Genomic DNA, 57,671 nt, shown 5'->3' with positions numbered 1-57,671 from the left:
GGCAAGTCGGGAAATACGTAGCCCAACTTGGTAGACAGTCCAACCTTACGGGTGGCTATTTCACTTCCCCAATACGTTGTAGTACCTCGGTGTAGTTCTTTATCGAACTCCACCTGCCCAAGCTGCTTCCGATCATTTACGAAATGTACATTGGCAAAGGCCACCCAGCCTTTCTCTTGATCGATGTACTGCCAACGGTTTAACACATTAAATTGTCTCGCCAATGGATTGTCTAAAAATCCATCATCATTTCTATCAAAACGGTTACCGCGATAATCTCCGTGAAGATATACGCCGGTATGCCATTTTTTGGCCACTTGCTGGTTCCAATGGGTATTGAGCTCATAACGTCCTCCAACAGCGCCATAAGCATTCACAAAAAAAGGAGCATCGGTAAAGGGCTTAACGAGCTCCGTATTGATTTGTCCCGAAACACTCTCAAAACCATTGACTACACTACCTGCTCCTTTGGTAATTTGGATACTCTCTACCCAAGTACCCGGAGTAAACTCCAATCCATGCGCCTGAGCGGCCCCGCGAATGGAAGGAATATTCTCTTCGGTAATCAACAAGTAAGGACTTTCTAAGCCCAGCATTTGAATTTGTTTCGCCCCCGTCAAAGCATCTGAGAAATTCACATCAATTGAGGGGTTTGTTTCAAAGCTTTCCGCCAAATTACAGCAGGCAGCTTTTAACAATTCCCCACTATTTAGGGTCATCACATTTTGTGCCTCCAAAAAAGCTCGCTGGCTCGCTTTCTTCTCACTCCTAACAGCAACCTCTTCAAGTAAGGTATCAGGAGTCAGGCGATGTTTTAAAAACAAGGTATTATCTACGGTAATCGTATCGGTTTTAAACCCAACAAAGCTAATTACCAATTGCTTTGATTTAGGTGTTAGGGGGATTTCAAAAACTCCATCTTCGTCGGTACTCGTTCCCAACGCTGTATGTAGCCATTGTACAGATGCTCCGAAAACACCTGGATTGTCTTTTAGTGTCGCGTCAACAACTCGTCCTTTCAACGTTTTTTGCTGAGCGTATAACACCGATCCCCCTAGTAGTATTAACATACTAAAAACTAGGTTCTTCATATTTTATTTCCTTTAATTATCACTGTGGTACTTCTCGCAGTAAAACAGGCATCAAAGGATATAAACTTGATATAAAATGCGTTTGGATTTTTTGGATATAGGCGGACTGTCGGCAACGGTATCTACCTCGTTGTCAACATCTGCTACTGACGGTAATTGAAAAAAATAAGAAGATGTTAAAAGCCATATAACTGGCGAAAAAAGTTGTTGTTCCGATCCCAATTTACTGAGATCGTCAATTCCTTGCACATGAGCTATTTCGTCTTTACAACAATCAGGTTCACTGTTTGTTGTTTCGCTCCCGCAAGCTTCTTCTCGTTCTCCTCCACAGGCATCGGCATCGCCGAGATAAGAGATATCCACGAGGTAATCTCCACAAAAGTGTTTTTCCACAGCAAAAGACATGGAAGAAAACACCAAGACAAAGGTGATACAAATCGCGGTTATTTTTCTTAATACCTGAAACATAGTGAATGTAAAATTACAAAAAACATAAATATAGTTTCCAAAAAAGATTCCTGAGAAGTACTTTTGCCGTAAGATAAAAACACTTGTGCAGACTATAACACCATGAATTCAATACTAGACTTAAAGAAAGAGGTTCTTAGCATTGTAGAGCGCGATGCAAGCACCGAAAGTAAATTACAAGAAATATGTGATGTTCTCGCTGAAAATGTAGCCTATTACGACTGGGTAGGATTTTACTTCAAAAACGGAGACAAAGAGGAACTCAAACTGGCCCAATTTAACGGGGAGCCAACCGAACATACTATTATTCCATTCGGAAAAGGTATTTGCGGTCAAGTTGCTGTAAGCAATGAAAACTTTGTTGTCCAAGACGTTTCTGAGCAAGACAATTACATTTCTTGTGGTTGGAAGGTAAAATCGGAAATTGTCATTCCAATTTTCGTCGACGGAGAGAATATTGGACAAATAGACATTGATTCTCACTCAGTTAACCCATTTACCAAAGATGATGAAGTACTTTTAGAGTACGTTTGCGAAAAAGTTAGTCACATTTTGTGATTTTTTTCGTAAATGCTTGATTATTAAAGTTTTTTTTGTTTTCTTTGAGGAAATTTTATTAACAACTTTATTAACAATAATTAACCCCTTGAATTATGAGTAGTAAAGATTTCCCCTCTTACGCTGCCTTGAGTGATACGAGTGCTCAAGCAAATTCAAAACAAACTTTTATAGAGAGATTCACTGACTGGTTTCGCAACTTTTTAGAAAATGCGGAATAGGCCCTGTGCAACTCCTATATTTGTTGTTTGAAACGCTATCTAAATTAAGAATTTATGATAGCGTTTTTTGTTTAAAAAAGTTCATTTCACGTTTTGTAAAACCCTCAGGGTTTTAGTAATTTTGCTCGCTTAACAACACAACAAAAATGAACGCAACAAAAAAAATCACATCTGCCTTAATTTCGGTTTTTCACAAGGACGGTTTAGAGCCTATTGTCCGCCAACTCGACGCTTTAGGAGTCACTCTTTACTCGACTGGAGGAACTGAAAAATTTATCAGAGATTTGGGAATTTCAGTAGTACCTGTAGAGGATGTTACTTCGTACCCATCAATCTTAGGAGGACGTGTAAAAACGCTACACCCGAAAGTGTTTGGAGGAATTTTAAACCGCCAAGACCACGAAGGCGATGTAGCAGAAATGGAAAGCTTTGAAATTCCACAATTAGATTTAGTCATTGTCGATTTGTATCCATTTGAAAAGACCGTGGCTTCTGGTGCCCCAGAACAGGATATTATTGAAAAAATCGATATCGGAGGAATATCGCTTATTCGTGCAGCAGCGAAAAACTTTAAAGACACGGTTATCGTATCGTCTATGGAGCAGTACGATGCTTTTTTAAGTATGATTACCGAAGGTAACGGTAGTACTAGCTTAGCACAACGTAAAAAACTCGCTGCCAAAGCATTTAATATCTCATCGCACTACGATACGGCTATTTTCAATTATTTTAACGAGGACGAAACTGTTTACAAAGCGAGCGAACAGCAAGCAAAAACACTTCGTTACGGAGAAAACCCACACCAAAAAGGATATTTCTTCGGAGATTTAGACGCCATGTTCGATAAGCTTCACGGAAAAGAGCTTTCGTACAACAACTTATTGGACGTAGACGCCGCAGTAAACCTCATGTCTGAATTTACTGGGGAGGCTCCTACCTTTGCTATATTAAAACACAACAACGCTTGTGGATTAGCCCAGCGTGCTACCTTACACGAAGCTTATGTTTCGGCCCTAGCAGGTGATCCTGTTTCGGCTTTTGGAGGCATTTTAATTTCAAACACCACCATCGATGCGGCTACAGCCACTGAAATTCACAAATTGTTCTGTGAAGTAGTAATTGCTCCCGCTTACGACGCCGATGCTTTAGAAATTTTAAAAGGAAAAAAGAACCGTGTATTACTCGTACAAAAGGACGTTGCTTTACCAACTCAAACTGTGCGTACAGCACTTAATGGACTTTTAGTACAAGACAAAGACAATAAAACCGATCGTATTGACGATATAAGCTATGTAACAACCAACCAACCTTCAGCTGAAGCCATGGACGACCTGTTATTTGCTTCGAAAATATGCAAACACACCAAGTCAAATACCATCGTATTGGCTAAAAACAAACAACTTTGCGCGAGTGGAACTGGCCAGACAAGTCGTGTTGACGCCTTGCGCCAAGCCATAGAAAAAGCGAAGAGTTTTAATTTTGACCTCAATGGAGCTGTTATGGCCAGTGATGCTTTTTTCCCATTTCCTGATTGTGTGGAAATTGCTGACAAAGCAGGAATTACCAGTGTAATTCAACCTGGAGGTTCTATCAAAGATCAATTGAGCGTTGACTACTGTAATGAAAATCAGCTAGCGATGGTCTTTACAGGAACGAGACATTTTAAACATTAATCATACTTTGATGTACAACCAATCTAGATTTTTTATAGATTTGTGAGAATTCATCAATTATACATATAAAAACACCAAAGCTATATGGGTTTTTTTGACTTTATGACCGAGGATATTGCGGTAGATTTAGGTACTGCGAACACACTTATAATCCACAACGGAAAAGTTGTGATTGACAGCCCTTCTATCGTTGCCCGGAACAGGCTGACGGGGAAGATTATTGCCACAGGTCATGAAGCCAACAGAATGCAAGGAAAAACTCATGAAAATATCAAAACCATTCGTCCGTTAAAAGATGGGGTAATTGCTGACTTCCAAGCGTCAGAGGAAATGATCAAAGAATTCGTTAAAAAAATTCCTGCGATCAAGAAAAAACTATTCCCACCTTCCTTACGTATGGTCATTTGTATTCCTTCGGGAATTACCGAGGTTGAAAAACGAGCGGTAATCGATTCTGGACGTCATATGAATGCCAAAGAAATCTATTTGATTTACGAACCTATGGCTGCTGCTATAGGGGTAGGTATTGACATCATGGAACCGAAAGGAAATATGATTATTGATATCGGTGGTGGTACCACTGAAATCGCTGTTATTGCCTTGGCTGGAATCGTTTGTGACCAGTCGGTAAAAGTGGCAGGTGATTTGTTTACCAGTGATATTATGTATTACATGCGTACGCAGCACAATTTATATGTTGGAGAAACCACAGCAGAGAAAATCAAAATTCAAATCGGATCGGCAACGGAAGATTTAGATACTCCACCAGAAGACATGATGGTACAAGGGCGTGATTTGTTAAGTGGGAAACCCAAACAGGTACAAGTGTCTTATCGAGAAATAGCCAAAGCTCTTGACAAGTCTATCTTGCGTATCGAAGATGCCGTTATGGAAACTCTCTCAAAAACCCCACCTGAATTGGCTGCTGATATCTACAACACGGGGATTTATTTAGCCGGTGGAGGATCTATGTTAAGAGGTTTAGACAAACGACTCTCGAGAAAAACAGATTTACCTGTTTACGTAGCTGAAGATCCATTGCGTGCCGTTGTGCGCGGAACGGGTATCGCTTTAAAAAATCTAGAAAAGTACAAATCAGTATTAATCAAATAAAACATTGATGATCATTTATGCAACAGCTTATTTATTTCTTTCAGAAGTATAAATATTTCTTGTATTTCCTATGCTTAGAATTCATAGCTGTTGCATTGATTATCAACAATCACTCCTTTCATAAAAGCAAATTTGTAGGATCGGCAAATGCCGTTACTGGAGGCCTACTTACCAAGGTGAACTCCGTAAAAGAGTACGCCAACCTCAAAACTGAAAACCAACAGCTACTGGATGAAAATACACGTCTGAAAAATAAATTAGCAGCCTTGCAATTTACGCGTGATAGCCTTTCAGGACAGCAGCTAAAAGATTCGATACTTTACGGGCAAAAATTCCAATATATCTCTGGAAAAATCATCGATAACAGCTTTGCCCGTCCCTACAATTTTCTAACCATTAATCGCGGTAAAAATCACCAAATAAGTGCTGAGATGGCCGTAGTTAACGCACGAGGGATTATCGGTGTTACTGAACAAACCTCTGATTCTTATGCTCGTGTACGCTCTATTTTAAATAAGAATAGTAAAATCAATGCGCGATTCAAAAACAGCACCCATTACGGTACCCTCGAATGGAATGGTGAAGATTACCAAACAGTACAACTCACGGATATTCCAAGACAAGCCGTTTTCCAAATTGGTGATACGATAATTACCGATGGAAAATCTGAAATTTTCCCAGAAGGAATTCTCATTGGAACCGTACAATCCGTGCCCGAAAAAATTTCAGCCTTAAACACTATCAATGTGCGTTTATTTAATGACATGAGTAGTTTAGGACAGGTAAATATTATTCGCAATTTTGACAAACAAGAAATTCAAACCTTAGAAAACCAGAATGAATAGAAGTTTATATCTCATACTTTCTTTTTTGTTTTTTGTACTACTCCAGGTTGTCATACTCAACAACGTTAAGTTGTTTGGACATTTAAACCCGTATTTGTACATCACTTACATCTTTACCTTCCCCATCCGTCAAAAGAGGATACCCTTTTTAACGGTGAGTTTCTTACTCGGTTTGAGTATTGATTTTTTCGAAAACTCGGGAGGAATTCACGCGTTTGCCACACTTTTTATTGCCTATATACGCCTGTTTTTAGTGCGTACCATCTTTAAAAAATCGACTTCAGAATTTCTGTTGTTTGACTTGCGATTGGAAACTTTTGATAAAGTTTTTAATTATATCGCAATTTTAACAATTATACATCACTTTTTAATCTACAGCTTTATTAATTTTAGCTTTTATAACTTCTCCAACGTCCTTATCAATACATTACTGTCCACAGTTTTTACGTTGATACTGTATTTCTTAGGAAGTTTTATATTTAAGAAGAAGCTATCATGAAACGAAGTTTTTTACTCTTATTTTTAATTACTCTTGTCGGAATCGTCTATATCGGACGTCTCTTTCAGCTGCAAGTACTCCGTCCGAAAAAGTCGAGCCCAATTTTCAGCTCGACAGTAAAGGTTGAATACGATTATCCGGAACGCGGTTATGTATATGACAGAAACGGGAAACTCCTAGTGGCCAATCAACTTTCGTACGACGTTATGGTAGTTCCCAAAGAAGTTACCCCGTTAGACACCCTACAATTTTGCAAACTTCTTAAAATTGACAAAGAAGATTTTATAAAACGCCTTGACAAAGCTGAGCGTTATGCTCGGTGGCTTCCTTCAGTATTTTTAAAGCAATTGGCCAAGGAAGACTTTGCGTATCTCCAAGAGAAACTCGATAATTTCAAAGGTTTCTACATACAGAAACGTATTATTCGAAACTACCCGATTAAGTCGGCAGCCAACGTTCTCGGATTTATCAGTGAGGTAAACGAAAAAATTGCCAAAAACAGTAACTACTACGAACAAGGAGAGCTGATAGGAAAGTTAGGTATCGAAAAACAGTACGAAGAGGTATTGCGCGGCGTTAAAGGAAAAAAATACTTTAAAAGAAATAACCTAAACGAAATTACCGGCCCTTATAAAAATGGAAGTTATGATACCTTAGCTGTTCCGGGTAAAGATTTGGTACTCACCATCGACTCAGATTTACAGCGTTACGGAGAGGCTTTGATGAAAGGGAAACGCGGAGGAATTGTCGCTATTCAGCCACAGACCGGTGAATTACTCGCACTCATTTCGGCGCCGTCATACGATCCAAATCTATTAGTAGGTAGAAAACGTTCTACAAACTCTACACTCTTGTTCAAAGATACAATTAACATGCCCACCTTTGATAGAGGGTTGCAAGCTATGTACGCCCCTGGATCTCCGTTTAAAATTATCAACGGTTTAATTGGTTTACAAGAAGGAGTCATAGATCCTAACTTTAGAGTACGTTGCTACCACGGATACCGATACGGAAAGCGCAAAAATGAATTTATGGGTTGTCACTGTAAAACTGGTGGACGTCCTATAGGACTCAAGACAGCCATTGCAAAATCGTGTAATAGTTATTTTGCTACGGTGTACCGAAAAATTATAGATCATGCAGAAAACTCAAAAGTAGGTATTAATAACTGGAGTAACCACGCCAAGAGTTTTGGTTTAGGGAATTACCTAGGCTATGATTTACCTACAGGAATGAAAGGGCGTATTCCGGACTCTACTTTTTACAATAAGTGGTATAAATTCCGCTACGGTCCTACCCATACCATATCCAATGCCATTGGACAAGGAGAAGTAGAAACTACCCCAATCCAGTTGGCCAATATGACTGCAGCGATAGCGAATAAAGGTTTTTACTACCGCCCACATATTGTAAAAAAAATAGACGGAAGCCCTATAAAAGCTGCTACCTATACCGAAAAGGTACTGACGTCTATCGCTCCTGAAAATTTTGATATTGCCATAGAGGCCATGCACGAAGTTTTTACCAAGGGAACGGCTAGGACTAGTAGAGTAAAAGGAATCGATATTTGTGGGAAAACCGGTACCGTGGAAAACTTTATCAGAAGAAACGGTAAAAAAGAACAGCTTACCGATCATTCGATACTCGTGGCTTTTGCTCCTAAAGATAATCCGCAAATTGCCCTTGCGGTATATATTGAAAACGGAGGTTATGGATCAACCATTGCCGCCCCTATTACCAGTTTACTCATTGAAAAATACTTGAATGGGAACATCAGTAGAAAACAGGTAGAAACTCGAATGCTCAACCTGAGCTTACAAGCAGAATACGATAAATTACTTCCTAAAAAAGACAGCATTGAGAGCGGAACGAAATAATATCTTTGAAAATATCGATTGGATACTCGTATTGCTATACGGTATATTGGTAGCCTTTGGATGGGTAAATATCTACGCAGCCTCATCAAACGAGGAAACGCGCGAACTCTTCAGCTTTGGAACTCGTTATGGGAAACAACTCATTTGGATAGCATTGAGTTTCCCGATTATGATTTTTGTCCTGTTTTTTAATAGTAAGTTTTATGAAAAATTTGCCAGTTTACTCTATCTCGTATCTCTTATTGTCTTGGCAGGAGTACTGGTTTTCGGAAAAAAAATTAACGGTGCTACCTCGTGGTACAACTTCGGTGGTGTGGGATTACAGCCCTCAGAGTTTGCAAAAGCCTTTACAGCATTGGCACTAGCCAAACTCATGAGTGACCGACAGTATAATTTAAAACTCATTAAAAACCAACTAAAGGCCTTTATAATCATCTTTGCTCCGGCCTTGCTCATTGCATTGCAGCCAGATATGGGATCGGTGCTGATTTACTTTTCTTTTTTCTTTGTATTGAATAGAGAAGGCTTAACGCTTGCTTATTTTATACTAGGCGCCTTGAGTATCGTCTTATTCCTATTAACGATTTACTTTGGAATTCCTTGGATATTATTAACATCTCTGATAATCATTACGTTGTATATTGTCTATGCTCAATACAAAAATCCGAGGTTTATACGTTTTAACTTAGTTGGCATTATCATTATCTACCTGACTACCAGTATTTTTATAGCTGGAAGTGGTTATACCTATAAACACATCCTTCAATCGCATCAGAAAGATCGTTTTGACATTTTACTCGGAAAAATTCAGGATAATCGAGGTATCGGATACAACATTTATCAATCAGAACTCACCATTGGTTCTGGTGGCTTTTTCGGAAAGGGATTCTTGCAAGGAGATCGCACGCAAGGAAATTTTGTTCCAGAACAAGATACAGATTACATCTTTAGTACGGTTGGAGAAGAATGGGGTTTTTTTGGGAGCTCTCTGGTCATTATTTTGTTTATGCTACTGCTCTACCGCATCATTTATTTGGCGGAAACACACACCAATAAATTTGGCCGAATTTACGGCTATGGACTGGCTTCTATCTTATTTTTTCATGTCATTGTGAATATTGGAATGGTGATCGGTATTGTTCCGACCATCGGGATCCCACTTCCATTCTTTAGCTATGGAGGGTCTTCACTCTGGGGATTTACCCTTCTTTTATTCATTTTTATTCGATTGGATGCTCATAAAAAGTACGATTGGTAAGCTTATTTTTACCCTGCTAGGTATAGCATCCTAAGGAGTTCTCATTAAAGCTCTAGCCGGATGCCTCATCAGTCTTTCTAATCGTAATCTGGGTCATTTAACTGTGAACCACACAGTGTTTACAAGAAACTGGAGATTTTGTACAAAGGCGGTTTTACCTGTTTACTAACAATTGTCAGGTAGCAAAACTTGGTGTAGTACTCAAAACGCTACTATGCCCGACTTATGAACAGGAATCTACGATCAAAACCACCTAGAAGAACTCGAAAGGCTGTTGATAACTGTGCATTAGCAGTTAATTTTACCAAAACAACTACTATTCCCCTACTTGTCAACAATAATTAACTATCAAATCACTCTAAAAAGACTCAAATACCTGTTGATAACTGTATACAATCCAGAAAATTTAAGAAAATGCAGGCTTTTCAGCTGCTTATTAACAATGGTAAGCGGTCCGATGCCCTCAAAAAGCCAATGCTCCTGTTCATAAGCTCGAAAATCACAGGAATTTCACACTAAATCCCCCATTTATCAGCTTATCAACAAAAATCAGTGATCAAATCACCTCGAAAAACTCGAAAGGCTGTTGATAACTGTCCATTAGCAGTGAATTTTACCAAAACAACTACTATTCCCCTACTTTTCAACAATAATCAACCATCAAATCACTTTGAAAAGACTCGAATGACTGTTAATAACGGTATACCATCCAGAAAAATTTAAGAAAATTTAAGCTTTTCAGCTGCTTATTAACAATGGTAAGCGGTCCGATGCCCTTAAAAAGCCAATACTCCTGTTCATAAGCATGCAGATTATGGAAATTTCAAGGGGAACTCCCCATTTATCAGCTTATCAACAAAGGCAAACCATCAAATCACTCTAAAAAGACTCGAATACCTGTTGATAACGGTGTGGAATCCAGAAAAATTTAAGAAAACTCAAGCTTTTCAGCTGCTTATTAACAATGGTAAGCCATCAAATAACCTAAATATGCCAATGCTCCTATTCATAAGCTCGAAAATCACAGGAATTTCACACTAAATACCCCATTTATCAGCTTATCAACAAAGTCAGTGATCAAATCACCTCGAAAAGCTCGAAAGTCTGTTGATAACTGTCCATTAGCAGTGAATTTTACCAAAACAACTACTATTCCTCTACTTTTCAACAATAATCAACTATCAAATCGCTTTAAAAAGGCTCGAATGACTGTTGATAACGGTATACCATCCAGAAAATTTAAGAAAATGCAGGCTTTTGGACAGCTTATTAACAATGGTCAGCAATCCATTACCCTCAAAAAGCCAATGCTCCTGTTCATAAACACACAGATTATGGGAATTTCACACTAAATACCCCATTTATCAGCTTATCAACAAGGGTAAATCATCAAATCATTCTAAAAAGACTCCAATGACTGTTGATAACGGTATACCATCCGGAAAAATTTTAAAAAATGTGGGCTTTTCAGCTGCTTATTAACAACGGTAAGCAATCTAATACCCTCAAAAAGCCAATGCTCCTGTTCATAAGTTCCCAAATCATGGAAATTTCAAAGAGAACTCCCTCTTTTATCAGCTTATCAACAAGAATAAACCATCAAATCACTCTGAAAAAACTCGAATGACTGTTGATAACGGTATACCATCCGGAAAAAATACTAAAAAATGTAGGCTTTTCAGCTGCTTATTAACAATCGTAAGCCGTCCGATGCCTTCAAAAAGCCAATGCTCCTGCTCATAAGTTCCCAAATCATGAAATTTTCAAGGAGAACTCCCTCTTTTACCAGCTTATCAACAAGGCTAAACCATCAAATAACTCTGAAAAGGCTCGAATGACTGTTGATAACGGTGTGAAATCCAGAAAAATTTAAGAAAATGTAGGCTGTTCAGCTGCTTATTAACAAATATTAGTAATCCAATACCCGAGAAAAGCAAATGCTCCTGTTCATAAACACGCAGATTATGGAATTTTCACGTTGAAGTCCTCTTTTTATCAGCTTATCAACAAGAGTGGGCTATCAAATTCCCCAAAATAGAATATAGGCCTGTTCATCACTCTATATACTGGGAAATTTTACCAAATGTAGACTTTCCGCCTTCTCATTCATTGGAGCAATGCATCTAGTTAAAAGCATTTAACCCCATTCTTATTTGAAATAAAGGAATTCATGAATCTGAGCAATTAGTTGCTTCCTAACGAAAATAATCGACAGCTATAGAGGAAATGGTGACTAGGAAAAGGATTACCAAATAGATGTAACGTATTTTTGACAAGACTACTGCCAGATGCAATAACGTAGGAAAGGAGCACAGGCATAACGAACAATCAGTACTGTTCACGAATAAATTAATAAATGTCCAGCCAATTCAGTATGACCGATAAAAAGTATGCAAACACAAAAAAGACGCTTCTGATGAAACGTCTTTTTTAACTATTAACTAACCTTAAAACTTTTTATAAAGCTGCTACGTGCTTAGCCAACTTTGACTTTAAATTAGCCGCTTTATTTTTATGAATAATGTTGTTTTTTGCTAATTTATCTAGCATAGAAACAACTGACGAAAACATTCCTTCTGCTTCCTTCTTATCTGTCGCAGCTCTTAATTTTCTAACAGCATTACGTGTAGTTTTATGCTGATACTTGTTTCTTAAGCGCTTAGTCTCGTTACTTCTTATTCTCTTTAATGCTGACTTATGATTTGCCATTTTCCTAAATTCTTATATGTTTATAAAAAACTTTGTAGTCCGTACGGGAATCGAACCCGTGTTACCAGGATGAAAACCTGGCGTCCTAACCCCTAGACGAACGGACCAAAACAATCTTTGTGATTGCGGGTGCAAATATACAACTTAATTTTATACTTGCAAGGTTTTTTTTATTTTTTTTATCAGTCCGTTGTTCTGATAAAAAAAGCTCCGATAAAGTTCGAAGCTAAAACTTTGTAGTCCGTACGGGAATCGAACCCGTGTTACCAGGATGAAAACCTGGCGTCCTAACCCCTAGACGAACGGACCAAAACAACCATTTGTGATTGCGGGTGCAAATATAGAAACTCTTTTTAATTACACCAAAACTTTTATCACATTTTTTTGTTTTTTTTTTAATATGCTTTTGCAAATAGCACTCTTCTACCTGAAGGCTTGCCAGTTAGCACACAACTACCATTTTCCTCTTTTACATCATTAGGAATACAACGAATCGTTGCTTTTGTCAATTCTTTGATTTTATCTTCTGTTTCAATACTACCATCCCAGTGTGCAGATACAAATCCACCTTTGTTTTCAATGGCGTCTTTAAACTCTTCAAAAGTATTTACCTCGGTAATGTGATCGTTTCTGTAGGTAAGTGCTTTATTATACAAACTTTCTTGAATCTCGTCTAACAAGGCTGCTACAGCTTCCACAACACCTGACTGATTCATCGTTTGTTTTTCAAAAGTATCTCTTCGCGCTACCTCAACAGTACCGTTTTCAAGATCGCGTTTACCAAGTGCAATACGTACAGGAACTCCTTTCATCTCGTACTCTGCAAATTTTGCTCCAGGACGCAAAGTATCTCGATGATCAAATTTTACTGAGATTCCCTTCTCCTTAAATGCGGCAATCATAGGTTGTACTTTATCACTAATAGCATCTAATTGCTCTTCTCCTTTATATATAGGAACAATAACAACTTGAATTGGCGCCAATTTCGGTGGTAATACCAACCCTGCATCGTCTGAGTGCGTCATAATCAATCCTCCTATCAAACGCGTTGATACTCCCCATGACGTAGCCCAAACGTACTCTTGCTTTCCTTCTCTTGAAGTATACTTTACATCAAAGGCTTTCGCAAAATTCTGCCCTAAGAAATGTGAGGTTCCCGCTTGTAAGGCTTTACCATCTTGCATTAAAGCTTCAATAGTATAGGTTTCATCAGCTCCAGCAAAGCGTTCACTTTCCGATTTAGCCCCGCGAACTACTGGCATTGCCATAAAGTTCTCTGCAAACGTGGCGTATACTTCTTGCATTTGTTTTGCTTCGACTAACGCTTCTGCTTTGGTGGCATGGGCTGTATGCCCTTCTTGCCATAAAAATTCAGCCGTTCTCAAAAACAAACGCGTTCTCATTTCCCAACGCACTACATTGGCCCATTGGTTAATTAACAATGGTAAATCTCTGTGCGATTGTATCCATCCTTTATAGGTATTCCATATAATCGCTTCCGAAGTAGGACGCACGACTAGCTCTTCCTCCAATTTTGCTTCAGGATCCACGCGTAACTTCCCTTCCCTGTCAGGATCTGTTTGTAAACGGTAGTGTGTAACAACGGCACATTCCTTAGCAAAACCTTCCGCATTCTTTTCTTCAGCCTCGAACAAACTCTTGGGCACAAAAAGAGGGAAATAAGCGTTTTGATGTCCTGTTTCTTTAAACATTCTATCTAATTCAGCCTGCATGTTTTCCCAGATCGCAAAACCATAAGGTTTGATCACCATGCACCCTCTAACTGCCGAGGTCTCAGCTAAATCCGCTTTAACGATTAACTCGTTATACCATTTAGAATAATCTTCTGCTCTTTTTGTTAAATGTTTGCTCATAATTAAAAGTTTGGCACAAAAATTGTTATCTTTTATGCGTAAATTATCTGTGCAAAGCTACATTAAAAAGCCTATAAGCCCAACAAAAAATAGCATTTTGCCAAAGCAGGTAAAAATAAACCGTTCTAACTTAAATTTGTCAGAGATGAAAATAGATTACACCAAAACCAAGCTCCCGTTTTTATTAGTACTAGGATTCATGATTAGCACCTTAGCTTCCTGCGGATCGGCGCAAACAATTGCGGGTAATGATGATGGCATCTACGACGACGAACCTGTAGTTTACGAGGAAGTAGAGCGCAATGCTCCTCGCGAAGTTATTGAAGAAGAGGAAGAAGAAAATTACTTTACCAAAGAGGTAGAACGCTTAGGTACCTTAAACGGAACAGACGTATTTACCGACATCGAAAACTACCGCTCTGACGATACAGATTTCGATCCTGAAGAAGATATAGTTGATGAACAACAACCGAGAACGAGAATTACTTACAATGCCAATGAGCCTTGGGGATACCAATCGAGTAGTGACGTAGTTGTCAATATCAATACAGCACCCTCTTGGGGATGGTATAATGATTGGGGATGGAACTCGTGGAGCTATCGTCCTTGGTGGCGCAGAGGTTATACCGTTTGGGGATTCAACTCGTGGGGCTATGATCCTTACTGGGACTTCTACCAACCGTATTACGGTTACAGTTACTGGGGATGGAATAATTTCAATTGCCCTCCTTACTACAGAAATGCACGTCCTTACTATTACAGAAATTACCGTCGCGGTGCCAATCCATACCGTGCCGTAACTTCTAGAAGAGCTTACAATACACACCGATACACCAACCGTTCAATTGCATCAAGACGCTCAAACGGTTATAGAACAAGTACCAGAACTCGTAGATCAAGAGGATATAGTAACAATGTGCGCAGCACGAGAAATGTTCGCAGTACACGCTCAGTACGTTCAACAAGAAACTATACCACCGGAGGTCACAAACCTACACGAGGAGGTACTAAAAAATCAAGAGTACGCAACAACAATACTCGTTATTCAACTGGAGGGTACAAACCCTCGAATACGAGACGATATACACCAAGCCGTTCGAATTCTACTAGAAGCTATACCCCTAGCAGAACGCGACGCTCTACCAGAAGCTATACACCGAGTAGAAGTTCATCTACTAGAAGCTATAGCCCTTCAAGATCGAGAAGCACGAGAAGCTACAGCCCTAGCCGTAGTTCTAGCTCAAGCAGCAGAAGTTACTCAAGAGGAAGCTCAAGAAGCTCGAGTTCAAGAAGTAGAAGGTAGAGAACCATAACCAATTAAGCTGAAACAACATGAAACGATTATTACTTATTGCAACTGCGGTTGCCTCATCTTTTAGTGCCTATTCGCAATCATTAGATTACAATGATTTAGGCCTTATATTCTCAAGAGACGATAACTTTGGTACAGCTCGTTACGAAGCTATGAGTGGAGCCTTTGGAGCTCTTGGAGGAGATATCTCGGCATTTAGTATCAACCCCGCAGGTAGTGCGGTAGCAAAAATTAGCAGTGTTGGCGCTACTTTAGGAAATCGCAATTTATCATATCAATCAAATTTTTACGGAAATGCTGCCACCGCTGAAAACGATTACTTTAACCTGAACCAGGCGGGAGCTACCCTTACGTTTGACAATACAGGTTCTTCTGAATGGAACCGTTTTGCGCTTACCGTAAACTATAAAATAAAATCGGACTACGACTCCTTTTACTTAACCAATGGAAAAAGTGGATTTTTAAAATTCACCGAACATTTTAACGATACTCGCAGTCCGAAAATTCAATTCGACCGTTCGCTTGACCAAAGTTACTCCGTGCAACAACGCGGTCAGTTGAGTGTTTTCAATATCGGAATTTCAGCTGTGCACCAAAATAAACTGTACTTAGGAGCTTCGGTAAACTTTCACGACTTGAGTTTTAACAGAGTGGCATTGCTTAAAGAAACCAATGATGATGTTAACGGAAATGTACTAAATGCCTCTAATATCGTAGATTCATATATTCAAGGAAACGGACTCTCATTTACCATCGGATTCATTTATAAGCCTCAAAAATTCATTCGCTTAGGATTGGCCTATGAAACTCCTACGTGGTACGAAGAAATCACGGAAGATTACAGAAATGACCTGAGCCTTTCGTCGGTATCTGCCTTAAATATTAATGGTGGTATTGACCGCATCCGCAATGGATTTGCATATCGATTTAAAACCCACAGTAGAGTAACAGCAAGTGGAGCTTTAGTTTTTGGGAAACACGGATTGTTAAGTGTTGACTATACCTATAAAGATTTTAGAAACATTAAATTTAGAGAAAACGACACCAATTTCATCGAAGCAAATCAAAACTTTACCACGCAATTTCGCGGTAGTCACGCCTTGAGTGTCGGTACCGAATGGCGCATGGATCGCATGAGTATTCGCGGTGGGTACCACTACGAAAAGAACCCCAACCTCAACGTTGCGCTCGGTGGTAATGACAATAAAGACAATATCAGAGGGTTTTCTGCTGGTGTAGGTTATAATTTTGGAAATATGAAGATTGATTTATCCTACAGAAAATACGAAAACCAGGAATATCAAACCTTGTATAACCTCGGTGATATCAACCTAAACAACACCACCTCTCGAATTACAGGAACTGTAACCATTAACCTGTAAGCTTCGCTGTACAATATCAAAAGCCTCATTTAAAAATGAGGCTTTTTTTTATGACAAATAATCTCAGTTTTTTACCGTAATTTTGCAATTCATTAAATGATTATGGATTCAATTAAGATAAACATACAAGAAACTAATAATGAAACCATTATTAAATTTGTAAGCAATTCAATTTTAATTAATGGCGGAAGCTACGAGTACAACAATATAGATGAGGCCAAGAACTCACCACTGGCACAGCAGTTATTTTACCTTCCTTTTGTTAAAAAAGTATTTGTTACCGCAAACTTTATCGCAATTCAACGTTTTGACATCGTTAGTTGGGATGATGTAGCAGACCAAGTAAAAGAACAGATAGAAACCTTTTTACAAGAAGGAAAATCAGTAGTTAAAGAAAGTACTGCTCCCAAAGAGGCTGTAGAAGTATATGCAGAGGTAACTCCTAATCCAGGAGTGATGAAATTCGGAACGAACAAGGCACTTACCCAAACGGATGTAGAATACAAAAACATCGAAGAAGCAAGTAAATCATCTCCACTGGCACAGGCCTTATTCAACTTTCCATTTGTAAAGGAAATTTTCATTTCTGAAAATTACATTTCTATTACCAAATACGACATGATTGAATGGAATGAGGTATACCAAGAAGTGCGCGTATTTATCAGGACCTATTTGCAAGAAGGAAAAACGATTATTGCTGAACTTCCAAAAGCAGAAGAAGCTCCTCAAAGCGTAGAAGTTCCTAAAGAAAACTTGACAGATATAGAATCAAAAATTGTGGACATCTTAGATGAATACATCAAACCGGCAGTAGCTTCAGATGGTGGAAACATCGCTTTCCGCGCCTACGATGAAAATACTAAAAAGGTAAGTGTACTACTCCAAGGTGCTTGTAGTGGTTGTCCTTCATCGACGGTAACCTTAAAGAACGGAATCGAAACCATGTTAAAAGAAATGTTACCTAACCAAGTAAACGAGGTGGTAGCCATAAACGGATAATCCTGAAAGAAACAGATCTATGTCGGAACAAATCAAACCTTATAAAGATTCAGAGCTCGGAAAAAAAGAGCAAGTAGCTCAAATGTTTAACAACATTTCAAAAGACTACGACGGACTTAACCGTGTCATTTCTTTGGGCATTGATATCAGCTGGAGAAAAAAGGTTGTTAAATTGGTAGGCGAAAACCAACCGAAACAAATATTAGACATTGCCACAGGTACAGGAGATCTGGCCTTGATGATGTCAAATTTACAACCAGAACGTATCGTAGGACTCGATATCTCTGAGGGGATGTTGGAAGTAGGAAAGCAAAAGGTACGCCACGCAAAACTCGATAAGACCATTGAAATGGTTGTTGGAGACAGCGAGAACATTCCTTTTGATGACAATACCTTTGATGCGATTACCGTATCTTTCGGTGTTCGAAACTTTGAAAATTTAGACAAAGGTCTAACAGAAATATTACGCGTATTAAAACCGGGAGGGAAATTTGTAGTATTAGAAACTTCAAACCCAACAAAGTTTCCTTTTAAACAAGGATATAAATTATATACGAATATTTTCCTCCCTTTAGTAGGTAAATTGTTTTCAAAAGACAAGGTTGCGTATTCGTATTTATCAGAAAGTGCAAATTCTTTCCCTTTTGGGACTGCGTTCAACAATATTTTAGAAAAAAATGGGTTTAAGAATGCAAAGAATTTACCCGTAACTTTCGGAGTTGCGTCAATTTATACCGCTACTAAGTAATATGTTGAAGAAATTTTTAGTTTTCGTTTTCCTTTTAGGAAGTATAGGTTCTAGTATAGGACAAGTAGAGAAAGTTTTGAACTTACCCAATTTTGATAAACCTACTTTTCACTACGGTTTTTACTTAGGGCTGAATTCAAACGGCTATAAAGTCGCTTACAAACCCAGTACTATCAGTACTCCTGAAATCGAAGTACAATCTTCTGTAGGTTTTAATGTAGGGCTTATTGGTGACCTGCGATTGCACAATAATTTAAATTTGCGCTTTGAACCAGGACTGATGTCTAACACCAAAACCCTAACCTTTAAACACATTGGTGGTACCAACGAAAATATTAGAACTCGTGAAGTCAGTGCAACCTTTTTACATTTGCCTGTAGTACTCAAAGTAAGTACCAATCGTATTAATAATTTCCGTCCTTATGTGTTGGGAGGAGTTTCTTACGATTACAATTTTTCTAGTAATGAAAATAATAGCGATGACAACTTTGCCGGTAAATTCCGTACTACGACGCACAATTTCATGTACGAAATTGGAATTGGAGTAGATTTTTACCTAAACTACTTTAAGTTTTCTCCTTCTATTCGCGGTGTATTTGCTATCAACAACGAAGTGCGTTACGACAATACGAGCCCTAGTCAATGGACAGACCCCATCGATTTTATGGGAACTCGAGGTGTATTTTTACACTTAGCATTTGAATAAGTTATTACAACTATCCTAATAAAAAAGGCTTCCTGCAGGAAGCCTTTTTCTTTTTAACCTTATTAGATAGAAGTCCCCCGAAATCTATCTCTCTATAGAATGGGACACCGTTATTAGTATCAAGTCACAAATAATTTAAAAAAAAATAAAGACTGCCAAAGATGACAGCCTTTACAATGTAAAGATAAACTTCACTATTAGATAGAAGTCCCCCGAAATCTATCATTAATCGTTATCTAAAACAATAGTTCATTCACAAATATATACATTTTTTTAAAAGTCCTTAATCTTTTTTACAAACTATTTTACTGTTAACCACATCTTTAATCGGTAAAATCACCTTCTCATTTGGGGTCTGAACAGTTAGACATATATTGTCAATGGCAATGACGATTCCTTCAACATCCCCAATAACTACGCGCTGTCCGATACCTATGTTCTTTCGTGAATAGTATCCGAATAGCAAACGTCCTACCGCATCTCTTGCTCCCAAACCAAAGGCTATGGTAAACGCTAATAAAACTGATCCGATTAATAAGGTGAGGTTATTTTTTATAACTGAGGTATCGACATTGGCCTTATCTAAAGCTGTGATTGACAAAAACACCACAATGAGGTAAAAAGCGATGTTCCCTACAACATTTCCTCCAGAAATCTCCAAGGATTTGAACATGGATTGAATAGCTTTTTTTACTACGGTTCCTAAATAGGCACCGGCAACAAAAATTCCAAGAGCGGTCAATAAATTCGGAAGCACTTTGAAAAAGCTTCTAATTAAATCAGAAACCATAGTCATCCCAAACATCTCTGCTCCTACCATCACAAATACAAAAATCAGAAACCATTTCAATACGGTCAAGATAACATTGGTCAATACTATATTGATTGTCATATCGCCAAAAATCTTGGTCTTGCTCAGCTTACTTGACCATTCGTCAATCTTGGTTTTAGCTAGTGCTTTTCTAACGATATAAAGAAACAGTTTTATAGAAATCCACGAAGCCAATACGAAGGCAATAAACCCCACAACTGTTGGCAATGAATCTATAATATCGTTAAACGTTCTTTGGAAGGGCTTTAAAATATTAATTTGGGCTCCCGTTTTTTCAACTTCTTGAGGGGCCTCTGCTAATTGCTCTTGTAAAATCATGATAGTACTAGTTTTGTTGTATGCTTATTATTCTATTTCGTCTTCCGTATCCTCTTCCTTAGCATCGCTCTTTTTAGAATCTGCAGGTGTCCCTCCTCCCGCTATCAAGTCGGCAACTGTATTCGGGTATTTCACCACGAATAAGTCAGCCATATCAATGGAAAGCTTAATCATTGCCACGTCATCGAGAACTTTATTTCTCAATACCTCGGGCAATTCCTCGTTATGTAATATTTTCTTAAATGGATTATCCATACTCATTACAACTCATTATACGTTTTAACGACTTTTGCTTTCGCTCGCTTCAAACGCATTTTTACAGCGCTTTCTCCTACTTCAAGCACGGCCGAAATATCCTTGATGCTCATATCGTCTTGATATTTCATCAAAAGAATCATTTTTTCAGCAGCTGGGATCATTTCGAGGGCTTTGGCCAGTTTATCTGACTTTAACTCGAATAAGGTGGCATCATCTATCTCATCTACTCCACTATCTTCTTCTTTTATATTATCGGTAACAACAGTTACTTTTTCCTTTTTTTTATTGCTATTACGCTGCACGTAATTCACACAAAAATTATAAGTAAAAGAATAGAGCCAAGTAGAAAATTTCGATTTCCCCTTAAAAGTACGCAATTTTACAAACAATCGGATAAAGACATCGTGCGTCAAGTCTTGCGCTTCCTCTTTGTTTTTAGAGAAACCGTAACACTTATTATAAACAACGCCAGCATAGCGATCGTACAAAACAGCGAACAAATGAGTATCATTTTTCTCTACTATTTTGGCCACTAGCTCTTCGTCAGTCCAATTTGTAGTATCAATACTCTTCAAGGGCTAAGTTCGGTTATAGTTTGTTTAGACTTGTAATACTCTGTTAGACACTCGTATTAAGCTCAAGTCACTTCCGTCATATTATTTAATCAAAATTAACAATTCTTTAACAACTTCAAAGAAATTGAAAAAAAATAATTTTTTTTGTAACATTTCGAAGCATTCCTGCGTATAAGTAAGTGTAGAGAGTGAGTAATAAACAAAAAAACAGAATTTTTCTTACATGAGACAACTTAAGATTACAAAGCAGGTTACCAACAGGGAAACCGCCTCATTAGATAAATATTTGCAAGAAATAGGAAAAGTAGATTTAATTACTGCAGATGAAGAAGTAGAATTGGCACAACGTATCAAGGCGGGAGATCAGAGAGCTTTAGAAAAATTGACTAAAGCCAACTTGCGTTTTGTGGTTTCGGTTGCTAAACAATATCAAAACCAAGGATTGACATTACCCGATTTGATTAACGAAGGAAACTTAGGATTGATCAAAGCGGCAAAGCGTTTCGATGAAACACGTGGATTTAAGTTTATCTCGTATGCTGTATGGTGGATTCGTCAATCGATATTACAAGCTTTGGCAGAACAGTCACGTATTGTGCGTTTGCCTTTGAATAAAATTGGTTCTATCAATAAAATCAATAAGATGTACGCTTTCTTGGAGCAAGAAAACGAACGTCCTCCAAGTGCAGAAGAAATTGCAAAGAAGTTAGACATGACCGTGAACGACGTTAAGGAATCGATGAAAAACTCTGGTCGTCACGTCTCAATGGATGCGCCTTTAATCGAGGGAGAAGACTCTAATTTATACGATGTCTTGAACTCAGGAGAGTCTCCTAACCCAGATAAAACACTATTGCACGAATCACTTCGCATCGAAATTAATCGCGCTTTAGAAACCTTAACTCCTCGAGAGGCAGATGTTGTTAAATTGTACTTCGGCCTAGGAGAGCACCAACCAATGACCTTAGAAGAAATTGGAGAAACCTTTGATTTAACTCGTGAGCGTGTTAGACAGATTAAAGAAAAAGCTATCCGTCGTTTAAAACACACTTCGAGAAGTAAAATATTAATGACCTATTTAGGTTAATAGCCGTGGCTAGTAGTTCTCTACTAGGGCCTACAACACATTGAGAAAACGCAGACTTAGGTCTGCGTTTTCTTTTTTCTACAAATCCACATCTTTTGCGCTTTTGTTTATATTTGCAGCAAATTAACAACACAACACCACAATGGAAAAACTTGTCGCTCCTTCAGTATTAGCAGCTGATTTTGGAAACTTACAACGCGATGTAGAAATGGTCAACAATTCAAAAGCAGACTGGTTTCACATCGATATTATGGATGGAGTCTTTGTTCCGAATATTTCTTTTGGAATGCCTGTACTCAAAGCTATTGGGCAACACGCCAACAAAACACTTGACGTGCATTTAATGATTGTTGAACCTGATAAATACATCCAAACCTTTGCAGACCTAGGAACTGATATATTAACAGTACACTACGAAGCCTGTACGCACTTGCACAGAACGGTACAAGCAATTAAGGCGGCAGGTATGAAGGCTGGAGTAGCCTTAAATCCGCACACTCCCATTGCCGTTTTAGAAGATATTATCGGTGATTTGGATCTCGTGTGTATCATGAGTGTCAACCCAGGATTTGGAGGACAATCCTTCATAGAAAACACGTATAAAAAAGTAAGCCAATTAAAACATCTTATCGAGTTTAGCAACGCGAACACTTTAATCGAAATCGACGGAGGTGTTACCGATAAAAATGCGAATAAACTCATTGAAGTTGGAGCCGATGTGCTCGTTGCGGGAAGCTTTGTTTTTAAAAGCGAGAACCCAACGGAAACCATCGAAAACCTAAAAGCACTTATTAATTAAGCATAAAAAAGGCGAGGAACTATCCTCGCCTTTCTTTTTAATTGAATTGTTCCAACAGATAGTATATTAAATCTGTGGTAGTCACAATCCCTACTAAGTTCCCTTCTTCTACTACAGGTAAGGCGTGAAATTCTCGTTTTGATAAAATTTCCGAGACCTCTTTGATCGTATTTGTTGGGCTTACAGTAACTAAGTTCTTAGCCATTACTTGCTCAATGGTAAACATGTTATACACCACAGTATCCACATCTTGTTCTTCCTCGTCAATGGCATCAGCAAAACTTATTCTCAACAAATCGGTATAGCTCAACATTCCTACGATACTACTACCACTTACTACTGGGATATGACGAATTCCGTGTTCCTTAAACAACTGCTCCGCGGTTGTTAAATCATCGGTCTTATTTAAGGTAATTACATTCTTGGTCATTATCACTGAAACTGGTGTTCTTTTTTTCATTATTTCTTTGTTTTGATTCTTATTTCTAGTTCAAATTTCATAAAAAACAAGCCCGAAATTCCTGATATTTATCAGGCTAATCCAAAAAAATAATCCGTATTTTAAGCAGTAGATTTTTACTCAAAAAAATAGTATTTTTACAAAACACCAATCACAAATTCACTTGTTAGAAGATTTAAAACTTAATTATGGGTATCTTTTTGAAGATGACCTACTCAAAGAAATTGCCGACATTGCGATTTACAAAGAATACAAGGCTGAAAGTGTAATCATCGACACAGATAGCTATATCGTTTCTATTCCGCTTCTTTTACAAGGAGCTATTAAAATACTCCGAGAAGACGAACGGGGAGACGAATTGGTTTTGTACTACCTTGAAAAAGGTGATACCTGTGCTGTTACGCTATCGTGCTGTATGGGACAAACGAAGAGCAAAATTCGCGCAGTATCAGAAACTGATGTGGAACTTCTCATGATTCCAAAAGAGAAAATGGCCGATTGGCTCGGAAAATACAAAAGTTGGCAAGAGTTTATTTTGCAAAGTTACCACAACAGACTCCAAGAATTCATCGAAGCTGTTGATTCAATTGCCTTCTTAAATATGGACCAACGCCTTTTTAAATACTTAAAAGACAAAGCGCTTGTCAATCACAACGATGTTATCAGTGTTACACATCAGCAAATTGCCAATGACTTACACACCTCACGCGTTGTTATTTCACGCCTGCTCAAGTCATTAGAGAAACAAGGAAAAATCAATTTACAGCGAAATCAAATTAAAGTATTGGAACTCTAATTGTGTAACATTTGTTACATTATCTTCCATGGAAAGTTTGTAATTTTCGCACGTGTTTACAAAACACGTGAACACCTAAATACTATTGCTATTTGCATACGTATAAAATCCATTTTTATTTAGTTTAGTACAAACAACCTAAACTTCATCCAACTTGAATCCCCTTGAAAAACATCTATCATTAGGTGTTTTTTTTTATTGTAACAATGGTTACTGACATCCCTCTATTCGGCTCCTAACTTTGCAGCTCATAAATTTTAACACATGAAAACCACCCTGCTTAGTTTTTGCACCTTCCTGATAGGGAGTACCTTGAGTTTTTCACAGTCCACGAGGTATATAACGAAAGATGCCGCCATTAAACTGGCCTATGAAAAAAATGTCGGTCTTAAAATTGCCGATAAAGACGTTCGCATCTCTAAAGCGCAGTACCGAGAAAGCGCCAGCGTGTTCCTTCCTAGCATTAATGCCAAACATACCGGAATCACAACCACCAATCCGTTAATGGCCTTTGGAAGTAAGTTGAATCAAGAAATTTTAACTCCTAGTGATTTTAATCCCAGCTTACTCAACAATCCAAACAGAACCACAAATTTTGCCACAGAATTCACTGTACGACAACCTGTAATTCAAGTAGCTGGATGGCAACGTCGGAAAGCTGGACAACAGCAACTACTGGCCTCAAAATGGCAACAACAACGCTCCAAAGAACACCTTGCATTTCAAGTAGCACAACGCTATATGCAGTTACAACTCGCTCAAAAAACACGAGCAGTCATTGAAAAAAGCTTAGCCTCTGCCAAGGCAAACAAAACGCTCGTTCAAGATTACCTAGCTCAGGGGATGTTACTCAAAACCGACCTGCTGGAAATTTCCGTACATGTATTAGAAGTGGAAAACCAACTGCAATACGCCAAAAACACCATTCGAAATCAATCAGAAGAACTCAGTCTTTTAATCAATGGTAGTACCGATATTACCTTCCAACCCACAGACAGTTTGGTTGCCAACCCCGTATCGCAATTCAACTATACACTTTCGGAGCAACGTGCCGATATTCGCGCAGTTTCCAGCGCTCAAAAAGCTACCGCGCTCTTGTACAAAGCACAAAAATTAAGCTTCCTACCTACCTTAAATGCCTTTGCCAGCTACGCTATGTTCGATCAACAGCTCTTTGGCGGCAGTGCCAATGGATATACTCTAGGCGCACAATTAAGCTGGGATCTATTTTCAGGTTATCAACGCATCGCTAAACTTCAAAAAAGCAAGGCCATGCTCGAAAAATCAAACTTGACACTTTCTCAATACACTTCTCAAAAACAAGTAGAACTCGATACTGCTGTGCGTCAGTTTCAATTGGCACAACAACAAATCATCACTAAAAACACAGCGCTAAAACAAGCTGAAGAATCAGTGAAAATTACGAGAAATAGATTTCGGGAAGGATTGGAAAAAACAGCAGATTTACTTCGTGCCGAAACCCTGTACGCTCGAAAACAGCTCGCCTATTTTCAGGCTATTTACCAATACAATACTAGTCAAGATTACCTAGCCTTTTTAACAAGAGAATAATCATTATGAATATCAAAACCATTACATACGTACTCAGTACAACCCTCCTACTCAGTTGTACTTCCCAAAACAAATCGAACAACAGTCCTGCAGTTTCAATTCCTGTAACTGTAACCAAAGCACAGACAGTAAGTTCTGGTTCTTTTAGTACCACTGGAAAGGTGCAAGCGAGTCAGCATACAAAATTGAGCACTCGTGTCATGGGGAACATCCAACGCATTTATGTCGCTGTAGGTGACGTGGTTAAAAAAGGACAAGTACTGCTCCAAATTGACGCTACGGATTTACAAGCCAAAGTAGGCCAAATAGATGCTCAAATTTCACGAGCACAAAGTCATTATACAAACGTGAAAAGAGATTACGAACGATTTCAAAAGCTCTATTCCCAAAAAAGTGCTAGTCAAAAAGAACTGGACAACATCAGTACTCAGTATCAAATTGCAATCGATCAATTAAATACCGCCAAACAACAAAAACGAGAAATTTTAGCTCAATTTAAATACACTACATTGCGTGCTCCATATGCCGGAACCGTCGTTAGTAAATTTGTAAATTCCGGGGACATAGCGCATCCAGGAACTCCTTTGCTGAGTATTGAAAACACAGATCGTTTTGAAGTCACCACCAACATTCCGGAGCAATACATTGCTTTTGTCAAAAAGGGAACTACCGTAAGCATTGCTATCAACGCTTTAAACCAACAACTCACGGGCACTGTCGAAAAGTTGAGCAGTTCGTCAAATCACAACGGTGGTCAATACGCTGCAACCATTGCACTCCCAAAAACCAATACCTCATTATACTCTGGTATGAATGCAACTGTTTCTTTTGAAGCGCTCGATCGTCAAGAAAATCAAAAGAGCATCTGGATCCAGACAGCGGCCCTGGTGCGTCAAGGGCAATTAACAGGCATCTATACTCTCAGTCAAAGCAATACTGCTATACTCCGTTGGATACGTACTGGAAAATCATCGCATACGAAAACCGAAGTTCTAAGCGGACTTAATACCGAGGAGCAATACATTACTAACAGCCAAGGAAAATTATACAACGGAGTACCTGTTCGTATACAAAACTAGCACTTTACACCTAATAATATGAAAGAAGGATTAGCAGGAAAAATAGCCAAGAATTTTATCGATTCAAAACTGACCATACTCCTCATGATTTTGTTTATGGTCATCGGAATCTACGGCTCTTTTTTAATTCCTAGAGAAGAAGAACCTCAGATAGAGGTTCCTATGGCGGATCTCTTTTTGAGTTATCCCGGAGCCAGCCCCAAAGAAGTAGAATCGAGAGTTGTTAAGCCCCTAGAAAAACTCATCAGTAACATTCCAGGGGTAGAATACGTGTACGCCACAGCTATGGAAGAACAAGCTATGGTTATCATACAGTTCTACGTAGGCCAAGACGTTGAGCGCTCTCTGGTTAAATTGCATACAGCCCTCAACAAAAATATGGGACAAATGCCTCCAGGAGTGAGCATGCCACTGATCAAAGCCAGAGCTATTGACGATGTTCCCATGCTAGGGATCACTCTTTGGAGTTCGCATTACAACGATTTTGAACTCAAACAACAAGCAGAAGAACTCGGAGGAGAACTCAAGAAAATAAAAGATGTAGCGCAAATCGATATCATAGGAGGACGCAGTAGAGAGTTGAGCGTCGTACTCAATAAGAACAACATTGCCAACTACAGGTTAAAACTATTGGATGTTGCTAACATGATACGCGCAAACAACAGCCAACAAACCAACGGTCGATTCATCCAAAGTGATACCGAATTCTACATCAGCACAGGTAATTTTTTGAGATCAAAAGAGGAGGTTGCTAACCTAGTCGTAGGGTCCTTTGAGCAGCGCCCTGTGTATTTACACCAAATTGCCACGGTGCATGACGGCCCAGAAATTCCGAATAATTATGTGAGTTTTGGCTACGGAAAAGCCAGTGAGCAAAAGACTAAAGCACCTGCCGAATATCCAGCAATTACCCTAGCTATCGCCAAGCGTAAGGGCGCCGATGCTATGCAAATTGCAGCGCGCATTGAGCAGCGAATTACAGCACTTCGCAAACACCTCATTCCTGACGACGTTAACGTAAGCATTACGCGAAATTACGGAGAAACAGCTTCTCAAAAAGTATCTGAATTATTACTACACCTCATCGGGGCAATCATTGCGGTTACCTTAGTGGTCATGTTGGCTATGGGATGGCGAGGAGGCTTGGTCGTTTTTCTATCGGTACCCGTAACCTTTGCACTTACGCTATTGAGCTATTATATGCTCGATTATACTTTAAATAGAATTACGCTCTTCGCTTTGGTATTTGTTACCGGAATAGTTGTGGACGATTCTATTATCATCGCTGAAAATATGCATCGTCATTTTAAAATGAAGCTGTTGCCTTTTAAAGAAGCCGCGTTGTATGCCATTAACGAAGTTGGAAACCCAACTATCTTAGCTACCTTTACCGTCATTGCATCGGTACTCCCCATGGCTTTTGTATCCGGTTTAATGGGCCCCTACATGAGTCCTATGCCTATTGGAGCTTCCATAGCTATGTTACTTTCTTTGTTTGTAGCACTGACCATTACCCCTTATTTAGGTTTTCTGTTTTTACGAGAAAAAGACAAACGTCAGGGACCTCCTGTTTCAGAGACCGAAGCCTTGCAAGGAACGCGCATCTACAAACTGTACGAAAGACTGGAAAAACCGCTGATCGAGAGCCCGAAAAAACGTTGGTTATTTCTCGGAGGGACCCTCGTATTACTCTTAGGATCGATGTTCTTATTTTTCACCAATGCTGTGGTTGTAAAAATGCTTCCTTTCGACAACAAAAACGAGTTCCAAGTAATTATCGACATGCCCGAGGGAACTACATTAGAACGCACTGCTGTTGTAGCCAAGGAAATCTCACAATACATCGCTGCACAACCCGAAGTAATTAACTACCAAAGTTATGTAGGAACCGCTGCTCCAATTACATTTAACGGACTGGTACGACATTACGATTTGCGACAAGATCACTTTATGGCAGATATCCAGGTAAACTTGACCGACAAACACGAACGAAGCATACAAAGTCATGCTATCGTAAAAAAATATCGACCAGGCATTCAGAAAATTGCTCGCAAATTCAACGCAAACGTAAAGCTTGTAGAAGTTCCTCCTGGACCTCCCGTGCTAGCCACGATCGTAGGAGAAGTTTACGGTCCGAATTACGAGGTACAACAACGACTTGCTGATAGTATTCAACAACTCTTGACACGTACGCCCGATGTAGTTGACATCGATGTAATGACCGCTGCCAATCAAATAAAATACGAAGCCAACATCAACAAAACTAAAGCCATGCAATACGGCATTAGTCCAATGGAAATTACACAGACCTTAAACACTGCCTTAAATAATCGTCCTATCAGTCATTTATACAATGAGCATTCCGTGCAACCCATCGGCATAGTTTTCAGAATGGCAGCGCAGGAAAAATCACAACTATATGATATTTTGCAGTTGGGAATCCCAAGTGCAACAGGTACGGTAATTCCAATTGGAGACCTCGTAACCATTCAAAAAACTACACGAGCAAAAAGTATCTACAGAAAAAATCAAAAGCGCGTAGTTTACGTGACAGCTGACATGGCAGGGGCTCTTGAAAGTCCTGTTTATGCGATCTTAGGAATGACAGATCGATTAAAAACACTGAAACTTCCTCATGAAAAACCCATTGCTGAATTGTATACCAGCCAACCTGATGATGAGCAAGTATACACTGTAAAATGGGATGGAGAATGGCAAATAACACTCGAAGTTTTTCGTGATTTAGGACTTGCCTTTGGCGGTGTCATCATCATAATCTATATGCTTATTGTAGGGTGGTTTCAAAACTTTAAAGCTCCTATTGTAATGATGGTGGCCATTCCACTTTCAATGGTCGGTATTATAGTAGGACATTGGCTACTCGGCGCATTTTTCACTGCTACTTCATTTATAGGAATGATTGCTTTAGCCGGAATTATGGTACGAAACTCGGTATTACTAATCGATTTTGTCAATCTCAGACTCGATGAGGGCATCCCTTTAAAACAAGCTGTTATTGAAGCCGGAGCAGTGCGTACTACTCCAATTGTTTTGACTGCCGGGACCGTAGTTATCGGGGCTTTCGTCATCTTATTTGATCCTATTTTCCAAGGGCTCGCCATTTCATTAATGGGAGGTACTATTACCGCCACTGTCTTAACCCTTCTTGTGGTGCCCTTGGTTTATTATTTAATTGAACGCAAAAACCATCCAACTCATGAAAACTAGAATTATCAAAGCCGTCGCCGGTAGTTTTGTACTGAGCAGCTTAACACTTGCCTATTACGTCAACCCTATGTGGTTGTGGTTTACCGCCTTTGTCGGAGCCAATCTACTGCAGTCGGCCATTACCAAATGGTGCTTGTTAGACACGATACTTGAACGTGTTTTTGGCATCACCGACTAACCTTATATCACTTCCGTTGTTAAGTAAGCTAGCAACGGAAGTTTCCTATGTTCTAAAATCACGAGAGTCCCTACAAATATTCATTCCAAATTCCCTCCTTAAAAGCTACGAAACCTATAGCAAAAAATACTACAAATTATAGCAACATGAATACCTCCATGATTAGAAGTTCCTTCATTTATAAAGTACGCAATCGAATACCAAACAAACATTCATTTCATTTGTTAGCAGGCTGGGAATTAAAAACCCTGGTCCACTAACAATCAAAACATTAAAACACCCCGATAGAATACTATAATTTACAGTAATTAACGCTACAATTAGTAGCGCAGAATGCTACTGCTATTTTTAGAGCTGTAACTCATGTAACCGCGCTTTATAATCCTATCAACACTGGTAATCCATAGGAAACAAACTAGACATTTGTCATGTCTAAAATCACTTTGCATTAACAAAACTCAAAAGCGCCACCATCCTAAAATGCTATTATTTGTAGTAAAAACAACTATTAACAACGGCATTGAAAATAATCGAAGTAACTAGCAGGCAATTAGTATTGTCCTCGTACGGAAGCGACTAGCTACGCATCCGTGTAGAGAAAGACGTCCATGTGCCATTAAAACCAATAAAAAAGCCCTCGTAAACTAAGTGTTTACAAGGGCTTTCAGTGACCCAGGAAGGACTCGAACCCTCATCGTCAGAGCCGAAATCTGATGTTCTATCCAATTGAACTACAAGGTCAGCATATTTAACTAAGAAAGCTGAGCTTTCACCTCAGATGAAATGGTTTTTCCATCGGCTTGACCAGCTACCTTTTTGGTAACTAAGCCCATGACTTTCCCCATATCTTTCATCCCTTCGGCACCCACCTCAGCAATGGTTTCTTTGACTATTGCCGTCAGTGCATCTGCACTTAGGGCTTCTGGTAAAAATTGTTCAAGCACGGCTGCTTCTGCCAATTCAGGAGCTGCTAAATCGTCTCTTCCTTGTTCGGCAAATAGTGTCGCACTGTCTTTACGTTGCTTTACCTGTTTCTGAACAACCTTTAACTCTTCTGCTTCTGACAATTCTCCTGCTCCACTTTCAGTCTTCATCAACATAAATGCTGACTTCAACGCTCGTAAAGCGGTTAATGCTACGGTGTCTTTTGACTTCATAGCTTCTTTCATTTTTGTCATTAGCTCTGCTTGTATACTCATTTTACTCGTATTTAACTATAGCACCTTAGCGCAATAGGGTGCTAAAATTATAATTTTTTTTTTCAATTAGTCAACATTATCGTGTAAAAACGAATTATTTGATTTCAATAAATCATTATTGTCGGTGTTTAACGCCGTATCTGATTTGCTGATATCGCGGTTGGCATCGATATCCACTCCCAGGCGCTTGTACGCTGGTTGACGTTCAATTTCATCGATATTCTTGCTCACCTGATCGGCGAACTTATAATTAAAACCCTTCATTTTCTCACGTCTTTCTTGGGCTCTTTTCTGCAATTCAGAAATCGTTAAGCTCAACGGAGAAGCTTCATCATTTGAACCTTCCGCAGTAGACTTGTCTTCTACTTGCGTTTTCACCTTAAACTCCAAAGCCTCATCTACCTCTTGTTGAATGGTAGGTCTTGAGCTTTTACCAATGGTAGGTTCAGCAGAAAAGTCATCCAACACATAGCGTTTTTTTACTGGTTCTGCACTCACTTTTTCCGCTTGTACATCGATTCCTTTGATATCTTCAGTAGTCTCTATCAAATTAGATTTTGGAGCTACCTCTTCATAGGAATTCAACGGTAAGTCAAACAACAAATCTTGTTGAATGTACTGAGGCTTATCATCCAAAGTATCCTGAGGAAGTTCAGGAGTAACATTGGTAATGATAAAATCTTCTTCTGAAATGGTATCAATAGTAACTTCCTCAAAAGTTACTGGAATGTTTTCGATAAACTCTGAAGTATACACCAAATCCGTCGTCGGCTTTTGTTTTGGAGTTTCCTCTTCTAAAACGTGTACCACCTTATCAGTAGGACGTTTTGTCAACGGTTCTTGCAAACCCGGCGCTTTTTCAACTTTAGCATCGTCAAAACTATAGGTTGCTTTTTGTTCATCCTCTAAGGTATGTACGATTTTCTTAACTTCAGTATTGGTAATATTACCCTGTTGGTCGGCTGCAAAACCCGTAGCTACTACGGTAACTGCCAATCCATCTTCCAAGCTTTCATCTTCACCGATACCCATAATAATATTGGCATCGTACCCAGCCTCTTCTTGGATGTAATCATTGATTTCACCAATCTCGTCTAAGGTAACTTCGTTGGCACCTGATACGATTAATAACAATACATTTTTAGCACCGGTAATTTTGTTATCGTTTAATAGCGGTGAGTCCAATGCTTTTACAATGGCTGCTTGTGCACGATTGGCTCCTGACTCTTTAGCCGATCCCATAATCGCAGTTCCACTATCAGACAACACGGTTTTAGCATCGTGTAAATCGATATTTTGTTTATAGTGATGGGTAATTACTTCTGCAATACCCTTTGCAGCGGTTGCTAACACCTCATCGGCCTTAGAGAACCCTGCTTTGAATCCTAAATTACCGTAAACTTCACGTAATTTATTGTTATTAATAACAATAAGAGAATCTACGTTATTACGCAACTCATCAATACCATTTTGAGCTTGCTTTGCACGTCTTCTTCCTTCAAATTGGAACGGCATGGTAACAATACCTACCGTTAAGATGTCCATATCTTTTGCGATTTTCGCAATGATAGGAGCGGCACCAGTACCAGTACCTCCCCCCATACCGGCGGTGATAAACACCATTTTGGTATGTGTACTTAACATCTGTTGAATTTCTTGAATACTTTCAGCGGCTGCTTGCGCTCCAATTTCAGGATTTGCACCAGCACCTAACCCTGAGGTTAAGTGAGCTCCCAACTGAATTTTATTCGGAATTGGACTGTTTTCCAATGCTTGTGCATCTGTATTACAGATTACGAAATCTACTCCGTGAATCTGTTTACTATACATGTGATTTACTGCATTGCTACCTCCCCCTCCAACACCGATCACTTTGATCGCGTTAGACTGTGTTTTTGGCATGTCGAATGAAATGTTATCAAATTCTGCGCTCATAATAACTTTTCTTTTAATTTAAATTTTTGTTCAGCAACTCCGAGTAGGGGATGTTGGAGTTATTATACGTACTATATCTTATAATATTATTCTGCATTATCTAAAAATTCTTTAAATCGTTCTGTAAATTTTTCAAAGAATGATTTAGATTTTGGTTTCCTAGGTTCTTCCTTTTCTAAAGGCTCTTCTTTTAGTTCTTCTTCTTCCGAAGGCACTTTCATTTCGGGTTCCTGCTCTAAAGGAGCTGGTTCTTCTTCCACTCGAGTTTCTTCTTTTGCTTGTTTCTCTAACCCTTCCATTAGTAAACCTACAGCAGTGGCATAGGCCGGACTTGAGAGTACCTCGTCAGAATCACCTGCTAAATGTTCATTCGGATACCCTATACGAACGTCCATCCCTGTAATGTATTCTACAAGTTGGCGCAAGTGCTTTAACTGTGAGCCTCCACCTGTGAGTACTATCCCTGCGATGAGTTTACCTTTTTGGGTTTCGTGTCCATAATTTTTTATTTCCAGATACACGTGCTCGATAATCTCTTGGACACGAGCATGTATTATCTTTGATAAGTTTTTCAACGTAATTTCCTTTGGCTCTCTACCTCTTAAACCAGGAATAGAAACGATTTCTGTTTCTTTATTTTCTCCCGGCCAAGCTGATCCAAACTTGATTTTGAGTAGTTCTGCCTGTTTTTCAATAATGGAACATCCTTCCTTTATATCTTCGGTAATTACATTACCACCAAATGGAATTACTGCGGTATGTCGTATAATTCCATCTTTAAAAATTGCCAAATCGGTGGTACCTCCACCTATATCTATTAAAGCCACTCCGGCTTCTTTTTCTTCCTGACTTAACACTGCTGAAGCAGATGCTAAGGGCTCTAGGGTAATATCTGCCAATGCTAAGCCTGCGCTTTTTACACAGCGTCCGATATTACGTATCGACGATACCTGCCCTACTACCACGTGAAAGTTAGCCTCAAGACGCCCTCCGTACATACCAATAGGCTCCTTTATATCGGGTTGGCTATCTACTTTGTACTCCTGTGGTAACACGTGAATTATTTCTTCACCGGGAAGCATCACTAATTTGTGTACTTGTCCGACGAGGTTTTCGATATCTGTATCGTCAATAACCACGTCCGATTTTTCACGAGTGATATAATCACTGTGGTGCAAACTGCGTATGTGTTGACCGGCAATACCTACTACGACATCATCAATCATTTTACCTGAAACACTCTGCGCTTCATCCACTGCCTGTTGTATGGACTGAATCGTTTGAGTAATGTTGTTCACAACTCCTCGTTTAACCCCTAAACTTTTAGCTTTACCAATACCTAAAACTTCAAGTTTTCCATATTCGTTTTTTCGACCGATCATGGCAACAATCTTTGTTGTACCAATATCTAATCCAACTGCTAATTTATTGTTCTCCATCTTGAGACTGTTTTGTGCACACAACCTGGTTGTGATACTTTAGGTTAATACTTTTGTACTTTCTTATCGATCCATCAACAAGTGTTTTGTTATAAAATGCTTTCAGTTTTTTCAATTTCAACTGCGCATTCGCTAGCCCACCAAAAACTATTTTATAACTCCCGGTACGCACTCCAAAAACATAATCGTTTTGGGCGTTCTTGTCAATTGCAACAACTTCTTTAGCAAAAAAGTCGTCACTCGATATAATAGTAATTAGTTGTATTAGTTCTTTGATTTCCTCAACATTCCCCACTCCCGAAACCAATGGTACTCGAGCCGAATGGTTTATTGATAAAGGAATTTCTACTCCGTGTTTATCAATGTAATAAGGCTCTTCCTTATCGACAATACGAGCGATGGGCGTTCGTTGTTTGATAAAGGTTTTCAACACCCCATTGATGGTTAGAAACACAGTAGCATTTTCTACGTATGGGCTTGCTGAAACATTCGTTTCAAGAAGGTGTAAATCTACTACACTTTTCGGTTGGTTTTCAACAAATTTTGAATTTTGTATTAACATTTTATCCACCGAACTGTGTGTCAAGAAGTTATTACTCCCTCCTGCAAATTCTATCACCGGTCTCTTTATCTTTTTTGCCCCATTACGCTTTCCTGTAAATCCGTACAAAAAGAACAAGAATCCAACCAATACTACAAACGCTATGTATACTAATAGTCTTTTCACTGTGTGCTACTACATTTGTGTTTTAATGCTTCTTTTACTTCATTTACTAATAAACCAATATCTCCTGCTCCAATCATAACAATAACTGAAGCGGTCGTTTCTTTTACTGTTGTAAGCACTTCGCTCTTTTGAAGCAATTGCTTGTTTTCCAACGCTATTTTCTCTAACAACCATTCCGAGGTAATTCCTGGAATTGGCAATTCTCTCGCTGGATATATATCTAATAAATACAATTCATCAAACCCAGCCAATGCTCGTGCGAAATCATCGGCAAAATCACGTGTTCTACTGAACAGATGCGGCTGAAAAATTGCCATGACTTTCTTTTCCGGATACAATTCTCTGACTGCCTGTACCACCGCTTGAATTTCTGTTGGGTGGTGGGCATAATCATCGATTAACGTCATTGCCTCCGATTGGATTTTATACGAAAATCGTCGGTGCACCCCTTTAAAACTCTCTAACTGTGCTTTGATTACTTCACTGTCAACTCCGTAAACATCGGCCATAGCCAGTGCTGCTAAAGCATTCATCAAGTTGTGCTTTCCGGGTAACCCAAACTGCAATCCTTTTAACTGCTTTGTAGGCGTTGTCACATCAAATACGTACTTCGCTCCTTCTATACGAACATCATGAGCTCGATAATCAGCAGGTTCGTCTACGGCATAGGTTAACCCTTTTAAGGGCAGTCCTTTTGCTACCAACAAGGTATCACTAACCGAATTGGCAAAATCTGTAAAGGAACTCTCCAATGCAGCAGCCTCTCCGTAGATATCCAAATGGTCAGCATCCATCGATGTCACACAAGCGATGTTAGGTGCTAGATGCAAAAACGAACGATCAAACTCATCGGCCTCCACCACACTAATATCTTCTTTACCTAAAATTAAATTAGACTGGTAATTTTCGGTAATTCCACCTAAAAAGGCAGTCGCTCCTACAGGTTGCATCAAATGTCCTAAAATTGCAGAAGTCGTGGTTTTCCCATGAGTTCCTGCTACTCCAAAACAAAATGTTTCCTTGGTAATGAGCCCTAAAACCTCAGCGCGTTTCAAAACGGTAAAATGGTTGTCACGAAAATAATTAAGTTCTGTATGTGTTTTCGGAACGGCAGGTGTGTATACCACCAAAGTACTATCGCTAGATAAAAACTCAATTGGAATTTCTGATACGGCATCTTTGTAATGCACCTCTACTCCGAGGTCACTCAAGGATTCCGTTATCGGGGAAGCTGTTTTATCATATCCCGCTACGCGTTTTCCATTGGCCACAAAATACCTAGCTAAGGCACTCATTCCAATACCTCCAACTCCTATAAAAAATACATTATGTATCGCTTGTAACTTCATTAACTACCTTTCTACGGCTTTTAACTAATTATTTTTATCACTTGATTGACAATATCATTTGTCGCGTTGGGCAATGCCAACATCTTTATATTTTCGCTCAAACTTTCCTGCTTCCCCTTGTCTTTTAACAAGGTTTCCACCACAATTGGAAATGTTTGCAATTCACGCTCTTTCAACAAAATGGCACCGTGCTTATCTACAATAGCTTTGGCGTTCTTTGTTTGGTGATCCTCCGCCACATTAGGTGAAGGAATAAATATCGTCGGTTTCCCTACAATACACAGTTCAGAAACCGAGCTTGCACCTGCACGAGAAACAATAAAATCGGCTGCGGCATATGCCAAATCCATTCGATTTAAAAAGGCGTGTACTTGTACCCCTTCTCGCTCGTTGTATTTTTTGTATTGCTCGTAATACAATTTACCACACTGCCATATAACTTGAACATCCTGGGCAGCAAAAAAATCCAACTGCTCTTCTATCAATTCATTGATTCTTCGAGCTCCTAAACTTCCTCCTAAAACCAATAGTGTTTTTCGTTCGGTATCCAATTCAAAAAAGGCCTTTCCTTCTTCTGTTTTGGTGTGTATAAACAAGAGATCCTGTCGAACGGGATTTCCTGTTTTCACTAGTTTTTCTTCCGGAAAAAAACGTTCTAGATGATCGTATGCCACACATACTTTACTCGCCTTTTTCCCTACCAGCTTATTGGTAATTCCGGGATACGAGTTTTGCTCCTGCACTAAGGTTGGAATTCCCTTTCTATTCGCCATCATCAAGGTAGGTCCGCTCGCAAAGCCACCAGTACCTATCACTACATTCGGTTTGAACTTTTTAACAATCCTCCCTGCCTTCCACAAACTACTCAACAACTTAAAAGGAAAACTCAAGTTCTTCGCTGTAAGCTTGCGTTGAATTCCAGATATCCACAATCCTTTAATTTCATAACCTGCTTGAGGAACCTTCTCCATTTCCATTTTATCTTTGGCCCCTACAAACAAAATAGCGGCCTCAGGGTAGCGCAGCTTTATCTCGTTCGCAATAGCAATTGCCGGATAAATATGCCCTCCTGTTCCTCCTCCACTAATAATGACTCTTAACGATTTCTGCATGTCCAAAAATTAATTTCCATTTCTTTTACTACACGATTCAATTTAAATGGTTTCGTGTAAAATATCCAGGGGATTATCATCCAAGATCGTCTCCTCTGTTTCATCTTTTGATCCGCTCACGCTCAGGATGATCCCGAGTGCAAAACAAGTCATCCAAATCGAGGTACCTCCACTACTTATCAAGGGTAGTGTTTGTCCTGTCACTGGTAATATATTCACTGCAACAGCCATGTTAATTATCGCCTGAAATACAATGGGAATTCCAACCCCTATAACCATGAGTGTTCCAAAAATAGTCGTCGCTTTTTTAGCGGTGACTAATATTCTAAACAAGAGTAGGAAGTACATAAAAACGACAATTCCTCCTCCTAATAATCCGTATTCTTCTACGATAATTGCATAGATAAAATCGGAAGACGACTGGGGTAAGAAATTTTTCTGTACACCTTTTCCTCCTCCTTTACCCAACGGACCTCCCGTTGCAATAGCTATTTTCGCCTTCTGTACTTGATAATTCTCCGTTCCTCCTTCTTTCGAAAAGTTTTCCAATCTACTCAACCAAGTATCAACACGGTTGGGCATTGCATCAGGAAAAGCTTTTGCTACCAGAATAAAAAACAGCAACGAGAACAATCCAATACTTAAAATATACCCGATGTATTTTAACGGGTAACCTCCTATAAAGGTCAACAACAAAATCATGGTAAATACAATCGCTGTTGTTGAAAAATTCGCCGGTAACACCAACATTAAAATAATGCCTACTGGTAACCATAGCTGAATCAAACTATCTTTAAACTCTATCCGTTTCTCTTTGTTCTTTGCCAAGTACCTCGCTACGTATACCATAAGCACAACCCCTGCCAAAGTAGAAGTTTGAAACCCTATTCCTACAAATGGAATCCGTATCCATCTACTCGCATTGGCTCCACCAATGGTCGTTCCTTGCGCCAAAGTAACTACGAGCAACAATACCACAACAGGCAGCATGAGTACGGCTCCTCCACTAAAATATCGATAGGGGATTTTATGCACTCCGTAAATGATGGCAAAACCTGTAATCAAGAGCACTATGTGCTTTAACAGGTGCCCAATAGTCGACCCTTTCCCCACTACATATACCAAATTGGTACTTGCACTGTATACGGGCATAAATGAAAATATTGCCAATGCTGCCACAATGGCCCAAATAGCTCTATCTCCTTTGATATGTTGAAAAATCGACTTCATCTATTCCTATAATCGTCTTTTATAAATTTCGAACCGCGTTTTTAAACTTGGTTCCTCTGTCTTCGTAGCTCTTAAATAAATCGAAACTAGCACAAGCAGGTGATAACAATACGGTATCGCCTTTTTCCGCTAATTTATACGCTACTTTGACAGCTTCTTCAGCTCCAGCAGTTTCAATTAACTCATCGACTACGTTCTCAAACGTGTCAATAATTTTAGTATTGTCGATTCCTAAACAAACAATCGCCTTCACCTTTTCACGTACCAGTGGAAGCAAATCGGTATAATCATTTCCTTTATCAACTCCACCTACGATCCAGATAGTCGGAGCATCCATACATTCGAGTGCGTAAAACGCAGCATTGACATTGGTTGCCTTACTATCATTAATGAACTGTACTCCATTGGTTCTCTGAACGCTTTCCAAACGGTGTTCTACTCCTTCAAACCCTGATAAGCTCTCAGCAATAGAGGCTTTTCTCGCTTTTAATAATCTCGCTGCCATCGCTGCTGCCATTGCGTTTTTAGTGTTGTGTTTTCCCTGTAATTTTAACTCTGAAACTTTCATTAGCTCTTCCTTGGCAAATAAATTTAACTGTATCGTATTGTCTTTAATAAAAGCACCATACTCCAGTTCTTCACCCAAAGAAAATGGAACCAATGTTGCCTCTGTTTCAATTGAATTAACAGCTCGCACTAATACCTCATCGTCCGCATCGTATAGTAGAAAATCAGCTGCTGTCTGATTCTCTGTAATTCTCAGTTTAGAGGCGATATAGTTCTCAAACTTATACTCATACCTATCGAGATGATCAGGAGTTATATTCGTAATTACAGCAATATGCGGACTGAACTCCTCTATGCCATCGAGTTGAAAACTACTCAACTCTAACACGTAATTATCTACCTGTTCGTTTGCCACTTGTTTAGCAAAACTATCTCCTATGTTCCCAGCTAAACCTACCTTAAATCCTGCGTTTTTCAACACGTGGTGGGTTAGCATGCTCGTCGTTGTTTTTCCATTGGACCCCGTTATTCCTACAATGGTCGCATCGGTATATTTCGAAGCGAATTCAATTTCAGAAACTACGGGAATACCCTGTTCTTTTATCTTTTGTACCAGTGGCACGCGGTCTGGAATTCCAGGACTCTTCATCACCACATCGGCTTTTAAAATTTCCTCTTCTGTATGTCTTCCTTCTTCGAAAGTTACCGAGAGATCTTGTAACACTCGTTTGTATTTATCGACAATCTCTCCTCGATCTGACACAAACACCTCAAAGCCTTTTTGCTTTCCTAAAATCGCTGTTCCTACACCGCTTTCTCCACCACCTAACACAACCAATCTCTTCATTATCTCAATTTTAGCGTTACTACAGTAAACACTGCTAATAATATTCCTACTATCCAAAATCTGGTAACGATTTTACTTTCGTGATACCCTAATTTTTGATAGTGATGGTGCAGCGGCGACATTTTAAAAATTCGCCTTCCTTCACCGTATTTTTTCTTTGTGTACTTGAAATACGAAACCTGTAACATCACTGATAAGTTCTCCGCCACAAAAATTCCTGCAAGTACTGGTAATAATAATTCTTTTCGTATCGCAATTGCTATAACGGCAATTACTCCTCCTATGGTTAAACTCCCCGTATCTCCCATAAACACTTGAGCCGGGTAGGTATTGTACCACAAAAATCCGATGAGTGCCCCGGCAAAGGCAAAAATAAACACCGTCATTTCTCCCGAATTAGGGATGTACATCACGTCTAAATAATCAGCAAAAATGATATTTCCTGAAACCCAAGCAAAAATGGCTAAGGCAACTACCATAATCGCCGATGATCCTGCAGCTAAACCGTCAATACCATCGGTCAAATTAGCTCCGTTAGATACCGCCGTTACGAGGAATACAGAAATAAAGATGAACACTATCCATCCGTAATCTCTAAAGTTCTCCCCTAAAAAGCTCAACGCTTTTGCGTAATCTAGTTCGTTATCTTTTAGAAAAGGAACCGTCGTTTTAATCGACTTATGTGCTTCTCCGAAAACTTGTTTTTTCCCATTTGCTTGCACTACCTGCTGTGCTACCGGTAGCTGCTCTTTAATGGTGACATCTTGATGGAAGTACAGCATGGCTCCTACAATGATTCCTAAACCAACCTGTCCTAAAACTTTAAACTTCCCTTTTAATCCCTGTTTGTCCTTTTTAAAGACTTTAATATAATCGTCTGTAAAGCCGATAACTCCCATCCACAGGGTAGTTATCAATAATAATATGATGTATATATTTTCTAGCTTTGCCAATAACAGTACAGGCACTAAGGTTCCTAAAATTATAATGAGTCCTCCCATGGTAGGAGTTCCCGCTTTTTCATTCTGACCTTCCAACCCCAAATCACGGATGGTTTCACCTACTTGCTGTCTTCTTAGAAAGTCAATGATTCGCTTTCCAAAAATCATGGTGATTAACAAAGACAAAATAAATGCCGCCGCCGCTCTAAAAGTGATGAACTGGAACACACTTGCTCCTGTCAAATTAAATTCCTTCTCTAAATATTGAAACAAATAATACAGCATCTATCCTTATCCTTTTAATTGTTTAAAACACATTACTACTTCCTCCATATCGTCAAAATGCTGGCGTTCTCCTTGAATTTCTTGATATGTTTCATGCCCCTTTCCTGCAATTAGTATGATGTCGCCGGGTTTTGCAAGCTTACAAGCCGTTTTAATGGCTTGTCTTCTATCGAGTATGGTCAGCGTTTTTGCATAGTACTCTTCAGGTACTCCCGCCTCCATTTCGTCTAGAATTGTTTGCGGATTCTCCGTTCGAGGATTGTCAGCCGTAAAAATAGCCTGCGAACTTAACTGAGCCGCTATTTGAGCCATTTTGGGTCGCTTGGTTTTATCTCGATCTCCTCCGCATCCTACAACAGTCATCACCTGTTCTTTTCCAGTTCGGATATCATTAATAGTCTGCAATACATTTTTGAGCGCATCAGGTGTATGTGCATAATCGACAATTGCAGTCACCCCTTCAGGAGAAACTGTATATTGAAATCTACCGCTCACACTTTCCAATTCACTTAGCAAACGCAATACTTCAAACGAATCCATACCAAGCTCCACAGCAACTGCGTAAATGGCTAGTACATTATAAGCGTTAAAGCTTCCGATTAACTTAATCCACAGTTCCACATTATTCACGGTCAACAAACTTCCAGAAAAACTCTTCTCGAGCACTTTCCCTTTGTAGTCCGCCAATGATTTTAATGCATAACTCAGCTTTTTAGCTTTGGTATTTTGCAACATGATGTTTCCGTTCTTATCATCGCTGTTGACCAAGGCAAATGCCTTTTTAGACAAACCGTCAAAGAAGGCCTTTTTAACATCTCTGTAGGCTGCGAACGTGTTGTGATAATCCAAATGATCGTGTGACAAATTGGTAAAAACACCACCATCAAACTCCAAAGCCTCTGTTCTACACTGATGAATTCCATGCGAACTCACCTCCATAAAACAATGAGTAACACCGGCATCTACCATGGTTCGCATATAGTGATTGATACTCACAGAATCCGGTGTTGTATGGGTTGCCGGAAACTCTTCAGTTCCGACCATTACTCTTACTGTTGACAACAATCCAACTTTATAACCCGCATTGACAAACAACTGATACAACAGCGATGCCACGGTTGTTTTTCCATTGGTCCCAGTAACCCCTACCAAGGTAAGTTCTGCTGACGGATGGTTATAAAAATTTGCTGCAATGACCGCTAAAGCACGACTTGCATTGCCCACCTTTACATAAGTAACTCCTTGAACTTGTTCTTCTGGTAACTGCTCACAAACCACTGCACGAGCACCTGACGCTATAGCTTTTGCTATAAAATCGTGCCCATCCACTGCCACACCTCGCTGTGCGACAAATAAAGTCCCTGCTTTTACCAAACGACTGTCAAAGCAGATAGCCTCTACCGGTACATTACTGTCACCAACAACAGAATGTACATCAACTTTCTCTAATATATCTTTTACCTGCTTCAATCTGCTAGCTTTAAATAAATCGTCGTTCCTTTCTTCAATTTTATACCGTTCTCCACGGATTGTTCTTTCACTCTGCCCATGCCAGAAAACTTCACTTTCATTCCCATATTCTCGAGAAGAGCAATGGCATCCATACCGCTCATTCCAATGACATTAGGCATTATTGTTTTGTACTTACTCAGTTTCTTATAATACTTCTGATAGTCTTTTTCTAAGCCTGCATAAGAAATAGTATCATTCACCAACTGATTATCAATTGGAGTGGATGTATAAATCTTGTGAGCTATCTCTTTAAAAACAGGAGCCGCTACTTTTGATCCGTAGTACCCTAAGGCCTTTTTAGGCTCATGAATAACAACGATGCACGAATATTTTGGGTTCTTTGCTGGAAAGAATCCGGCAAATGACGCCACGTATTTCGCACTTGAATAGTGCCCTGCTTGAATCAATTTCCCTTGTTCATCTCGCTTGGCTGGAATCCACTTTTTAGCTGTTCCCGTTTTACCTGCCATCGAGAAGTTCGGAGAATATATATTTTTAGCCGTTCCTTTTTTAACGGTATTTTCCATGATCTTCCTCACCTTATTCAAGGTTGTTTGCGAGGCAATCTTATCGCTGAGTACAACAGTACCAAAACTCTTATCCACTTTGTTACCCGTACGCAATTCTTTTACGAAATACGGCTTAACTAGTTTGCCATCATTGGCAACAGCATTGTAAAAAGCTAGGGTTTGCAAAGGAGTCAATGAAACTCCATACCCCCAAGCCATCCACTCTAACGAAATCGGGTGCCAACTCTTTTCAGAAGGGTTCGGGATATACGGTTTACCTTCTCCCTTAATTTTAACCCCAGTTAACTGATCGAGTCCAAACTTTTTAATTCTGTTTGTAAACTTTTTAGGCTTGCGATCGTAATACTTTCGAATCGTTTTTACAATTCCGACATTGGAAGACACCTCAAAAACTCGTGCTAATGAAATTTTCCCATGCCCACCTGGCTTACTATCTTCAACCTTTCGGTTATTGATAAATATCTTCCCTTTCTCGCAGTCTACAATGGCAGAAGTATCGATCACTCGATCTTCTAAAGCCACCATTAAACTTGCCAGCTTAAACGTAGATCCAGGCTCATGACTTTCCCAAACCGCATAATTTCTCTTTTCGTAATAGGTTCCTTTAGAGGTGCGTCCTAGGTTAGAAATGGCTCTAATTTTACCCGTTTTCACCTCCATCACTACAGCACAACCGTGTTCTGCATTAAATTTCTCCAATTGCTTTAACAACGCATGATGGGTAATATCCTGGACATTTACATCTATCGTGGTAATCACATCATGACCATCAACAGGTTCTTTTTCGTTCCCATCGTTAATAGGTTTCCACTGCCCCTTGGCAATCTTCTCCTTTAACCTCCAACCATTTTCACCTTGCATAAAACTAGCAAAGGCCCCTTCTATACCGGCACCTCCTCTATAATCATCATACCCAATAGTACGCTCTGCAATCTTACCAATAGGATGCACTCGCACTGTTTGCTGTTCAGCGATGAAGCCTCCCTTAAACATTCCTAAATTAAATATCGGAAAGGTCTTCATTTTAGCGTAATCATTATACCCTACGTTTCGAGCGATGAGTAAATAACGATTTTTACGTTGCTGCGCCTGACGAAGCTTATTCTGATAATAACTAGAAGGCTTCCCTAACATATTCGAAAGCGAATCTGATAGCGCTCGGATATTTTTCTCGAATATCGATTGCTTTACGGTAACCACATCCATTCGGATGGTGAATTTAGACATTGACGTCGCCAATAAATTCCCATCCGCCGCATAGACATTCCCTCTATTTGCAAATATTGTATCGTTTTTAACGGTATTCTGTTTAGCTAATCGTCTATACTTATCTCCTTCTATATATTGGAGGTTGATGATCCTAAATACAATAACTACCAAAAAAAGCGTCATTAAAACAACTACTACATAGAGCTTATTTAATATGCTTTTTTTTATTACCATTAATATTATTAGTCTTTATTTATTGTTACTTTAATTTTCTTCGGTGGCTTTTCCAAAGGATTCAATCCTTTCCCTTTTACTTTTTTACGAATACTACTCTCCAACTTCATTCTCATTAATATGGTACTCGTATCTACGTACTCTGCACGCAAACGCCTCTTTTCTTTATTCAGCTCTCCGAGCTTCATCACCTTGGCATCTACACTGTGTGCACTAGAAATCATTACCAGCAACAACGCTACGACAAAGATTAACATACGCCAATTTTTAAAAGCGCTGTCATCCGTTAAGAAACCTCCTCTTAAAACATCGTATATCCCACCTTTCAACTTCGTCATGGTCGTTACTTTAATGTTGCAATACGCAACTTTGCACTCCTAGCTCTATTATTTTCTTTAATCTCTTCTTTAGTAGGAATAATCATTTTCCCCACTTTCTTTAGAGGCTCATTGGTATTCCCGTAAAAATCTTTTTCTGGCTCTCCACTAAACAGGCCCGTACGGATAAAACGCTTCACCAACCTATCTTCCAAGGAATGATAAGAGATCACACTAAGGCGTCCATCTTCATTCAACAAGTCAGGGATCTGCATTAAAAACTCTTTTAACACTTCCAACTCTTGGTTGACCTCGATGCGCACTGCTTGATAAATTTGCGCCAGGATTTTATGTTCCTTCGCTTTCGGCAAAAAGCGCTGTAATACTTCTTTCAACTGAAAACTCGTTTCAATACGACGTTCCGATCGAGCTTCTACAATTGCCTTCGCCAACGCTCTAGCATTCCTCAACTCACCGTACAAAAACAAGACATCTGCCAATTGCTTTTCTTCGTAATCGTTTACGACCACTTTTGCAGACAATTGCGACTTTTGATCCATTCTCATATCCAAGTCTGCATCAAAACGCGTTGAAAACCCACGCTCAGCAGCATCAAACTGATGTGATGAAACTCCGAGATCTCCCAAAACGCCATCTACTTTCTTCACTCCATAAAACCTCAAAAACCTCGAAATAAAACGAAAATTTTCTCCGATCAACACAAACCGTGGATCCTCTATTTTATTTTGTTGCGCATCCGGATCTTGATCAAACGCAAATAGGCGCCCATTAGGCCCCAATCTACTCAAGATTTCTCTTGAATGCCCACCTCCTCCAAAGGTCACATCAACATACACTCCATCTTCCTTAATTGCTAAGGCATCCACACTTTCCTTTAATAAAACCGGGCTATGATAATTCATCCAAATCTATATTTCCCATTACTTCTTCTGCCAAATCAGCAAAATCAACAACAGCATCATCAATTACTTGTTCGTAAGCGTCTTTATCCCAAATTTCTATAATGTTTACTGCCGACGACAATACGAGTTCCTTCGTCAACCCTGCAAACTGACAGAGATCCTTAGCAACCAACATCCTTCCGTTAGCATCCACTTCAACCACTTTTACACCAGCGGTGAATCGTCGGATAAAATCGTTATTCTTTTTAACAAATCGATTTAATTTATTCAACTTGGCCATCACCAAATCCCACTCTTGTTTTGGATAGACCTCTAAACAACGCTGAAAAACAGAACGTTTCACTACAAAACCTTCTTGCAATACTGGGGCCAACTGCTTTTTGAACGCTGCTGGCATCATTAATCTGCCTTTCGCATCCATCTTACACTCATATGTCCCAATAAGACTTATCACGTTCCAAATCGATAGTTTGCATCAAAAATATAAAAAAAATACCACAATTTCCCACTTTAAACCACATTGTTAATAATTTTTACACCACCCCATAATTAACTATAAATCAACAGCTTCTCAACAAAATTCAGAAGGCAGATAATTAAAATGAAAAAGTCCTAAAAAAAAACTACATTTGTCGTTAAGTCAAATCAAACTTTTTATGACTGAATATTTAAAGAAAGAAGGCAAATTTACATACGCAGAAGCAGGAGAAGGAAAACCAATCATCGTACTACACGGACTCATGGGTGCATTGAGTAATTTTGACGCAACTTTTCAATATTTTTCAGAAAAAGGATACAAAGTATTCATACCTGAACTCCCCTTATATACCCTACCATTACTAAAGACTAATGTAAAAAATCTCGCAAATTTCTTACATGAGTTCATCGCCTATAAAAACCTGAAAGACGTTATTTTATTGGGGAACTCACTCGGTGGGCACATCGCTTTGTACTACATCAAGCAATATCCTGAAGAGGCTGCTGCTTTAGTACTTACTGGAAGTTCAGGACTGTATGAAAACTCTATGGGAAATAATTATCCGCGTAGAGGAGATAAAGATTTTGTACGCAATAAAACGAGGGATGTATTTTACGACCCGAATATAGCTACTGACGAATTAGTGGATCAAGTATACGAAGTCATCAACGATCGTAACTCGTTGGTGCGCACCTTGGCCATAGCCAAAAGTGCCGTTCGTCATAATATGGCTAATGACTTACCTAACCTCAAACAGCCTACCTGCCTCATTTGGGGGAAACAGGATACCGTAACCCCACCGGAGGTTGCTGAAGATTTCCACAAGCTACTTCCAGACTCAGATTTGTTTTGGATTGACAAATGTGGTCATGCGGCAATGATGGAAACTCCTGAGGAGTTTAATGAAATTCTTGAAAACTGGTTTAAGTCTCGAAATATTTAAGTATGAAAATCAAAACGGCAGAATTTGTAATAAGTAATACAAATGTAACCAAGTGCCCAAAAGAGCGTCTTCCTGAATACGCTTTTATCGGTCGTTCTAATGTTGGTAAATCATCATTAATCAACATGTTGATGGAACGAAAAGACTTGGCTAAAATATCAGGGAAACCAGGAAAAACGCAGCTGATTAATCATTTTAAAATTAATAATGAATGGTTTTTGGTTGACTTACCAGGGTACGGATACGCAAAGGTTTCCAAAAAGAAAAGAGCCAAATTCCAATCGTTTATTGAAAATTATTTTCGTGAACGCGAGCAATTGGTTTGTACTTTTGTTTTGGTTGATTCAAGGCATGATCCTCAAAAAATAGATTTAGAATTTATGCAGTTTCTCGGTGAAAATCGCATTCCTTTTGGAATCGTATTTACCAAAGCTGATAAGCTAGGAAGTTCTAAACTGAACAAACAAATTACCTCTTACAAGAAGAAATTATTGAACTATTGGGAATCACTTCCGATGACTTTCATAACGTCTTCTTCAAGTGGTTTTGGAAGAACTGAGTTTTTAAAATTCATCGAAGAAGTAAACGAAGACGTCGCTTCTGATTTTAAATAAAATGCATACTACTCCGCAAAATTTACAGGTACTTTTTGAAGACAACCACTTGCTTATCGTCAATAAGCGCGCTGGAGATATCACCCAAGGAGATAAAACGGGAGACCTTCCGCTAAGCGATATTATCAAGAGTTATATCAAGGAGAAATACCAAAAACCAGGGAATGTGTTTTTAGGTACCGTACACCGCTTAGACCGACCTACCTCTGGAGTGGTAATTTACGCTCGTACGTCAAAGGCTTTGGAACGACTCAATAAAATGCTTCGCGAGAAGGAAATCAAAAAGACCTATTGGGCAGTCGTTAAAAAGGGGAAAATTCCAGCAAAGGCTACCCTCGAACACTACCTGAAAAAAAATCCTAAAAACAATAAGTCTTACGCTCATAAAAAAGAAGTTCCTGGGAGTAAAAAAGCCGTATTACATTACGAAACGCTAAAAAACCTATCGAACTATACCCTTTTGGAGGTAGATTTAGAAACAGGTCGTCACCATCAGATACGCGTTCAATTATCGTCGTTAGGAACCCCAATTAAAGGAGATTTAAAATACGGTGCTGCACGCAGTAATAAAAACGGAAGTATTCATTTACACGCTCGAAAGATCGCATTTACGCACCCAGTAAGTAAAGAACTCATTTCCATTACCGCTCCATTACCTGAAGATCCAGTTTGGGAAGCCTGCTTATAATTTCGTATATTGAGGGAAATTTAATCCCATGAAGGCTTTAAAATTCCTTGCTTTTCTCATATTACCACTCACGGTATCCATTTCTTTTACGCAACGAGGACTGTGGGTTTACCTGCCGTTAGTCGTCTTTTTTGTACTCGTTCCACTCATGGAATTCCTGTTCAAACCTGACAAATCTAACTTTGATACAACGCAAGAAGCCAAGGAAAAGGAAAACCCTATTTACACATGGATACTCTACCTCACCGTTCCTGTTCAACTGCTCTATCTCTATTGGTTTGTCCTGAGCATTCAGGAGCCTGGCTTGAGCAGTTCCGAGTTTGTCGGACGCATTTTCGCTATGGGTTTGATGTGTGGAGTCATCGGTATTAATGTCGGACACGAACTAGGACATCGCAACAATCGCTTTGACGAATTTCTAGGAGAAATCCTCCTTTTAAGTTCACTAAACACACATTTTCTTCCCTACCACAATGCCGGACATCATTTGAATGTGGCAACCCCGAAGGATGCTGCAACCGCTCGACGAGGAGAAGTCGTGTATTTATTTTGGTTTCGCTCTCACTTTCAAAGCTATTGGCAAGCGTGGCAAGCTGAAAACAAACGGCTCGTAGCTTCAGGGCGACCTGCCTTTCATTGGCAAAACAGAATGCTGATTTATACGCTTTGTAATGTTGTACTGTTAGGACTGATTTTTTATTTCTTGGGAACTACGGTGCTCTTCGCATTTGTAGCTGCTTCCATTGTGGGAATATTACTGCTCGAAACAGTAAATTACATAGAACATTACGGACTCTTGAGAAAGCAAAACAGTCGCGGTCGTTACGAACGTGTCAAAAGAACACATTCTTGGAATTCTGACCACGTTATAGGCAAGCTTATGCTGTTCAACCTATCTCGTCATTCCGACCATCATTACAACGGTAGTAAGCATTATCAACTATTAAAAACCCTACCAGAGAGCCCACAAATGCCAACTGGATACCCAGGTATGATGCTCTTGGCTTTATTTCCCCCACTCTGGTTTAACTTAATGAATAAAAAACTTCGCGAATTAAACTAATTTATGAATATCCCTGAACTACTGCTAGCACAAAAGGCCTTTTTTGCCAGTCAAACAACGAAGGATTTATCTTTCAGAAAATCCTCTTTACAACGCCTACAGGCAGAACTTGTAAAAAGAGAAAATGACATTGTCGCTGCACTACATCAAGACTTTAAAAAATCGGCGTATGAAGCTGTGATGACAGAAACCAGTATTGTACTCTCTGAATTAAAGCTAGCCATCAAAAATTTGGGTAGCTGGAGTAAACCCAAACGCGTACGTCCTTCTATTTTAAATTTTCCATCATCGGCAAAAATATACAAGGAACCTTATGGCAATACGCTTATCATTGCTCCTTGGAACTACCCTTACCAATTAGCCATAGCTCCTGTAATTGGAGCTGTCGCAGCAGGAAATACAGTGGTGCTTAAACCGAGTGAACTCACTCCTAATACCAGTGCGCTCATCAAGAGCATTATTGAAAACGTTTTTGATTCACGCCATGTTGCCGTGGTAGAAGGTGGCATTCCTGAAACACAAGAATTATTGGCACAACGCTGGGACTATTTATTCTTTACAGGAAGTGTTCCTGTTGGAAAAATTGTTGCCAAAGCTGCAGCCGAACACCTCACTCCGGTTACGCTTGAGTTGGGTGGTAAAAGCCCTTGTATTGTCGACGATAGCGCCTCTATTGACCTAGCCGCAAAACGCATTGTTTGGGGGAAGTTCATCAACGGAGGCCAAACCTGTATTGCTCCCGATTACTTGCTTATTCACCCGAGTGTGAAAGACGCTTTCGTGGAAGCTTTCAAAAAAGAAGTTGCCAAAGCTTACGGAGAGAATCCTGAAAATTCAGAGGACTTTCCGAGAATTGTCAATACCAAAAATTTCGATCGATTGACAAAAATGCTCGAAAATGAAACTTGCTTGATCGGTGGCACTAGCAACCGAGAAGATTGCTATATTGCTCCAACCCTCATCGATGAACCTTCACTAGATAGTGAAGTGATGAAAGGAGAAATTTTTGGCCCTATATTACCCTTAGTAACCTTTCATTCAGAACAAGACCTCGAACGAATTATAGGTACTTACGACAAGCCTTTAGCACTCTACGTATTTACAGGAAAAAAAGCCTTTGCGAAACGCATCATCCAACGATACTCTTTTGGAGGAGGAACTATCAATGACACTACTGTTCACTTTGCCAACCATAGACTTCCCTTTGGAGGCGTTGGTGAAAGCGGTATTGGAGGATACCACGGAAAGCAAAGTTTTGATACTTTCAGTCATCACAAAGGTGTTGTAAGTCGCGGTACTTGGTTGGATATTCCCACTCGATACGCTCCTTATAAAGGCAAACTAAAACAACTCAAAACCTTAATGAAATTTGGCTAATCGCCTTGAACCTCTCCCTATGAATACAAAAACAGTAAGTGAAGCGATCGATTACCGACGATCGGTTCGCGTATATGACCCTGAAAAAAAACTGGATACAGCTGTAGTGAAACGCTGTATTGCACAAGCGAGTTTAGCTCCGAACAGCAGTAATATGCAATTATGGGAATTTTACCACGTAAGCTCGCCAGAACTCATAGCTCAATTGGCTCCATTGTGTTTTAATCAGAACGCAGCAAGAACCGCTCAACAACTTGTCGTTTTTGTCGTAAGAAAAGATCTCTGGAGAAAAAGAGCTAAGGCGAACCTAGCATATATGGATCGCGTATTCGGAACAAATACTCCAAAAGAACAGCAGAGCTCAAGAGAAAAAGTTGCGCGAAACTACTACGGCAAACTCATTCCGTTTACCTACAGTGACTTTTTTGGAATTTGGGGTTGGATAAAATATCTCATCGTTTCTATTGTGGGCTTGTTTAAACCCATGTATCGTGAAGTTCGCTCCAGCGATATGCGTGTCGTAGCCCATAAAACCTGTGGTTTAGCAGCACAAACCTTTATGCTGTCTATGGCTGCTGAAGGATATGATACCTGCCCAATGGAAGGTTCAGATACCAAAAGAGTAAAAAAATTACTTAAGATACCATCAAAAGCAGAAATTAATATGATCGTTTCTTGTGGTGTTCGTAAACCCGAAGGTGTTTATGGAGAACGCTTTCGAATTCCATTTGAAGAAGTATATCATCACATAAGCTAAAAAAAGGAGGTTTTAAAACCTCCTTTTTTTATTCTATCTTCCTGGACTGCATCGCAACTTTTTTGAAACCTCTTTAATTTTTACTTCATTTATCAACATGGGTACGAACTGTCCATTGACGTATTTCTCCGCCTGATTTCCGTAATACGGACTAAATAAATTTCCAGATTGCCCTGTTGGAATAATGGCTTTTGCTCCCTCGATATTCGAAAAATCAATAATCCTCCTAGTAGAAGGTCCAGCATGTACCTTGTAATATCCTGTACTATCAATTTTATAAATATGATTATTGATCACCTGATCACCACCACGAGACACAAAAGGTCCTACGTTAAATAAGCTTCTCAAAAGGCCTCCCGCCTTGCCAATAGCATGCTCGTGTTCAACACTCATTACGCGTTTCCACTTCCAATCTTCGACATTTTCTCCTAGTTGTGTCTTTAAAAAACTCACAGTTCTATTGAAAGCCGCCGTTACTATTGCTCGTTTCGTTTCTTTTTCTGGGGTTTTGATATCGTCCCACCAAACCGAATTTACTCTACGCACTTGTTGCGCCATTACCTTTTCTTCTAGGGGCGTATTTACAAAAACCTTGAACGCCGGTCCTAGTTCGTCTTTAAAAGTCCCACTGACAAACTCATACCACCATCGGTTGTAAATTACAGGCCCTACGGCTTCCAATTCAAATTTACCGTCCCAAGACTGCAACAATTCCAATGCCTTTAAAGCACTTGGACTCAAATGATCTCGCTCCGTACTCGTTATTAAATAGTTACTGATTTCTGGCGCCGTGGTCGACCTAATATCCGTGATCATGGTTTCCATATCCTCTTGGGTAATATCAGATTTCGACTCCAACAAGTGAACGATACGCTTTGCTCGGTCTTCAGGTAGGTAATACCCTGGATAAAGCATCCCAGCAATAGAATCTGGTTGATTATTTGCTGAATAGACATAATTCCATGGTGGATTTACCGCCTGAGGATTGCTATCAAAGTTCAGGTAAGAAACGATTTCATCCTTTCCTGTCTTCCCTTCTAAAAACACTTTTGTTTCTATACTGTCTCTGTATTTATAAAGTTTTCCAGCAGCAAACCAAGCGATGTTATCACTTGCATCTCCGTACATCATATTCAATCCTGGCGCGTGCAACTTAGCAGCTCCCCGTTTAAATCCTTCCAATGACTTTGCATGCGAAAGTTCATAAGCAACATCGAGTAATTGATTCTCTTCTTTGGTATAAATCCACTGCATCGCTACAGGACGAGTTGTATTTAGACCTTCTAAAACTTCGTTCATTAACGGTCCATGCCTGCTTATTCGCTGTTCAAAAACAACGTCTTCTGCTCCTTTTACTTTTATCTTCCTAGTTGCTATTTGGTATTTTTGATAACCGTTTTCCGTAGCGTATTTTGTGGAATCTGAAGGATGGTCTTCTTCGTAAAAAAAGTCGACATCATCGTTTTCAAACATCGTCAAACCATACGCGTAATTCCTATTATGTCCCAATAACGGAAAGGGTGTTAACGCTAAATTAAAGCCGTACATTTCATAATCAGGAGTTACGATATGCGATTGATACCACACTGCTGGCTGTGCATACCCAATATGAGGATCATTGGCAAAAATTACTTTCTTATTTGCCGTTTTATTGGGCCCTACTACCCATGAATTACTCCCTATAAAAGTAGGAATTGGCAGCGTTTCTAAAACTTGCTGGACTTCCGTAATCATGGAACCCTTTACATTTTGAACAGGTGCATTTTTTATCGCGGTCACATTACTTTCGGTTGCCTCCAGTAATTCTTCCAAATACGTAGCTCCCAGCTTTTCCTTGACTTCATTTAGTAATGGGTCTGTTTTGTGCGCCACGGCAAAGCTAAACGCCATATAACCGAAAACGTGATAAACATCTCGAATCGTATAGGGTTCTTTTTCTACCCCTAACATATGATACTCCAAGGGTGTTTTTCCGTTCTCAATAAACTCATTTACGCCTTTTAAGTAAGATTGCGTAAGCTTGTAGGCCTTTGATGTCGTATCTAGTTTTTGCAGTGCTTTTTCTGTAGCATCTTCAATACCCAAACCTTTAAAAAACCTATCTACTTTAAGTAACTTTTCACCAAACAGCTCCGATAATCTACCCGGTGCAATTCTTCTAATCAATTCCATTTGCCACAAGCGATCTTGCGCATGTACATATCCTAGTGTTTGGTAGGCATCGTACTGTGATTCGGCATAAATATGAGGTATTCCGTTATCATCAAAATATACATCCACTGGATTCTCCAATTCTTTAAGCTCCAATTGACCTTCATAAGAAGGGCTCGCATAGAACGAATAGATCCAAACTCCGATAATCAATAACAAAATTAGACCCAATACAAATAATAACAATCTTTTTAGTACGCGCATGATAGTAAATATTTCTATCAAAGATAACAGAATTAAGTCGTATTTTTGGACTGATAAAATTCATCAGAATGAAAAAAATTCACATGGTTGACTTACAAAGTCAATATCAACAAATAAAAGACGTAGTCGATACTTCTATTCAAGAAGTATTGAATTCATCTGCCTATATAAATGGACCTTATGTAAAAGAATTTCAGAAAGATCTAGAAGAATACTTAGGCGTTAAACACGTAATTCCATGTGCAAATGGTACAGATGCTCTTCAAATAGCAATGATGGGGTTGGGTTTGAAACCTGGAGACGAAGTCATCACTGTTGATTTCACCTTTGCTGCAACTGTTGAAGTAATTGGATTGTTAAATTTAACACCTGTACTAGTAGATGTTGAAGAAGATACTTTTAACATGTCTATTGATGCACTTAAAAACGCCATCACCCCTAAAACAAAAGCCATTGTACCTGTTCATTTGTTTGGACAATGTGCAAACATGGAGGCCATATTAGAAGTTGCTAAAGCACACAACTTATTTGTCATAGAAGACAACGCTCAAGCGATTGGTGCTGACTATACCTTTAGCAATGGACACACACAAAAATCAGGAAGTATAGGACACGTTGGAACCACTTCGTTCTTCCCTTCAAAAAACCTCGGTTGCTACGGTGATGGTGGTGCCATTTTTACAAATGATGACGAGTTAGCGCATACCTTAAGAGGTATGGTGAACCACGGAATGTACAAGCGTTATTACCACGATGTTGTTGGCGTTAATTCACGATTAGACAGCATACAAGCTGCAGTATTAAAAGCTAAATTACCACATTTAGATACGTATTGCGAAGCGAGAAGAAAAGCTGCAATGTATTACAGTGATGCATTTTTAGAGAACCCAAATATTCTTACACCAGTAATCAGTTCATTTAGCACGCACGTATTTCACCAATATACTTTGAGAATTACCAATGGTAAACGCGATGCCTTACATCAACATTTGTTAGATCAAGGGATTCCTAATGCCATTTACTACCCTGTACCGCTTCACGCTCAAAAAGCTTATATGGATGAGCGTTACAAGGAAGAAGACTTCGTAACTACCAATAAATTGGTTCAAGAAGTGATTTCCTTACCAATGCATACAGAACTCGACGAAGAGCAACTTGAGTTTATTTCTAGTACTATCAACTCATTCATCAACTAGTTATGAAAAACATACTTGTTACTGGAGGATTAGGATTTATTGGATCACATACTGTTGTAGAATTACAAGCATCTGGATACCGTGTAATCGTTGTTGACGACTTATCAAATTCAACGGTTGACGTCCTTGAAAACATTGAAAAAATCAGTGGGATCAAACCTGATTTCCATCAACTTGATTTGAGAAATAAAAGCGATGTTCAACAACTATTTGCTACTACTTCTATTGATGGTATCATTCATTTTGCCGCTTTTAAGGCAGTCGGTGAAAGTGTCCACAAGCCCTTAGAATACTATGAAAATAATATAGGAAGCTTAGTTTACATTTTGCAAGAAATGGTGAAACACAATATTAAAAATTTCATTTTTAGTTCTTCCTGTACTGTTTATGGACAAGCAGAAACCCTACCAATAACAGAGTTAGAAAAAACAAAACCCGCTCTATCTCCATACGGCAATACAAAACAAGTTGGCGAAGAGATCATTATCGATGCGTGTAATGCCCATCAATTGAATGCTATTTCATTGCGCTATTTTAACCCAATCGGAGCTCATGATTCTATTCATATAGGTGAACTTCCCTTAGGTGTTCCTCAGAATTTAATTCCGTATATCACCCAAACTGCGATAGGCCTGCGCGACGAGCTGTCTATTTTTGGTAATGATTACGACACAAAAGACGGAACTGCTGTTCGAGACTACATTCATGTGGTTGATTTAGCAAAGGCACATATTGCCGCTCTTACTCGATTAGTAAATAAGGAAAATACAGAAAATTACGAATACTATAACGTAGGAACAGGTACTGGATTATCCGTGCTAGAAATCGTGGAGTCATTTGAGCGTGTAACTGAACAAAAATTAAATTACACCATTGTAGAACGACGAAAAGGTGATGTTACCGCCGCATTTGCCGATAATACTATGGTTACCTCTAAACTTAAATGGCAACCAGAAAAGTCATTAGACGATGCCCTGCGTTCCGCTTGGGAATGGCAGAAAAAAAATACCTAAATAAAAAACCTCGAGTATCTCACTCGAGGTTTTTTTTGCAAAATTAAATATATAACTACTTCTATTACTTGAATACTTCATACAGCTTTGGCTAAAGCTAATTTTAAGCATTGTTTAAGGTATTATTTTGATCGAATACCACAGAAGTTCATTATACTATAATAAGCCTTTTAAATCGATTATTCTTACCATTGTATCAATTGCTAAGATTACAATTTAAGGCATAAAAAAACCTCACTACGAATGTAATGAGGTTTTAAAAGAAAGGCGACGACCTACTCTCCCACCAGTGGCAGTACCATCGGCGCTAATGGGC

52 protein-coding genes and 3 tRNA genes (1 of these 55 running past the window's edge) are annotated in these 57,671 nt (G+C 39.2%); 29 read left to right on the top strand and 26 right to left on the bottom strand.

Going from position 1 to position 57,671, the window contains the following annotated elements:
- Positions 1 to 1,070: the start of a TonB-dependent receptor gene (locus tag ACXAG7_RS18420; RefSeq protein ID WP_476667732.1), read on the bottom strand. 1,153 nt of this gene lie to the left of the window's left edge; 1,070 of the gene's 2,223 nt are visible here — the first part of the coding sequence; the start codon lies at positions 1,068 to 1,070; its stop codon lies off the left edge, out of view.
- A 72-nt stretch (positions 1,071 to 1,142) separates the two neighbouring features.
- Positions 1,143 to 1,559, bottom strand: coding sequence for an HYC_CC_PP family protein (locus tag ACXAG7_RS18415; RefSeq protein ID WP_476667731.1), 417 nt, complete (start codon positions 1,557 to 1,559; stop codon positions 1,143 to 1,145).
- Between the two features lie 102 nt (positions 1,560 to 1,661).
- On the opposite strand from ACXAG7_RS18415, the gene ACXAG7_RS18410 reads away from it, so the two are divergent.
- From ACXAG7_RS18410 to ACXAG7_RS18370, 9 genes are all read left to right on the top strand, one after another.
- Positions 1,662 to 2,117, top strand: coding sequence for a GAF domain-containing protein (locus ACXAG7_RS18410; RefSeq protein ID WP_408045270.1), 456 nt, complete (start codon positions 1,662 to 1,664; stop codon positions 2,115 to 2,117).
- Between the two features lie 95 nt (positions 2,118 to 2,212).
- On the top strand, positions 2,213 to 2,338 hold the full coding sequence (locus ACXAG7_RS18405; protein ID WP_408045271.1) for a hypothetical protein: 126 nt from the start codon (positions 2,213 to 2,215) through the stop codon (positions 2,336 to 2,338).
- Positions 2,339 to 2,484: 146 nt separating this feature from the next.
- On the top strand, positions 2,485 to 4,011 hold the full coding sequence (gene purH / locus ACXAG7_RS18400; RefSeq protein ID WP_408045272.1) for a bifunctional phosphoribosylaminoimidazolecarboxamide formyltransferase/IMP cyclohydrolase: 1,527 nt from the start codon (positions 2,485 to 2,487) through the stop codon (positions 4,009 to 4,011).
- 84 nt (positions 4,012 to 4,095) lie between these two features.
- On the top strand, positions 4,096 to 5,124 hold the full coding sequence (locus ACXAG7_RS18395) for a rod shape-determining protein (RefSeq protein WP_408045273.1): 1,029 nt from the start codon (positions 4,096 to 4,098) through the stop codon (positions 5,122 to 5,124).
- A gap of 17 nt (positions 5,125 to 5,141) precedes the next feature.
- Positions 5,142 to 5,969, top strand: coding sequence for a rod shape-determining protein MreC (gene mreC, locus ACXAG7_RS18390; protein WP_408045274.1), 828 nt, complete (start codon positions 5,142 to 5,144; stop codon positions 5,967 to 5,969).
- Positions 5,962 to 6,468: a rod shape-determining protein MreD gene (mreD, locus tag ACXAG7_RS18385; RefSeq protein WP_408045275.1), complete on the top strand. Its 507-nt coding sequence runs from the start codon at positions 5,962 to 5,964 to the stop codon at positions 6,466 to 6,468. The genes mreC and mreD overlap by 8 nt, the downstream gene beginning before the upstream one ends.
- Positions 6,465 to 8,345: a penicillin-binding protein 2 gene (gene mrdA / locus ACXAG7_RS18380; protein WP_408045276.1), complete on the top strand. Its 1,881-nt coding sequence runs from the start codon at positions 6,465 to 6,467 to the stop codon at positions 8,343 to 8,345. The genes mreD and mrdA overlap by 4 nt, the downstream gene beginning before the upstream one ends.
- Positions 8,326 to 9,603, top strand: coding sequence for a rod shape-determining protein RodA (gene rodA, locus ACXAG7_RS18375; RefSeq protein ID WP_476667730.1), 1,278 nt, complete (start codon positions 8,326 to 8,328; stop codon positions 9,601 to 9,603). The genes mrdA and rodA overlap by 20 nt, the downstream gene beginning before the upstream one ends.
- A gap of 1,073 nt (positions 9,604 to 10,676) precedes the next feature.
- Entirely contained in the window at positions 10,677 to 10,955 is a 279-nt protein-coding gene (locus ACXAG7_RS18370; protein ID WP_476667729.1) for a hypothetical protein, read from the top strand.
- 1,105 nt (positions 10,956 to 12,060) lie between these two features.
- Here the strand turns inward: ACXAG7_RS18370 and rpsT are convergent.
- The 4 genes from rpsT to proS all read right to left on the bottom strand — a co-directional run bounded on the left by rpsT (position 12,061) and on the right by proS (position 14,186).
- Positions 12,061 to 12,312 carry a 30S ribosomal protein S20 gene (gene rpsT / locus ACXAG7_RS18365; RefSeq protein WP_408045280.1) on the bottom strand — a complete coding sequence of 84 codons (252 nt, stop codon included), beginning with the start codon at positions 12,310 to 12,312 and terminating at the stop codon, positions 12,061 to 12,063.
- Between the two features lie 35 nt (positions 12,313 to 12,347).
- Positions 12,348 to 12,419: transfer RNA gene (locus tag ACXAG7_RS18360), tRNA-Glu, on the bottom strand.
- Positions 12,420 to 12,549: 130 nt separating this feature from the next.
- Positions 12,550 to 12,621: transfer RNA gene (locus tag ACXAG7_RS18355), tRNA-Glu, on the bottom strand.
- 86 nt (positions 12,622 to 12,707) lie between these two features.
- Positions 12,708 to 14,186 carry a proline--tRNA ligase gene (proS, locus tag ACXAG7_RS18350; protein ID WP_476667728.1) on the bottom strand — a complete coding sequence of 493 codons (1,479 nt, stop codon included), beginning with the start codon at positions 14,184 to 14,186 and terminating at the stop codon, positions 12,708 to 12,710.
- A 145-nt stretch (positions 14,187 to 14,331) separates the two neighbouring features.
- Here proS and ACXAG7_RS18345 point away from each other — a divergent pair, with 145 nt between their 5' ends.
- The 5 genes from ACXAG7_RS18345 to porT all read left to right on the top strand — a co-directional run bounded on the left by ACXAG7_RS18345 (position 14,332) and on the right by porT (position 19,333).
- Complete coding sequence (locus ACXAG7_RS18345; RefSeq protein WP_408045282.1) at positions 14,332 to 15,489, top strand: hypothetical protein; 1,158 nt, start codon at positions 14,332 to 14,334, stop codon at positions 15,487 to 15,489.
- 29 nt (positions 15,490 to 15,518) lie between these two features.
- Positions 15,519 to 16,880 carry an OmpP1/FadL family transporter gene (locus tag ACXAG7_RS18340; RefSeq protein WP_408045283.1) on the top strand — a complete coding sequence of 454 codons (1,362 nt, stop codon included), beginning with the start codon at positions 15,519 to 15,521 and terminating at the stop codon, positions 16,878 to 16,880.
- A gap of 102 nt (positions 16,881 to 16,982) precedes the next feature.
- On the top strand, positions 16,983 to 17,879 hold the full coding sequence (locus ACXAG7_RS18335) for a NifU family protein (protein WP_408045284.1): 897 nt from the start codon (positions 16,983 to 16,985) through the stop codon (positions 17,877 to 17,879).
- Positions 17,880 to 17,898: 19 nt separating this feature from the next.
- The gene (gene ubiE, locus ACXAG7_RS18330; protein ID WP_408045285.1) at positions 17,899 to 18,627 is read left to right on the top strand and encodes a bifunctional demethylmenaquinone methyltransferase/2-methoxy-6-polyprenyl-1,4-benzoquinol methylase UbiE; all 729 of its coding nucleotides are present in this window, start codon (positions 17,899 to 17,901) and stop codon (positions 18,625 to 18,627) included.
- A 1-nt stretch (position 18,628) separates the two neighbouring features.
- Complete coding sequence (porT, locus tag ACXAG7_RS18325) at positions 18,629 to 19,333, top strand: type IX secretion/gliding motility protein PorT/SprT (protein ID WP_408045286.1); 705 nt, start codon at positions 18,629 to 18,631, stop codon at positions 19,331 to 19,333.
- A 283-nt stretch (positions 19,334 to 19,616) separates the two neighbouring features.
- Here the strand turns inward: porT and ACXAG7_RS18320 are convergent, their stop codons facing one another.
- Genes ACXAG7_RS18320 through ACXAG7_RS18310 form a run of 3 tightly spaced genes read right to left on the bottom strand, consistent with a single transcriptional unit; the run spans position 19,617 to position 21,316 of the window.
- A complete protein-coding gene (locus ACXAG7_RS18320) occupies positions 19,617 to 20,483 on the bottom strand; it encodes a mechanosensitive ion channel family protein (RefSeq protein WP_408045287.1) in 867 nt (288 codons plus the stop codon).
- Positions 20,484 to 20,510: 27 nt separating this feature from the next.
- Positions 20,511 to 20,744: a hypothetical protein gene (locus ACXAG7_RS18315; RefSeq protein WP_476667727.1), complete on the bottom strand. Its 234-nt coding sequence runs from the start codon at positions 20,742 to 20,744 to the stop codon at positions 20,511 to 20,513.
- Positions 20,744 to 21,316, bottom strand: a complete 573-nt coding sequence (locus tag ACXAG7_RS18310) for an RNA polymerase sigma factor (protein ID WP_408045289.1) — start codon at positions 21,314 to 21,316, stop codon at positions 20,744 to 20,746. The genes ACXAG7_RS18315 and ACXAG7_RS18310 overlap by 1 nt, the downstream gene beginning before the upstream one ends.
- Before the next feature lie 223 nt (positions 21,317 to 21,539).
- On the opposite strand from ACXAG7_RS18310, the gene ACXAG7_RS18305 reads away from it, so the two are divergent.
- Both ACXAG7_RS18305 and rpe read left to right on the top strand, forming a co-directional pair.
- Positions 21,540 to 22,403 (top strand): sigma-70 family RNA polymerase sigma factor, encoded by an 864-nt coding sequence (locus ACXAG7_RS18305; RefSeq protein WP_028891227.1) that lies wholly within the window; start codon positions 21,540 to 21,542, stop codon positions 22,401 to 22,403.
- A 142-nt stretch (positions 22,404 to 22,545) separates the two neighbouring features.
- On the top strand, positions 22,546 to 23,202 hold the full coding sequence (gene rpe, locus ACXAG7_RS18300; protein WP_408045290.1) for a ribulose-phosphate 3-epimerase: 657 nt from the start codon (positions 22,546 to 22,548) through the stop codon (positions 23,200 to 23,202).
- Positions 23,203 to 23,239: 37 nt separating this feature from the next.
- Here the strand turns inward: rpe and ACXAG7_RS18295 are convergent, their stop codons facing one another.
- A complete protein-coding gene (locus tag ACXAG7_RS18295; RefSeq protein ID WP_408045291.1) occupies positions 23,240 to 23,662 on the bottom strand; it encodes a CBS domain-containing protein in 423 nt (140 codons plus the stop codon).
- A 163-nt stretch (positions 23,663 to 23,825) separates the two neighbouring features.
- Between ACXAG7_RS18295 and ACXAG7_RS18290 the strand changes: the two genes are divergently transcribed.
- The 5 genes from ACXAG7_RS18290 to ACXAG7_RS18270 all read left to right on the top strand — a co-directional run bounded on the left by ACXAG7_RS18290 (position 23,826) and on the right by ACXAG7_RS18270 (position 30,515).
- Positions 23,826 to 24,458 (top strand): Crp/Fnr family transcriptional regulator, encoded by a 633-nt coding sequence (locus ACXAG7_RS18290; RefSeq protein ID WP_408045292.1) that lies wholly within the window; start codon positions 23,826 to 23,828, stop codon positions 24,456 to 24,458.
- A gap of 264 nt (positions 24,459 to 24,722) precedes the next feature.
- Entirely contained in the window at positions 24,723 to 26,030 is a 1,308-nt protein-coding gene (locus ACXAG7_RS18285) for a TolC family protein (protein WP_476667726.1), read from the top strand.
- Positions 26,031 to 26,035: 5 nt separating this feature from the next.
- Positions 26,036 to 27,109 (top strand): efflux RND transporter periplasmic adaptor subunit, encoded by a 1,074-nt coding sequence (locus ACXAG7_RS18280; protein WP_476667725.1) that lies wholly within the window; start codon positions 26,036 to 26,038, stop codon positions 27,107 to 27,109.
- A gap of 18 nt (positions 27,110 to 27,127) precedes the next feature.
- Entirely contained in the window at positions 27,128 to 30,337 is a 3,210-nt protein-coding gene (locus ACXAG7_RS18275) for an efflux RND transporter permease subunit (protein ID WP_476667724.1), read from the top strand.
- Positions 30,327 to 30,515 (top strand): YgaP family membrane protein, encoded by a 189-nt coding sequence (locus ACXAG7_RS18270; protein ID WP_408045296.1) that lies wholly within the window; start codon positions 30,327 to 30,329, stop codon positions 30,513 to 30,515. Before ACXAG7_RS18275 ends, ACXAG7_RS18270 begins: the two co-directional genes overlap by 11 nt.
- A 668-nt stretch (positions 30,516 to 31,183) precedes the next feature.
- Here the strand turns inward: ACXAG7_RS18270 and ACXAG7_RS18265 are convergent.
- From ACXAG7_RS18265 to mraZ, 15 genes are all read right to left on the bottom strand, one after another.
- A tRNA-Arg gene (locus ACXAG7_RS18265) sits at positions 31,184 to 31,256 on the bottom strand.
- An 11-nt stretch (positions 31,257 to 31,267) separates the two neighbouring features.
- Complete coding sequence (locus tag ACXAG7_RS18260; protein ID WP_408045297.1) at positions 31,268 to 31,714, bottom strand: GatB/YqeY domain-containing protein; 447 nt, start codon at positions 31,712 to 31,714, stop codon at positions 31,268 to 31,270.
- A gap of 66 nt (positions 31,715 to 31,780) precedes the next feature.
- Positions 31,781 to 33,649: a cell division protein FtsZ gene (gene ftsZ / locus ACXAG7_RS18255; RefSeq protein WP_476667723.1), complete on the bottom strand. Its 1,869-nt coding sequence runs from the start codon at positions 33,647 to 33,649 to the stop codon at positions 31,781 to 31,783.
- A gap of 86 nt (positions 33,650 to 33,735) precedes the next feature.
- Positions 33,736 to 35,088, bottom strand: a complete 1,353-nt coding sequence (gene ftsA, locus ACXAG7_RS18250) for a cell division protein FtsA (RefSeq protein WP_408045299.1) — start codon at positions 35,086 to 35,088, stop codon at positions 33,736 to 33,738.
- Positions 35,075 to 35,815: a cell division protein FtsQ/DivIB gene (locus tag ACXAG7_RS18245; RefSeq protein WP_408045300.1), complete on the bottom strand. Its 741-nt coding sequence runs from the start codon at positions 35,813 to 35,815 to the stop codon at positions 35,075 to 35,077. Before ACXAG7_RS18245 ends, ftsA begins: the two co-directional genes overlap by 14 nt.
- Positions 35,812 to 37,164, bottom strand: a complete 1,353-nt coding sequence (murC, locus tag ACXAG7_RS18240; RefSeq protein WP_408045301.1) for a UDP-N-acetylmuramate--L-alanine ligase — start codon at positions 37,162 to 37,164, stop codon at positions 35,812 to 35,814. Before murC ends, ACXAG7_RS18245 begins: the two co-directional genes overlap by 4 nt.
- Before the next feature lie 20 nt (positions 37,165 to 37,184).
- Entirely contained in the window at positions 37,185 to 38,276 is a 1,092-nt protein-coding gene (murG, locus tag ACXAG7_RS18235; protein WP_408045302.1) for an undecaprenyldiphospho-muramoylpentapeptide beta-N-acetylglucosaminyltransferase, read from the bottom strand.
- A 42-nt stretch (positions 38,277 to 38,318) separates the two neighbouring features.
- Positions 38,319 to 39,506, bottom strand: coding sequence for an FtsW/RodA/SpoVE family cell cycle protein (locus ACXAG7_RS18230; protein WP_476667722.1), 1,188 nt, complete (start codon positions 39,504 to 39,506; stop codon positions 38,319 to 38,321).
- Positions 39,507 to 39,525: 19 nt separating this feature from the next.
- Entirely contained in the window at positions 39,526 to 40,860 is a 1,335-nt protein-coding gene (gene murD, locus ACXAG7_RS18225; RefSeq protein WP_408045304.1) for a UDP-N-acetylmuramoyl-L-alanine--D-glutamate ligase, read from the bottom strand.
- Positions 40,860 to 42,086, bottom strand: coding sequence for a phospho-N-acetylmuramoyl-pentapeptide-transferase (gene mraY, locus ACXAG7_RS18220; RefSeq protein ID WP_408045305.1), 1,227 nt, complete (start codon positions 42,084 to 42,086; stop codon positions 40,860 to 40,862). Before mraY ends, murD begins: the two co-directional genes overlap by 1 nt.
- 6 nt (positions 42,087 to 42,092) lie before the next feature.
- Positions 42,093 to 43,556, bottom strand: coding sequence for a UDP-N-acetylmuramoyl-L-alanyl-D-glutamate--2,6-diaminopimelate ligase (locus ACXAG7_RS18215; protein ID WP_408045306.1), 1,464 nt, complete (start codon positions 43,554 to 43,556; stop codon positions 42,093 to 42,095).
- On the bottom strand, positions 43,553 to 45,571 hold the full coding sequence (locus ACXAG7_RS18210) for a penicillin-binding protein (protein WP_476667721.1): 2,019 nt from the start codon (positions 45,569 to 45,571) through the stop codon (positions 43,553 to 43,555). The genes ACXAG7_RS18215 and ACXAG7_RS18210 overlap by 4 nt, the downstream gene beginning before the upstream one ends.
- A gap of 8 nt (positions 45,572 to 45,579) precedes the next feature.
- Positions 45,580 to 45,909: an FtsL-like putative cell division protein gene (locus tag ACXAG7_RS18205; protein WP_408045308.1), complete on the bottom strand. Its 330-nt coding sequence runs from the start codon at positions 45,907 to 45,909 to the stop codon at positions 45,580 to 45,582.
- Positions 45,910 to 45,914: 5 nt separating this feature from the next.
- Positions 45,915 to 46,811, bottom strand: a complete 897-nt coding sequence (rsmH, locus tag ACXAG7_RS18200; RefSeq protein WP_408045309.1) for a 16S rRNA (cytosine(1402)-N(4))-methyltransferase RsmH — start codon at positions 46,809 to 46,811, stop codon at positions 45,915 to 45,917.
- On the bottom strand, positions 46,798 to 47,265 hold the full coding sequence (mraZ, locus tag ACXAG7_RS18195; RefSeq protein ID WP_408045310.1) for a division/cell wall cluster transcriptional repressor MraZ: 468 nt from the start codon (positions 47,263 to 47,265) through the stop codon (positions 46,798 to 46,800). The genes rsmH and mraZ overlap by 14 nt, the downstream gene beginning before the upstream one ends.
- 202 nt (positions 47,266 to 47,467) lie before the next feature.
- Between mraZ and ACXAG7_RS18190 the strand changes: the two genes are divergently transcribed.
- The 6 genes from ACXAG7_RS18190 to ACXAG7_RS18165 are packed head-to-tail and all read left to right on the top strand — an operon-like array spanning position 47,468 to position 52,731.
- Positions 47,468 to 48,232: an alpha/beta fold hydrolase gene (locus ACXAG7_RS18190; protein ID WP_408045311.1), complete on the top strand. Its 765-nt coding sequence runs from the start codon at positions 47,468 to 47,470 to the stop codon at positions 48,230 to 48,232.
- Between the two features lie 2 nt (positions 48,233 to 48,234).
- A complete protein-coding gene (gene yihA, locus ACXAG7_RS18185; RefSeq protein ID WP_408045312.1) occupies positions 48,235 to 48,846 on the top strand; it encodes a ribosome biogenesis GTP-binding protein YihA/YsxC in 612 nt (203 codons plus the stop codon).
- Between the two features lies 1 nt (position 48,847).
- Positions 48,848 to 49,534 (top strand): RluA family pseudouridine synthase, encoded by a 687-nt coding sequence (locus tag ACXAG7_RS18180; protein WP_408045313.1) that lies wholly within the window; start codon positions 48,848 to 48,850, stop codon positions 49,532 to 49,534.
- 28 nt (positions 49,535 to 49,562) lie between these two features.
- Positions 49,563 to 50,597 (top strand): alkane 1-monooxygenase, encoded by a 1,035-nt coding sequence (locus ACXAG7_RS18175; RefSeq protein ID WP_408045314.1) that lies wholly within the window; start codon positions 49,563 to 49,565, stop codon positions 50,595 to 50,597.
- Between the two features lie 3 nt (positions 50,598 to 50,600).
- Complete coding sequence (locus tag ACXAG7_RS18170) at positions 50,601 to 51,974, top strand: aldehyde dehydrogenase (protein ID WP_408045315.1); 1,374 nt, start codon at positions 50,601 to 50,603, stop codon at positions 51,972 to 51,974.
- A gap of 19 nt (positions 51,975 to 51,993) precedes the next feature.
- Positions 51,994 to 52,731 (top strand): nitroreductase family protein, encoded by a 738-nt coding sequence (locus tag ACXAG7_RS18165; protein ID WP_476667720.1) that lies wholly within the window; start codon positions 51,994 to 51,996, stop codon positions 52,729 to 52,731.
- A gap of 33 nt (positions 52,732 to 52,764) precedes the next feature.
- On the opposite strand, the gene ACXAG7_RS18160 is transcribed toward ACXAG7_RS18165, so the two are convergent.
- Positions 52,765 to 55,146, bottom strand: coding sequence for a penicillin acylase family protein (locus ACXAG7_RS18160; protein WP_476667719.1), 2,382 nt, complete (start codon positions 55,144 to 55,146; stop codon positions 52,765 to 52,767).
- Positions 55,147 to 55,214: 68 nt separating this feature from the next.
- On the opposite strand from ACXAG7_RS18160, the gene ACXAG7_RS18155 reads away from it, so the two are divergent.
- On the top strand, positions 55,215 to 56,342 hold the full coding sequence (locus tag ACXAG7_RS18155) for a DegT/DnrJ/EryC1/StrS family aminotransferase (protein ID WP_408045318.1): 1,128 nt from the start codon (positions 55,215 to 55,217) through the stop codon (positions 56,340 to 56,342).
- 2 nt (positions 56,343 to 56,344) lie between these two features.
- A complete protein-coding gene (gene galE / locus ACXAG7_RS18150; RefSeq protein ID WP_476667718.1) occupies positions 56,345 to 57,355 on the top strand; it encodes a UDP-glucose 4-epimerase GalE in 1,011 nt (336 codons plus the stop codon).
- Positions 57,356 to 57,671 lie beyond the last annotated feature (316 nt).

This window comes from Tenacibaculum sp. AWR4_210 (assembly GCF_056160945.1).
Note: the sequence above shows the minus strand (reverse complement) of the source record. Positions and strands in the feature narration are given on the sequence as shown.

Coding starts and splice junctions, on each gene's coding strand:
- ftsA (WP_408045299.1), bottom strand. CDS start 35,088: ATGGAGAACAATAAATTAGCAGTTGGATTAGATATTGGTACAACAAAG.
- ACXAG7_RS18190 (WP_408045311.1), top strand. CDS start 47,468: ATGACTGAATATTTAAAGAAAGAAGGCAAATTTACATACGCAGAAGCA.
- ACXAG7_RS18270 (WP_408045296.1), top strand. CDS start 30,327: ATGAAAACTAGAATTATCAAAGCCGTCGCCGGTAGTTTTGTACTGAGC.
- ACXAG7_RS18345 (WP_408045282.1), top strand. CDS start 14,332: ATGAAAATAGATTACACCAAAACCAAGCTCCCGTTTTTATTAGTACTA.
- ACXAG7_RS18285 (WP_476667726.1), top strand. CDS start 24,723: ATGAAAACCACCCTGCTTAGTTTTTGCACCTTCCTGATAGGGAGTACC.
- ACXAG7_RS18175 (WP_408045314.1), top strand. CDS start 49,563: ATGAAGGCTTTAAAATTCCTTGCTTTTCTCATATTACCACTCACGGTA.
- ACXAG7_RS18160 (WP_476667719.1), bottom strand. CDS start 55,146: ATGCGCGTACTAAAAAGATTGTTATTATTTGTATTGGGTCTAATTTTG.
- ACXAG7_RS18280 (WP_476667725.1), top strand. CDS start 26,036: ATGAATATCAAAACCATTACATACGTACTCAGTACAACCCTCCTACTC.
- ACXAG7_RS18260 (WP_408045297.1), bottom strand. CDS start 31,714: ATGAGTATACAAGCAGAGCTAATGACAAAAATGAAAGAAGCTATGAAG.
- mraY (WP_408045305.1), bottom strand. CDS start 42,086: ATGCTGTATTATTTGTTTCAATATTTAGAGAAGGAATTTAATTTGACA.
- mrdA (WP_408045276.1), top strand. CDS start 6,465: ATGAAACGAAGTTTTTTACTCTTATTTTTAATTACTCTTGTCGGAATC.
- mreC (WP_408045274.1), top strand. CDS start 5,142: ATGCAACAGCTTATTTATTTCTTTCAGAAGTATAAATATTTCTTGTAT.
- purH (WP_408045272.1), top strand. CDS start 2,485: ATGAACGCAACAAAAAAAATCACATCTGCCTTAATTTCGGTTTTTCAC.
- galE (WP_476667718.1), top strand. CDS start 56,345: ATGAAAAACATACTTGTTACTGGAGGATTAGGATTTATTGGATCACAT.
- ACXAG7_RS18410 (WP_408045270.1), top strand. CDS start 1,662: ATGAATTCAATACTAGACTTAAAGAAAGAGGTTCTTAGCATTGTAGAG.
- ACXAG7_RS18405 (WP_408045271.1), top strand. CDS start 2,213: ATGAGTAGTAAAGATTTCCCCTCTTACGCTGCCTTGAGTGATACGAGT.
- ACXAG7_RS18230 (WP_476667722.1), bottom strand. CDS start 39,506: ATGAAGTCGATTTTTCAACATATCAAAGGAGATAGAGCTATTTGGGCC.
- rpsT (WP_408045280.1), bottom strand. CDS start 12,312: ATGGCAAATCATAAGTCAGCATTAAAGAGAATAAGAAGTAACGAGACT.
- mreD (WP_408045275.1), top strand. CDS start 5,962: ATGAATAGAAGTTTATATCTCATACTTTCTTTTTTGTTTTTTGTACTA.
- murG (WP_408045302.1), bottom strand. CDS start 38,276: ATGCAGAAATCGTTAAGAGTCATTATTAGTGGAGGAGGAACAGGAGGG.
- ACXAG7_RS18275 (WP_476667724.1), top strand. CDS start 27,128: ATGAAAGAAGGATTAGCAGGAAAAATAGCCAAGAATTTTATCGATTCA.
- ACXAG7_RS18415 (WP_476667731.1), bottom strand. CDS start 1,559: ATGTTTCAGGTATTAAGAAAAATAACCGCGATTTGTATCACCTTTGTC.
- ACXAG7_RS18335 (WP_408045284.1), top strand. CDS start 16,983: ATGGATTCAATTAAGATAAACATACAAGAAACTAATAATGAAACCATT.
- ACXAG7_RS18155 (WP_408045318.1), top strand. CDS start 55,215: ATGAAAAAAATTCACATGGTTGACTTACAAAGTCAATATCAACAAATA.
- ACXAG7_RS18315 (WP_476667727.1), bottom strand. CDS start 20,744: ATGAGTATGGATAATCCATTTAAGAAAATATTACATAACGAGGAATTG.
- ftsZ (WP_476667723.1), bottom strand. CDS start 33,649: ATGAGCGCAGAATTTGATAACATTTCATTCGACATGCCAAAAACACAG.
- ACXAG7_RS18295 (WP_408045291.1), bottom strand. CDS start 23,662: ATGAAAAAAAGAACACCAGTTTCAGTGATAATGACCAAGAATGTAATT.
- porT (WP_408045286.1), top strand. CDS start 18,629: ATGTTGAAGAAATTTTTAGTTTTCGTTTTCCTTTTAGGAAGTATAGGT.
- ACXAG7_RS18305 (WP_028891227.1), top strand. CDS start 21,540: ATGAGACAACTTAAGATTACAAAGCAGGTTACCAACAGGGAAACCGCC.
- murC (WP_408045301.1), bottom strand. CDS start 37,164: ATGAAGTTACAAGCGATACATAATGTATTTTTTATAGGAGTTGGAGGT.
- ACXAG7_RS18395 (WP_408045273.1), top strand. CDS start 4,096: ATGGGTTTTTTTGACTTTATGACCGAGGATATTGCGGTAGATTTAGGT.
- ACXAG7_RS18205 (WP_408045308.1), bottom strand. CDS start 45,909: ATGACGAAGTTGAAAGGTGGGATATACGATGTTTTAAGAGGAGGTTTC.
- murD (WP_408045304.1), bottom strand. CDS start 40,860: ATGAAGAGATTGGTTGTGTTAGGTGGTGGAGAAAGCGGTGTAGGAACA.
- rpe (WP_408045290.1), top strand. CDS start 22,546: ATGGAAAAACTTGTCGCTCCTTCAGTATTAGCAGCTGATTTTGGAAAC.
- ACXAG7_RS18340 (WP_408045283.1), top strand. CDS start 15,519: ATGAAACGATTATTACTTATTGCAACTGCGGTTGCCTCATCTTTTAGT.
- proS (WP_476667728.1), bottom strand. CDS start 14,186: ATGAGCAAACATTTAACAAAAAGAGCAGAAGATTATTCTAAATGGTAT.
- ACXAG7_RS18320 (WP_408045287.1), bottom strand. CDS start 20,483: ATGATTTTACAAGAGCAATTAGCAGAGGCCCCTCAAGAAGTTGAAAAA.
- rsmH (WP_408045309.1), bottom strand. CDS start 46,811: ATGAATTATCATAGCCCGGTTTTATTAAAGGAAAGTGTGGATGCCTTA.
- ACXAG7_RS18170 (WP_408045315.1), top strand. CDS start 50,601: ATGAATATCCCTGAACTACTGCTAGCACAAAAGGCCTTTTTTGCCAGT.
- ACXAG7_RS18165 (WP_476667720.1), top strand. CDS start 51,994: ATGAATACAAAAACAGTAAGTGAAGCGATCGATTACCGACGATCGGTT.
- ACXAG7_RS18210 (WP_476667721.1), bottom strand. CDS start 45,571: ATGGTAATAAAAAAAAGCATATTAAATAAGCTCTATGTAGTAGTTGTT.
- yihA (WP_408045312.1), top strand. CDS start 48,235: ATGAAAATCAAAACGGCAGAATTTGTAATAAGTAATACAAATGTAACC.
- ubiE (WP_408045285.1), top strand. CDS start 17,899: ATGTCGGAACAAATCAAACCTTATAAAGATTCAGAGCTCGGAAAAAAA.
- ACXAG7_RS18180 (WP_408045313.1), top strand. CDS start 48,848: ATGCATACTACTCCGCAAAATTTACAGGTACTTTTTGAAGACAACCAC.